Annotated in this window: 54 protein-coding genes, 4 tRNA genes and 1 pseudogene (2 of these 59 running past the window's edge); 46 read left to right on the forward strand and 13 right to left on the reverse strand. The window is 69.8% G+C overall.

The genetic code is table 11. The features are described 5' to 3' along the window. The 5 genes from ACQEVG_RS27690 to ACQEVG_RS27710 all read left to right on the forward strand — a co-directional run. A tRNA-Glu gene (locus ACQEVG_RS27690) sits at nt 1-35 on the forward strand (it extends 38 nt beyond the left edge of the window). Between the two features lie 61 nt (nt 36-96). Next, a tRNA-Glu gene (locus ACQEVG_RS27695) sits at nt 97-169 on the forward strand. A 16-nt stretch (nt 170-185) separates the two neighbouring features. After that, nucleotides 186-257, forward strand: a tRNA-Gln gene (locus ACQEVG_RS27700). 34 nt (nt 258-291) lie between these two features. Beyond that, nucleotides 292-364 (forward strand) — tRNA-Glu (locus ACQEVG_RS27705). Between the two features lie 100 nt (nt 365-464). Then, a complete protein-coding gene (locus tag ACQEVG_RS27710; protein ID WP_432988665.1) occupies nt 465-818 on the forward strand; it encodes an STAS domain-containing protein in 354 nt (117 codons plus the stop codon). A 364-nt stretch (nt 819-1,182) separates the two neighbouring features. On the opposite strand, the gene ndgR is transcribed toward ACQEVG_RS27710, so the two are convergent. Further along, nucleotides 1,183-1,899 (reverse strand): IclR family transcriptional regulator NdgR, encoded by a 717-nt coding sequence (gene ndgR / locus ACQEVG_RS27715; protein WP_026278050.1) that lies wholly within the window; start codon nt 1,897-1,899, stop codon nt 1,183-1,185. Nucleotides 1,900-2,043: 144 nt separating this feature from the next. Between ndgR and leuC the strand changes: the two genes are divergently transcribed. From leuC to ACQEVG_RS27735, 4 genes are all read left to right on the forward strand, one after another. Beyond that, nucleotides 2,044-3,468, forward strand: a complete 1,425-nt coding sequence (leuC, locus tag ACQEVG_RS27720) for a 3-isopropylmalate dehydratase large subunit (RefSeq protein ID WP_432988667.1) — start codon at nt 2,044-2,046, stop codon at nt 3,466-3,468. Nucleotides 3,469-3,473: 5 nt separating this feature from the next. Continuing rightward, nucleotides 3,474-4,067 (forward strand): 3-isopropylmalate dehydratase small subunit, encoded by a 594-nt coding sequence (leuD, locus tag ACQEVG_RS27725; protein ID WP_432988669.1) that lies wholly within the window; start codon nt 3,474-3,476, stop codon nt 4,065-4,067. 104 nt (nt 4,068-4,171) lie between these two features. Continuing rightward, a complete protein-coding gene (locus ACQEVG_RS27730; RefSeq protein ID WP_432988671.1) occupies nt 4,172-4,399 on the forward strand; it encodes a hypothetical protein in 228 nt (75 codons plus the stop codon). 154 nt (nt 4,400-4,553) lie between these two features. Further along, a complete protein-coding gene (locus tag ACQEVG_RS27735) occupies nt 4,554-5,198 on the forward strand; it encodes an HU family DNA-binding protein (protein WP_432988673.1) in 645 nt (214 codons plus the stop codon). A 72-nt stretch (nt 5,199-5,270) separates the two neighbouring features. On the opposite strand, the gene ACQEVG_RS27740 is transcribed toward ACQEVG_RS27735, so the two are convergent. Continuing rightward, entirely contained in the window at nt 5,271-5,474 is a 204-nt protein-coding gene (locus ACQEVG_RS27740) for a hypothetical protein (protein WP_360877548.1), read from the reverse strand. A 10-nt stretch (nt 5,475-5,484) separates the two neighbouring features. Further along, on the reverse strand, nt 5,485-6,198 hold the full coding sequence (cofC, locus tag ACQEVG_RS27745; RefSeq protein WP_432988676.1) for a 2-phospho-L-lactate guanylyltransferase: 714 nt from the start codon (nt 6,196-6,198) through the stop codon (nt 5,485-5,487). 148 nt (nt 6,199-6,346) lie between these two features. On the opposite strand from cofC, the gene ACQEVG_RS27750 reads away from it, so the two are divergent. From ACQEVG_RS27750 to ACQEVG_RS27760, 3 genes are read left to right on the forward strand one after another with little or no spacing between them, the layout of a single operon-like run. Continuing rightward, on the forward strand, nt 6,347-7,099 hold the full coding sequence (locus tag ACQEVG_RS27750; RefSeq protein ID WP_432988678.1) for a lysophospholipid acyltransferase family protein: 753 nt from the start codon (nt 6,347-6,349) through the stop codon (nt 7,097-7,099). Beyond that, nucleotides 7,096-8,109, forward strand: a complete 1,014-nt coding sequence (locus ACQEVG_RS27755) for an NAD(P)H-dependent glycerol-3-phosphate dehydrogenase (protein WP_432988680.1) — start codon at nt 7,096-7,098, stop codon at nt 8,107-8,109. Before ACQEVG_RS27750 ends, ACQEVG_RS27755 begins: the two co-directional genes overlap by 4 nt. A 34-nt stretch (nt 8,110-8,143) precedes the next feature. Then, nucleotides 8,144-9,301 (forward strand): D-alanine--D-alanine ligase family protein, encoded by a 1,158-nt coding sequence (locus ACQEVG_RS27760; protein WP_432988682.1) that lies wholly within the window; start codon nt 8,144-8,146, stop codon nt 9,299-9,301. On the opposite strand, the gene ACQEVG_RS27765 is transcribed toward ACQEVG_RS27760, so the two are convergent. Next, on the reverse strand, nt 9,298-9,777 hold the full coding sequence (locus ACQEVG_RS27765; RefSeq protein WP_432988684.1) for a DUF3515 domain-containing protein: 480 nt from the start codon (nt 9,775-9,777) through the stop codon (nt 9,298-9,300). The genes ACQEVG_RS27760 and ACQEVG_RS27765 overlap by 4 nt on opposite strands. Nucleotides 9,778-9,797: 20 nt before the next feature. After that, complete coding sequence (locus tag ACQEVG_RS27770) at nt 9,798-10,031, reverse strand: Lrp/AsnC family transcriptional regulator (protein WP_108152814.1); 234 nt, start codon at nt 10,029-10,031, stop codon at nt 9,798-9,800. 227 nt (nt 10,032-10,258) lie between these two features. On the opposite strand from ACQEVG_RS27770, the gene ACQEVG_RS27775 reads away from it, so the two are divergent. Together ACQEVG_RS27775 and thiD are read left to right on the forward strand one after the other, a co-directional pair. Beyond that, entirely contained in the window at nt 10,259-11,221 is a 963-nt protein-coding gene (locus tag ACQEVG_RS27775; RefSeq protein WP_432988687.1) for a thiamine-phosphate kinase, read from the forward strand. Next, a complete protein-coding gene (thiD, locus tag ACQEVG_RS27780) occupies nt 11,218-12,006 on the forward strand; it encodes a bifunctional hydroxymethylpyrimidine kinase/phosphomethylpyrimidine kinase (RefSeq protein ID WP_432988689.1) in 789 nt (262 codons plus the stop codon). Before ACQEVG_RS27775 ends, thiD begins: the two co-directional genes overlap by 4 nt. A gap of 115 nt (nt 12,007-12,121) precedes the next feature. Here thiD and rpmB read toward each other — a convergent pair whose 3' ends face one another. Then, nucleotides 12,122-12,307, reverse strand: coding sequence for a 50S ribosomal protein L28 (gene rpmB / locus ACQEVG_RS27785; protein WP_003957616.1), 186 nt, complete (start codon nt 12,305-12,307; stop codon nt 12,122-12,124). Between the two features lie 305 nt (nt 12,308-12,612). Between rpmB and ACQEVG_RS27790 the strand changes: the two genes are divergently transcribed. From ACQEVG_RS27790 to mutM, 9 genes are all read left to right on the forward strand, one after another. After that, entirely contained in the window at nt 12,613-14,220 is a 1,608-nt protein-coding gene (locus tag ACQEVG_RS27790) for a DAK2 domain-containing protein (RefSeq protein WP_432992945.1), read from the forward strand. Nucleotides 14,221-14,338: 118 nt separating this feature from the next. Further along, entirely contained in the window at nt 14,339-16,525 is a 2,187-nt protein-coding gene (gene recG, locus ACQEVG_RS27795; RefSeq protein WP_432988692.1) for an ATP-dependent DNA helicase RecG, read from the forward strand. A gap of 135 nt (nt 16,526-16,660) precedes the next feature. Continuing rightward, the gene (gene rsmD / locus ACQEVG_RS27800) at nt 16,661-17,245 is read left to right on the forward strand and encodes a 16S rRNA (guanine(966)-N(2))-methyltransferase RsmD (protein ID WP_432988694.1); all 585 of its coding nucleotides are present in this window, start codon (nt 16,661-16,663) and stop codon (nt 17,243-17,245) included. A 26-nt stretch (nt 17,246-17,271) separates the two neighbouring features. Then, nucleotides 17,272-17,751 carry a pantetheine-phosphate adenylyltransferase gene (coaD, locus tag ACQEVG_RS27805; RefSeq protein ID WP_360877510.1) on the forward strand — a complete coding sequence of 160 codons (480 nt, stop codon included), beginning with the start codon at nt 17,272-17,274 and terminating at the stop codon, nt 17,749-17,751. Nucleotides 17,752-17,846: 95 nt separating this feature from the next. Further along, on the forward strand, nt 17,847-18,941 hold the full coding sequence (locus ACQEVG_RS27810; protein ID WP_432988696.1) for an ATP synthase F0 subunit B: 1,095 nt from the start codon (nt 17,847-17,849) through the stop codon (nt 18,939-18,941). 159 nt (nt 18,942-19,100) lie between these two features. Beyond that, a complete protein-coding gene (locus ACQEVG_RS27815) occupies nt 19,101-19,739 on the forward strand; it encodes a YceD family protein (RefSeq protein WP_432992948.1) in 639 nt (212 codons plus the stop codon). Between the two features lie 2 nt (nt 19,740-19,741). Beyond that, a complete protein-coding gene (rpmF, locus tag ACQEVG_RS27820) occupies nt 19,742-19,915 on the forward strand; it encodes a 50S ribosomal protein L32 (RefSeq protein WP_026165248.1) in 174 nt (57 codons plus the stop codon). Nucleotides 19,916-19,934: 19 nt separating this feature from the next. Then, a complete protein-coding gene (gene rnc / locus ACQEVG_RS27825; protein WP_432988698.1) occupies nt 19,935-20,870 on the forward strand; it encodes a ribonuclease III in 936 nt (311 codons plus the stop codon). 124 nt (nt 20,871-20,994) lie between these two features. Next, the gene (mutM, locus tag ACQEVG_RS27830; RefSeq protein ID WP_432988700.1) at nt 20,995-21,864 is read left to right on the forward strand and encodes a bifunctional DNA-formamidopyrimidine glycosylase/DNA-(apurinic or apyrimidinic site) lyase; all 870 of its coding nucleotides are present in this window, start codon (nt 20,995-20,997) and stop codon (nt 21,862-21,864) included. Here the strand turns inward: mutM and ACQEVG_RS27835 are convergent. Beyond that, nucleotides 21,828-22,253 carry a winged helix-turn-helix transcriptional regulator gene (locus ACQEVG_RS27835; RefSeq protein WP_432988702.1) on the reverse strand — a complete coding sequence of 142 codons (426 nt, stop codon included), beginning with the start codon at nt 22,251-22,253 and terminating at the stop codon, nt 21,828-21,830. The genes mutM and ACQEVG_RS27835 overlap by 37 nt on opposite strands. A gap of 112 nt (nt 22,254-22,365) precedes the next feature. Here ACQEVG_RS27835 and ACQEVG_RS27840 point away from each other — a divergent pair, with 112 nt between their 5' ends. Beyond that, entirely contained in the window at nt 22,366-22,956 is a 591-nt protein-coding gene (locus tag ACQEVG_RS27840; protein WP_432988704.1) for a flavodoxin family protein, read from the forward strand. A gap of 80 nt (nt 22,957-23,036) precedes the next feature. On the opposite strand, the gene ACQEVG_RS27845 is transcribed toward ACQEVG_RS27840, so the two are convergent. Further along, nucleotides 23,037-23,924: a CAP domain-containing protein gene (locus tag ACQEVG_RS27845; protein ID WP_432992951.1), complete on the reverse strand. Its 888-nt coding sequence runs from the start codon at nt 23,922-23,924 to the stop codon at nt 23,037-23,039. 151 nt (nt 23,925-24,075) lie between these two features. Between ACQEVG_RS27845 and ACQEVG_RS27850 the strand changes: the two genes are divergently transcribed. From ACQEVG_RS27850 to ACQEVG_RS27865, 4 genes are all read left to right on the forward strand, one after another. Then, nucleotides 24,076-24,357, forward strand: a complete 282-nt coding sequence (locus tag ACQEVG_RS27850; RefSeq protein ID WP_432988706.1) for an acylphosphatase — start codon at nt 24,076-24,078, stop codon at nt 24,355-24,357. Nucleotides 24,358-24,748: 391 nt separating this feature from the next. Continuing rightward, nucleotides 24,749-24,967 (forward strand): hypothetical protein, encoded by a 219-nt coding sequence (locus ACQEVG_RS27855; RefSeq protein ID WP_313943858.1) that lies wholly within the window; start codon nt 24,749-24,751, stop codon nt 24,965-24,967. A 169-nt stretch (nt 24,968-25,136) separates the two neighbouring features. Then, nucleotides 25,137-28,691 (forward strand): chromosome segregation protein SMC, encoded by a 3,555-nt coding sequence (gene smc / locus ACQEVG_RS27860; protein WP_432988709.1) that lies wholly within the window; start codon nt 25,137-25,139, stop codon nt 28,689-28,691. Between the two features lie 218 nt (nt 28,692-28,909). Further along, nucleotides 28,910-30,325: a sugar porter family MFS transporter gene (locus ACQEVG_RS27865; protein ID WP_432988711.1), complete on the forward strand. Its 1,416-nt coding sequence runs from the start codon at nt 28,910-28,912 to the stop codon at nt 30,323-30,325. 115 nt (nt 30,326-30,440) lie between these two features. On the opposite strand, the gene ACQEVG_RS27870 is transcribed toward ACQEVG_RS27865, so the two are convergent. Further along, on the reverse strand, nt 30,441-31,412 hold the full coding sequence (locus ACQEVG_RS27870) for an LLM class flavin-dependent oxidoreductase (RefSeq protein ID WP_432988713.1): 972 nt from the start codon (nt 31,410-31,412) through the stop codon (nt 30,441-30,443). A 119-nt stretch (nt 31,413-31,531) separates the two neighbouring features. Beyond that, complete coding sequence (locus ACQEVG_RS27875; protein ID WP_432988715.1) at nt 31,532-32,980, reverse strand: cytosine permease; 1,449 nt, start codon at nt 32,978-32,980, stop codon at nt 31,532-31,534. A 170-nt stretch (nt 32,981-33,150) separates the two neighbouring features. Here ACQEVG_RS27875 and ftsY point away from each other — a divergent pair, with 170 nt between their 5' ends. After that, on the forward strand, nt 33,151-34,374 hold the full coding sequence (gene ftsY, locus ACQEVG_RS27880; protein ID WP_432988717.1) for a signal recognition particle-docking protein FtsY: 1,224 nt from the start codon (nt 33,151-33,153) through the stop codon (nt 34,372-34,374). A gap of 87 nt (nt 34,375-34,461) precedes the next feature. Here the strand turns inward: ftsY and ACQEVG_RS27885 are convergent, their stop codons facing one another. Then, entirely contained in the window at nt 34,462-35,826 is a 1,365-nt protein-coding gene (locus ACQEVG_RS27885) for an ISNCY family transposase (protein ID WP_432992954.1), read from the reverse strand. Nucleotides 35,827-36,114: 288 nt separating this feature from the next. Beyond that, on the reverse strand, nt 36,115-36,777 hold the full coding sequence (locus ACQEVG_RS27890) for a bifunctional DNA primase/polymerase (RefSeq protein WP_432988719.1): 663 nt from the start codon (nt 36,775-36,777) through the stop codon (nt 36,115-36,117). A gap of 426 nt (nt 36,778-37,203) precedes the next feature. On the opposite strand from ACQEVG_RS27890, the gene nsdA reads away from it, so the two are divergent. The 6 genes from nsdA to ftsH all read left to right on the forward strand — a co-directional run bounded on the left by nsdA (nt 37,204) and on the right by ftsH (nt 46,837). Then, complete coding sequence (nsdA, locus tag ACQEVG_RS27895; protein WP_432988721.1) at nt 37,204-38,676, forward strand: transcriptional repressor NsdA; 1,473 nt, start codon at nt 37,204-37,206, stop codon at nt 38,674-38,676. A 333-nt stretch (nt 38,677-39,009) separates the two neighbouring features. After that, nucleotides 39,010-40,371 (forward strand): ammonium transporter, encoded by a 1,362-nt coding sequence (locus tag ACQEVG_RS27900; RefSeq protein ID WP_432988723.1) that lies wholly within the window; start codon nt 39,010-39,012, stop codon nt 40,369-40,371. After that, on the forward strand, nt 40,368-40,706 hold the full coding sequence (locus ACQEVG_RS27905) for a P-II family nitrogen regulator (protein WP_084904268.1): 339 nt from the start codon (nt 40,368-40,370) through the stop codon (nt 40,704-40,706). Before ACQEVG_RS27900 ends, ACQEVG_RS27905 begins: the two co-directional genes overlap by 4 nt. Before the next feature lie 21 nt (nt 40,707-40,727). Then, nucleotides 40,728-43,181 carry a [protein-PII] uridylyltransferase gene (locus ACQEVG_RS27910; protein ID WP_432988725.1) on the forward strand — a complete coding sequence of 818 codons (2,454 nt, stop codon included), beginning with the start codon at nt 40,728-40,730 and terminating at the stop codon, nt 43,179-43,181. A 97-nt stretch (nt 43,182-43,278) separates the two neighbouring features. Next, the gene (gene ffh / locus ACQEVG_RS27915; protein ID WP_432988727.1) at nt 43,279-44,829 is read left to right on the forward strand and encodes a signal recognition particle protein; all 1,551 of its coding nucleotides are present in this window, start codon (nt 43,279-43,281) and stop codon (nt 44,827-44,829) included. Nucleotides 44,830-44,917: 88 nt separating this feature from the next. After that, nucleotides 44,918-46,837, forward strand: a complete 1,920-nt coding sequence (gene ftsH, locus ACQEVG_RS27920) for an ATP-dependent zinc metalloprotease FtsH (RefSeq protein WP_432988729.1) — start codon at nt 44,918-44,920, stop codon at nt 46,835-46,837. 39 nt (nt 46,838-46,876) lie between these two features. Here ftsH and ACQEVG_RS27925 read toward each other — a convergent pair whose 3' ends face one another. Beyond that, a complete protein-coding gene (locus ACQEVG_RS27925; RefSeq protein ID WP_432988731.1) occupies nt 46,877-47,719 on the reverse strand; it encodes a class I SAM-dependent methyltransferase in 843 nt (280 codons plus the stop codon). 211 nt (nt 47,720-47,930) lie between these two features. Here ACQEVG_RS27925 and proS point away from each other — a divergent pair, with 211 nt between their 5' ends. From proS to lepB (ACQEVG_RS27980), 11 genes and pseudogenes are all read left to right on the forward strand, one after another. Further along, a complete protein-coding gene (gene proS / locus ACQEVG_RS27930) occupies nt 47,931-49,343 on the forward strand; it encodes a proline--tRNA ligase (RefSeq protein WP_432988733.1) in 1,413 nt (470 codons plus the stop codon). Between the two features lie 248 nt (nt 49,344-49,591). Then, nucleotides 49,592-50,185: a hypothetical protein gene (locus tag ACQEVG_RS27935; RefSeq protein WP_432988735.1), complete on the forward strand. Its 594-nt coding sequence runs from the start codon at nt 49,592-49,594 to the stop codon at nt 50,183-50,185. A gap of 262 nt (nt 50,186-50,447) precedes the next feature. Beyond that, on the forward strand, nt 50,448-50,900 hold the full coding sequence (gene rpsP, locus ACQEVG_RS27940) for a 30S ribosomal protein S16 (RefSeq protein WP_432988737.1): 453 nt from the start codon (nt 50,448-50,450) through the stop codon (nt 50,898-50,900). A gap of 2 nt (nt 50,901-50,902) precedes the next feature. Further along, nucleotides 50,903-51,142: an RNA-binding protein gene (locus ACQEVG_RS27945; RefSeq protein ID WP_005311361.1), complete on the forward strand. Its 240-nt coding sequence runs from the start codon at nt 50,903-50,905 to the stop codon at nt 51,140-51,142. 111 nt (nt 51,143-51,253) lie between these two features. Further along, nucleotides 51,254-51,799 (forward strand): ribosome maturation factor RimM, encoded by a 546-nt coding sequence (gene rimM / locus ACQEVG_RS27950; RefSeq protein ID WP_432988740.1) that lies wholly within the window; start codon nt 51,254-51,256, stop codon nt 51,797-51,799. Next, nucleotides 51,799-52,620, forward strand: a complete 822-nt coding sequence (gene trmD, locus ACQEVG_RS27955; protein ID WP_432988742.1) for a tRNA (guanosine(37)-N1)-methyltransferase TrmD — start codon at nt 51,799-51,801, stop codon at nt 52,618-52,620. Before rimM ends, trmD begins: the two co-directional genes overlap by 1 nt. Nucleotides 52,621-52,751: 131 nt before the next feature. Further along, the gene (gene rplS / locus ACQEVG_RS27960; protein ID WP_360875280.1) at nt 52,752-53,102 is read left to right on the forward strand and encodes a 50S ribosomal protein L19; all 351 of its coding nucleotides are present in this window, start codon (nt 52,752-52,754) and stop codon (nt 53,100-53,102) included. Between the two features lie 72 nt (nt 53,103-53,174). Continuing rightward, nucleotides 53,175-53,987: a signal peptidase I gene (lepB, locus tag ACQEVG_RS27965; protein ID WP_432988745.1), complete on the forward strand. Its 813-nt coding sequence runs from the start codon at nt 53,175-53,177 to the stop codon at nt 53,985-53,987. Next, nucleotides 53,980-55,036: pseudogene (lepB, locus tag ACQEVG_RS27970) on the forward strand (signal peptidase I); the annotation flags it as partial. The gene lepB (ACQEVG_RS27965) and the pseudogene lepB (ACQEVG_RS27970), both read left to right, overlap by 8 nt. After that, nucleotides 54,954-55,910: a signal peptidase I gene (lepB, locus tag ACQEVG_RS27975; RefSeq protein WP_432992957.1), complete on the forward strand. Its 957-nt coding sequence runs from the start codon at nt 54,954-54,956 to the stop codon at nt 55,908-55,910. The pseudogene lepB (ACQEVG_RS27970) and the gene lepB (ACQEVG_RS27975), both read left to right, overlap by 83 nt. Nucleotides 55,911-55,983: 73 nt before the next feature. After that, a protein-coding gene (lepB, locus tag ACQEVG_RS27980; protein ID WP_432988747.1) for a signal peptidase I crosses the window boundary here: on the forward strand, nt 55,984-56,192 show its 5' end (the start). 571 nt of this gene lie beyond the right edge of the window; the window shows 209 of its 780 coding nt (coding positions 1-209); its start codon is at nt 55,984-55,986; its stop codon lies off the right edge, out of view.

The raw sequence follows: 56,192 nt of genomic DNA on the forward strand, positions 1-56,192 counted from the left end.
AGGCAGTAGCGCCGGTTCGAATCCGGTCGGGGGTACAGATCCTTCCCGCGAGATCATCAGGGTCGCACCCGATGACATCGATGCAGGATCGCTAGGGCCCCCGTTGTGTAGCGGCCTAGCACGCCGCCCTCTCAAGGCGGTAGCGCCGGTTCGAATCCGGTCGGGGGTACTGGTCTAAACCACCATGGGCTATGGTGTAATTGGCAGCACGAGTGATTCTGGTTCATTTAGTCTAGGTTCGAGTCCTGGTAGCCCAGCGCAGTTGAGCAGCTGAACTGCAGCAGCGAGCAGGCCCCCGTTGTGTAGCGGCCTAGCACGCCGCCCTCTCAAGGCGGTAGCGCCGGTTCGAATCCGGTCGGGGGTACGCATTGAAGAGGCCCTCCGCGATATCGCGGAGGGCCTCTTCGCGTGTGCGCGCTTCCTCCCGTCTTCCTCCGGTGCCCGCAGCGGCGGATACTCCGCGCATGGATGCTGTCGGCGCGGAATCTCTCGTACGGACCGCGGAGTTACGCATCACCCGCTTCCGCCGACCGCCGGGGCTGAGGATCGAGGGCGTGGTGGACGTCCACACGCACCGCCATCTGCGCAGCGCGCTCGAAGTGGTCGGGTCGGTCGACGGTGATCTCCAACTGGAGCTCTCCGGGCTGGAGTTCCTCGATCTCGGCGGACTGCGGATGCTGATCGGCTTCGCCGGTACCCGAAACCCGGGCCACCACGTGGAGTTGACCGGTCTCGCGCCGCATCTGCGCAATGTGATCGCGCTCGTCGGCTGGGACGAGACCCCCGGTCTGCTGCTGGGGGAGCACCCTGTCAACTGACCGGGTCGGCCAGGGATTTGCGCACCACGCCTGTCTGTAGGGAGACGAAGAGGAATTCCTGGCGATGGCCGTGCCCTTCGCCGAGGAGGGACTTGCCGCGGGGGAGTCGGTGCGGCGGGTCCGGCGGACGAGGCGCTGACCTGGCTGCCGGCCTGTTGCCTTTGCCCGCCCCTTCCCGTAACCGGTGCTTCGCCCCAGACCCCGGACGGGCACATCAAGCCCGCCGACGTTTGAGGCGTGGGGGTCCCGCCAGCCCGCCAGGGCGCAGGGGGAGGACCACCTGGGGCGAAGCCCCGGGTCGGGAAGAGGCGGGGCGGGGAAACAGGCCCGCCGCAGGTGTCGGCCGGCCCACGCGGACGAGGAATCAGCCGGAGCGGCGCAGCGCCTCGCTCAGGCGGGCCGCGGCGTCGATGACCGCCTGGGCGTGCATACGGCCCGGGTGGCGGGTCAGCCGCTCGATCGGGCCGGAGACCGAGACCGCCGCCACCACGCGGTTGGAGGGGCCGCGCACCGGCGCGGAGACGGACGCGACGCCCGGCTCGCGCTCGCCGATCGACTGGGCCCAGCCCCGGCGCCGTACGCCGGACAGGGCGGTCGCCGTGAAGCGCGCCCCCTGCAGGCCGCGATGCAGCCGCTCCGGCTCCTCCCAGGCCATCAGGATCTGGGCCGATGAGCCGGCCTTCATGGTGAGCGTGGAGCCGACCGGCACGGTGTCCCGCAGTCCGGACAGCCGTTCCGCCGCGGCCACGCAGATGCGCATGTCTCCCTGGCGGCGGTAGAGCTGTGCGCTCTCGCCCGTCACGTCGCGCAGGTGGGTGAGCACCGGCCCGGCCGTGGCCAGCAGCCGGTCCTCGCCCGCCGCCGCGGCGAGCTCGGCCAGCCGCGGGCCCAGGATGAACCGGCCCTGCATGTCCCTCGCCACCATCCGGTGGTGTTCCAGTGCCACGGCAAGGCGATGTGCCGTGGGTCGTGCGAGCCCTGTCGCCGCGACCAGCCCGGCGAGGGTGGCCGGACCGGACTCCAGAGCGCTCAGTACCAGAGCTGCCTTGTCGAGAACGCCGACGCCGCTAGAGTTGTCCATGCAACGATATTCACGTCTCACACTGTGAAACGCAAGTTCAAATTTCCCGGGAACTTGCGACGCTGTAGTGGCGGCCCGCGGACCAACGGGTTCCGCACAAGATCTCTAGTTGTGTCGGCGGCACAGCCGGCCGGAGGGAAAGCGATGGGTAGGACACTCGCGGAGAAGGTCTGGGACGACCATGTCGTCCGGCGCGCAGAGGGCGAGCCCGACCTCCTCTTCATCGATCTGCACCTGCTGCACGAGGTGACCAGCCCCCAGGCCTTCGACGGGCTGCGCCAGAATGGCCGCCAGGTGCGCAGGCTCGACCTCACCATCGCGACCGAGGATCACAACACCCCGACCCTCGACATCGACAAGCCGATTGCGGACCCGGTTTCCCGTGCCCAGTTGGAAACCCTGCGCAAGAACTGTGCCGACTTCGGCGTACGGCTGCACCCGCTGGGCGATGTCGAGCAGGGCGTCGTCCACGTCGTGGGCCCCCAGCTGGGTCTGACCCAGCCCGGCACCACCGTGGTCTGCGGCGACTCGCACACCTCCACCCACGGCGCTTTCGGCGCGCTCGCGTTCGGCATCGGCACCTCCCAGGTGGAGCATGTGCTGGCGACCCAGACGCTGCCGCTGGCCCGGCCCAAGACCATGGCCATCACGATCGAGGGCGAGCTGCCCGACGGCGTCACCGCCAAGGACCTGATCCTGGCCATCATCGCCCGGATCGGCACCGGCGGCGGCCAGGGCTACATCCTGGAGTACCGCGGCTCGGCCATCGAGAAGCTCTCGATGGAGGCCCGGATGACCATCTGCAACATGTCGATCGAGGCCGGCGCCCGGGCGGGCATGATCGCCCCCGACCAGACCACCTTCGACTATCTGCGGGGTCGCGACCACGCCCCCGAGGGCGCGGACTGGGACGCCGCCGTCGCGTACTGGCAGACCCTGCGTACCGACGACGACGCGGTCTTCGACGCCGAGGTGTTCATCGACGCCGCCGAACTGTCGCCGTTCGTCACCTGGGGCACCAACCCCGGCCAGGGTGCGCCCCTGTCGGCCAACGTCCCCGACCCGGCTTCGTACGAGGACGCTTCGGAGCGCCACGCCGCCGAAAAGGCCCTGGAATACATGGGGTTGACCGCCGGACAGCGGCTGCGCGACATCAAGGTCGACACCGTCTTCGTAGGCTCCTGCACCAACGGCCGTATCGAGGACCTGCGCTCGGCCGCGGGCATCCTGGAGGGCCGCAAAGTCGCCGACGGCGTACGGATGCTGGTGGTCCCCGGCTCCGTACGGGTCGCGCTGCAGGCCGTCGAGGAGGGCCTGAACACGGTCTTCACCGACGCCGGCGCCGAATGGCGGCATGCGGGCTGCTCGATGTGCCTGGGCATGAACCCCGACCAACTGGCGCCCGGCGAGCGCTCCGCGTCCACCTCCAACCGCAACTTCGAGGGCAGGCAGGGCAAGGGCGGCCGCACCCATCTGGTCTCGCCGCAGGTGGCCGCCGCGACCGCGGTGCTGGGCCATCTGGCCTCGCCCGCCGACCTGTCCGACGCCCGCACCCCCGTGGAGGCCTGAGAACCATGGAAGCTTTCACCACGCACACCGGCCGGGCCGTCCCGCTGCGCCGCAGCAACGTCGACACCGACCAGATCATCCCGGCCCACTGGCTGAAGAAGGTCACCCGCGACGGCTTCGAGGACGGGCTCTTCGAGGCCTGGCGCAAGGACGCCTCCTTCGTTCTCAACCAGCCGGAGCGGCAGGGGGCCACCGTCCTGGTCGCCGGCCCCGACTTCGGCACCGGCTCCTCCCGCGAGCACGCGGTGTGGGCCCTGCAGAACTACGGCTTCAAGGCCGTCATCTCGTCCCGGTTCGCGGACATCTTCCGGGGCAACTCGCTCAAGAACGGCCTGCTGACAGTGGTTCTGGAGCAGAAGGTCGTCGACGCGCTCTGGGAGCTGGCCGAGGCCGACCCGAGCGCCGAAATCACCGTGGACTTGGAGAAGCGTCAAGTTCTGGCCGAGGGAATCACGGCCGATTTCGAGCTTGACGAGAACGCCCGCTGGCGGCTGCTGAACGGTCTGGACGACATCAGCCTCACCCTTCAGAACGAAGCGGACATCGCGGCTTACGAGGCCACCCGACCGGGCTTCAAGCCCCGCACAATTGAGGTCTGAGCAGCGCTTTTCCCTTACTGCGCCCCCCACCCTGCGGTGGGGGGCGCAGTCGCTTGTTGAGACCCTGCCGGGCGACAACTCGCCCCAGATGGCACAATCGGTGCATGGAACGCGACAACCAACTCGAGCTCTACGAGGCAGTCGCGGCCCGGCTGAAGGAAGCGCACGCAAGGGTGCGCGCACTGCAAGTCCCGGAGGGCGTAAGGATGGCGCTGTCCCGGAAGCTGCTGGTCGTCACGGCAGCGGCGAAGCACGATCTCCCGGATGCGGCAAGGCGTCTGGACCGCTTGATGAAGGACCTCGACGAGGGCCGATTCCCTGAAGGCGACTGACCACCCGGACTTCCGCGAACGTCGGCTTTGGTCGACTTCGTTGCGGCACTAGGGTGATTAGCCCGTTTCGTGTTTGATTTGCGGTATATATCTGCCTAACGTGCGAAAAAGCCTGGACGCATTCGTTCCGGCCAATGTCTCCGAAGGGGAAGACGTGAACAAGGCGCAGCTCGTAGAAGCGATTGCCGACAAGGTCGGCGGCCGTCAGCAGGCCGCGGACGCGGTCGACGCGGTACTTGACGCGATCGTCCGCGCAGTTGTCGGCGGAGACCGGGTTTCGGTCACCGGCTTCGGCTCGTTCGAGAAGGTGGACCGTCCTGCTCGTTACGCACGCAACCCGCAGACGGGTGAGCGCGTGCGGGTCAAGAAGACCTCGGTTCCGCGGTTCCGCGCGGGTCAGGGCTTCAAGGACCTGGTGAGCGGCTCGAAGAAGCTCCCCCGCGGTGGTGAGGTCGCCGTCAAGAAGGCTCCGAAGGGCAGCCTCTCGGGCGGCGTTTCCCGCACCACCGTCAAGAAGGCCGCGGCGAAGAAGACCACCGCCAAGAAGGCGGTGGCCAAGAAGGCCGCGGCGAAGAAGACGGTGGCGAAGAAGGCCGCGGCGAAGAAGACGGTGGCCAAGAAGGCCGCCGCCAAGAAGACGACGGCGAAGAAGGCCACTCCGGCCAAGAAGGCCACCGCCAAGAAGGCGGCAGCCAAGAAGACCGCGCCGGCCAAGAAGGCCACCGCCAAGAAGGCGCCCGCCAAGAAGGCCACGGCGCGCAAGACCGCCGCGAAGAAGGCCGCCGCCAGGAGGAAGTAAGCGGCAAACGGGCACAAAGCCACTCACGCGCCGGGCCGGGCTCCCCCTGGGGAGCCCGGCCCGCGGCGCGTTTCAGAGGGTCTGAAGCGTCACCAGAGTGATACGGCGGGCGTCGCCCTCGCCCTCGGTCTCGATGCGGACCCGCTGGCCCGGCCGGAGCAGCCGCAGGCCGCCGGCGTCGAAGGCCGCGGCGTCGAACGCCACCGGGGTGCCGTCGTCGAGCAGCACGCTCCCGCTGCGGGTCTCTGAGTCGTAGGTGTACGAGGTCGCCTGCATGCCTGCCACCTTAAGGCGTCTCCAGAGTGCGGGCGTCGGCCTGGCTCTCCGGCGTATGGACGCCGGCCGCCCAGCGCTCCGCGGTCCGCGGGCCCACGCCCAGGGCGAGCGCGGCCGCCAGATCGTCCCCGGTGTCCACGTCCTGGCGCACCGAATCCACTCCGCAGAGCAGGATTTCCGCGGCCCCCGAAGCCAAATGCCGGCGTCGGGAGCGGCCGCCGAAAGCGGGGCGCAATTCCACCCCGGGTGCCGCCGAGAGCAATGTCGTGCCGATTCCTGCCGCATCCGTCAGAAATGCCCGGGGAAATACCGAAGCGCGCGCAAGCACCCGCGTCAATTCCGGGGGACGCAATGCGGGCAGATCGGCGTTGAGCGCCGCGACCGCCGCGCCCGGCCGCAGCTCCCGCACCGCCTCAGCCCCGTGCGACAGCGCGGCGTTGAGTCCCGCGGCCGGGGAGTCCGGCACGATCCGCGCCCCCAGCGCCGCGAGCTCGGCCGCGGCCGCGGGGTCGTCCGTGACTACTGCCACATCCCGTACCGCCGTGCAGGTTAGCGCCGCGACCACCGTGTCCTGGGCGAAGGCGAGCGCGAGATGCGGCCGCAGCGTGTCGTCCGCGGCCCTGGCGAGCCTGCTCTTGGCCAGTACGAGGGGCTTCAGCGGCACGACCAGGGACCAGTGGTCCATCGCGTCGGTGTTCGTGGCGAGCTCTCCGTCCATCCGCATCGGTGCCTCATTGTGGCCCGGGCCCGGGCAGATCCGGCGGTCTCGGCCGGGAGCCGGGCGTACGGTGTTCTCGACAGACCAGGGGCCTGGGGCGACACTTGACCCCCAGCAGCCGGGCGGCAGCCCGGCAATAGAGGAAGGTGTCCGCGTGTCCCGCCGTAGAATCGGCTTCTGGTACCGCTTGGCAGCGGTCATCGCCAAACCGCCGTTGTTGGTTCTGTTCAAGCGGGACTGGCGGGGAATGGAACACATTCCGGCGGACGGCGGATTCATCACCGCTATCAACCACAACTCGTACCTCGACATGTTCTCCTACGGCCACTTCCAGTACAACAGCGGACGTGTGCCCCGATTCCTGGCCAAGGCCGCGCTCTTCAAGGCGCCCGTGGTGGGGGTCCTGCTGCGAGGTACGCGCCAGATTCCCGTCTACCGCGAGTCCTCCAATGCCGTCGGCGCCTTCCGCGCCGCCGTCGACGCCGTCAACCGCGGCGAATGCGTCGCCTTCTATCCCGAGGGCACGCTCACCCGCGATCCGGGCATGTGGCCCATGACCGCGAAGACCGGAGTCGCGCGTGCGGCCCTGCTGACCAAGGCGCCCGTCATTCCGGTCGCCCAGTGGGGCGCCAACTTGGCGATGCCGCCGTACGCCAAGGAGAAGAAGGTCCGCCTCTTCCCGCGCAAGACGCTCAAGGTGCAGGCGGGTCCGCCGGTCGACCTCGGCCGCTTCTACGGCAAGGACCCCACGCCCGAGGTGCTGAAGGAGGCGACCGAGGCGATCATGGCCGCGATCACCGGCCAGCTGGAGGAGCTGCGCGGCGAGAGGGCCCCCGAGAAGCCGTTCGATCTGCGCGAAGTTCTCGTGCAGCAGCGCCGCAAGGCCGCCGAGGAGGGCACCAAGTGACCCGCGCCGCCACCAAGGCAGCAGTTTTCGGAACCGGTTCCTGGGGCACGGCATTCGCCATGGTCCTCGCCGACGCGGGCTGCGAGGTGACCCTCTGGGGCCGTCGCGCCGAACCAGTCGATGCCATCAACGCCACCCGCACCAATCCCGACTATCTGCCGGGAATTGAGCTTCCCGAGGCGGTACGGGCCACCACCGACCCCGCCGAGGCCGCGGCCGGCGCCGACTTCACCGTCCTCGCCGTCCCCTCCCAGACCCTGCGCGGCAACCTCGCCTCCTGGGGGCCGCTGCTGGCGTCCCACACCGTCCTCGTTTCCCTGATGAAGGGCATCGAACTCGGCACCGCCAAGCGGATGAGCGAGGTCATCGAGGAGGTCGCCAAGGCCCCCGCCGAGCGCGTCGCCGTGGTCACGGGCCCCAACCTCGCCAAGGAGATCGCCCAGCGCCGGCCGGCCGCCGCCGTGGTCGCCTGCCGTGACGAATCGGTCGCCCAGCGGCTCCAGTCCGCCTGCCACACCCCGTACTTCCGCCCGTACACCAACACCGACGTGGTCGGCTGCGAACTCGGCGGCGCCGTCAAGAACGTCATCGGCCTCGCCGTCGGCATCGCCGACGGCATGGGTCTCGGCGACAACGCCAAGGGCTCACTGATCACCCGCGGCCTGGCCGAGACCACCCGGCTGGGCCTCGCGATGGGCGCGGACCCGCTGACCTTCTCCGGGCTCGCCGGTCTCGGCGATCTGGTGGCCACCTGCTCGTCGCCGCTGTCCCGCAACCACACCTTCGGCACCAACCTGGGCAAGGGCATGACCCTGCAGGAGACGATCGCGGTCACCAAGCAGACCGCCGAGGGCGTCAAGTCCTGTGAATCGGTGCTCGATCTGGCGCGCAGGCACGGTGTCGACATGCCGATCACGGAGATGGTCGTCGGCATCGTCCACGAGGGCAAGCCGCCGGTGGTCGCCCTCAAGGAACTGATGAGCCGCAGCGCCAAGGCCGAGCGCCGCTGACGTGATTCCGGCCAGCGGGTAGTCTCATCGCGATATGAGCACCGAGAACCTGCCCCAGAACCCTGAGCAGCCGCTCCGCAAACCACGCGTAGCCGTCGTCTTCGGGGGCCGCAGCTCCGAACACGGGATCTCCGTGGTCACCGCCGGCGCCGTGCTGCGTGCCATCGACCGTACGAAGTACGACGTACTGCCGATCGGCATCACGCAGGACGGCCGCTGGGCGCTCACGGCCGACGAGCCGGACCGGATGGCCATCACCGACCGCAAGACGCCCAATGTCGAGCAGCTCGCCGAGTCCAGCGAGGGCGGCGTGGTCCTTCCCGTCGACCCGGCCAACCGCGAAGTCGTCTACAGCGAACCCGGCGCCGTCCCCAAGGCGCTCGGCGAGGTCGACGTCGTCTTTCCGATGCTGCACGGCCCGTACGGCGAGGACGGCACCCTCCAGGGGCTCCTGGAGCTCTCCGGGGTGCCCTACGTCGGCTCCGGCGTCCTGGCCTCGGCCGTCGGCCAGGACAAGGAGTACATGAAGCGTGTCTTCACCTCCTTCGGCCTGCCCGTCGGCCCGTACGAGGTGATCCGCCCCCGCGAGTGGCAGCTCGACCCGGCCGCCGCCCGCAGGAAGATCGTCGACTTCGCGGGCGAGCACGGCTGGCCGCTCTTCATCAAGCCCGCGCGCGCGGGCTCCTCGATCGGCATCACCAAGGTCGACGGTCTGTCCGGCCTCGACGAGGCGATCGAGGAGGCACAGCGCCACGACCCCAAGATCCTCGTCGAGGCGCTGCTGCGCGGCCGTGAGATCGAGTGCGGGGTTCTGGAGTTCGAGGACGGCCCGCGGGCCAGCGTCCCGGCCGAGATCCCGCCGGTCTCGGCCCATGAGTTCTACGACTTCGAGGCCAAGTACATCGACTCGGCCGCCGGTCTGGTGCCCGCGCCGCTGACCGAGGAGCAGACCGCCGAGGTGCGCCGGCTCGCGGTCGCCGCCTTCGACGCCGCGTCCTGCGAGGGCCTGGTCCGGGCGGACTTCTTCCTCACCGAGGACGGCGAGTTCGTCATCAACGAGATCAACACGATGCCCGGCTTCACACCGATCTCGATGTACCCGCGGATGTGGCAGGAGACCGGCGTCGGCTACTCCGAGCTGGTCGACCGGCTGATCCAGGCGGCGCTGCGCCGCCCGACGGGCCTTCGTTAGGGAACCTTGAGCTTGGCCGGCACCGTCTTCTTGACGGCGTCGGCCAGCTCGGCGAGCGGCGTGATGTCGTGTGCGTACCGCTTCTCCATCGTGACCTCGACATACGTCTTGCGGTACGTGGTGGTGAAGCGGGGCCCTTCGGCGTGCTGCTCCAGCATCCAGTTCACGCCGTCCGCCTCCACGGCCTCGGACTGCGGATCGCTCATCCGCTCCGGCCGGGGGACGCCACAGCGCAGTACGATCGCGGCGTCGCCCCAGCCGGCGGTCAGTTCGGAAGCCGGTTCAGGGTCGTTGCGGGCCTGTCCGGCGACGGACTCCGGAAGCTCCTTGTGCAGCGCCCGGCACAGCGGGGTCTGCTCCGGCGGCGGACTGGGAACCGTGATCGACTCCGCTGCGTCCGTGGAGGAGCAGCCTGCGACGGTCAGCAGCACCAGGGCGGCGGACAGACAGAAGGGCCGGCGACGGGAAGAGGTCACCGGCCAAGCGTAGACGGGGGCTAGAGGTGCACCACCGGGCAGGTCAGGGTGCGGGTGATGCCGTCCACTTGCTGGACCTTGGCGACCACCATGCGACCGAGATCGTCGACTGTCTCGGCCTGGGCGCGCACAATCACGTCATAGGGACCTGTCACGTCCTCGGCTTGGATCACCCCAGGAATCTTTCCGATGGTCTCGGCGACGGTCGACGCCTTGCCCACCTCGGTCTGAATGAGGATGTACGCCTGTACCACGGAACCTCCAGGGCGGCCACGAGGATCATGTGGGGGGAAGGGACGCCACGGTATCGCGTCGCCGCGGGCCGAGGGGAGACCTGCGCGCCGGGTGACGCCCGCAGCGTGGCGTACGGACAGCAGAAGTTGACGTGTCTCTTGACGGTACCCACGGCGCAGACGGCTCGCGACCGGGGGCAAGCAGCACTGCCGGGGCATCCGGCAGAACGACGGAGAGGTGGGACTCGGTGAAGGGCACTGTGGGCGAGTTGGGGGAGTTCGGGCTCATCAGGGAGCTCACCTCCCGGCTCACCTCCACCCCCGCGGTCCGGCTGGGGCCCGGCGACGACGCCGCGGTCGTGGCCGCACCCGACCGCAGGGTCGTGGCGAGCACGGACGTCCTGCTCGAGGGACGGCACTTCCGCCGCGACTGGTCGACCGCATACGACGTCGGCCGCAAGGCCGCCGCACAGAACTTGGCCGACATCGCGGCGATGGGCGCGGTACCGACCGCGCTGCTGCTCGGCCTGGTCGTACCGGCCGAACTCCCGGTCACCTGGGCCACCGAGCTGATGGACGGAATCCGCGACGAGTGCCAGGTCGCCGGGGCGGCGGTGGTCGGCGGCGATGTCGTACGCGGAGACGTGATCACACTCGCGATCACCGCACTCGGCGATCTGCGCAACCACGAACCGGTCACCAGGGCAGGTGCCCAGTCCGGCGATGTCGTCGCGTACACCGGTTGGTTGGGATGGTCGGCGGCCGGGCACGCGGTCCTCTCGCGCGGCTTCCGCTCGCCACGCGCCTTCGTCGAGGCACACCGGCGGCCCGAGCCGCCGTACCACGCGGGCCCCGCGGCGGCCGGCCTCGGCGCCACCGCCATGTGCGACATCAGCGACGGACTCGTCGCCGACCTCGGCCATATCGCGGAGGCCAGCAAGGTCCGTATCGACCTGCGCTCGGGCTCCATCGACATCCCCTCGCAGATGAACGACATCGGCCAGGCCGTCGGCGTCGATCCGCTGCAGTGGGTGCTGACCGGGGGCGAGGACCATGCGATCGTCGCGACGTTCCCGCCGGACGTGAAGCTGCCCGCCCGCTGGAAGGTGATCGGCGAGGTGCTCAACCCCTCGGCGCTGCCGCAGGTGACCGTAGACGGCGCGCCCTGGCACAGCAAGGGCGGCTGGGACCACTTCGGGGACGACACATGAGCGTGCCGCCCCGCGCGTTGACCGTCGCCGGGTCCGACTCGGGCGGCGGGGCCGGAATCCAGGCCGACTTGAAGACGATGCTGGCGCTCGGGGTGCACGGCATGAGCGTGATCACCGCCGTCACCGCGCAGAACTCACTGGGCGTGCAGGGCGCGTGGGAACTGCCGGTCGACGCGGTACGGGCCCAGTACCGCAGCGTCGTCGACGACATCGGCGTACAGGCCGTGAAGACCGGCATGCTGGCGTCCGCGCCGCTGGTCGAGACGGTCGCCGAGCTGCTGGCCGGGACAGCCGCTCCGGTGGTCGTGGACCCGGTCGGGGTCTCCAAGCACGGGGACTCGCTGCTGGCGGAGTCCGCGCTGGATTCGATGCGTACGAAGCTGCTGCCGCTGGCGACCGTGGCGACGCCCAACCTGGACGAGGTGGCGCAGCTGACGGGCGTACGGGTGGAGGCCGAGGCGGATCTGCGGCGGGCGGCGGACGCGCTGCTGGAGTACGGGCCGCGCTGGGCACTGATCAAGGGCGGGCATCTCGCGGGCGCCGCCGTGGACCTGCTGACGGACGGCTCCGAGGAGCTCTGGCTGCGCGCCCCCCGGCACGACAACCGGCACACGCACGGGACGGGCTGCACGCTCGCCTCGGCGGTCGCGGCGGGTCTTGCGCAGGGTCTTGAGGTCCCGCAGGCCGTACGGGCGGCGAAGGAGTACGTCACGGGCGCGATCGCGGCGGGGTTCGCGCTGGGTGCGGGGATCGGCCCGGTGGATCACGGCTGGCGCTTTCGCTGAGCCCTGTGCGGCACAAGGGCCGACCGCGGCCCCCAGCACAGCGAAAAGCCGGTCCACCGAGGTGGACCGGCTTTCAAGGCAACCGCAGGGGCTGCGCTACGACGAACCGTCGCGGTTAGCGCGAGACCTTGCCGGCCTTGATGCACGAGGTGCAGACGTTGAGCCGCTTCGGCGTCCGACCGACCACTGCACGCACGCGCTGGATGTTCGGGTTCCAGCGACGGGACGTACGGCGGTGCGAGTGCGAAATGTTGTTGCCGAAGCCCGGCCCCTTGCCGCAGACGTCGCAGTTGGCAGCCACGGGTCACTCCAAAGACTTCAGATGCACTTACAGTGAAATCCGGCGTGCCGGAATCAGTGATCTGATCGGTGGCTTTGCCGGGGGAATGGCCCGACTTTCATCGGGCAACCGGAGCAGCATACAACGACTGCGTCCGAGATACGAAACTACCACGGCCTGCTCCGCCCCCGACCGGGCCAGTGCCCCGGGCAGGGGTCTACCCTGCGGTGCAACCCGCTGCCCACGGCCCTCGCCGGCCGACCGAGGAGGATCACCAGGTGCCAGAGACGGAGGGGCGGCCCGCAGGGCCTCCCTTGAGGGCGGCAGTGGGAGACGGGCGGGCCCTGGACGCCGCAGCGGTTCGCACCTGGTGCTCACTGGCGCTGGAGGCACTGGGACGGGAGCGCGAGGAGATCGACGCGATCAACGTCTATCCGGTCGCGGACGGTGACACCGGCACGAATCTGTATCTGACCGTCGAATCCGCGGCCCAGGCCGTCGAGGCGGTCTTCGCCGCGCACGAGATGGGGTCGTCCGCGCCCGCGGCGGCCGATGTGGTGCGGGCGATGGCCCACGGGGCGCTGATCGGCGCACGCGGGAACTCCGGGACGATCCTGGCGCAGCTGCTGCGGGGCATGGCGGAGCGGAGCGGTGAGGACGATCATCTGGCCGGTGCGCTGGGCCGGGCCGCCGCGCTGGCTCGAGAGGCGGTCGCGCATCCCGTCGAGGGCACGATCCTGAGCGTGGCGAGGGCGGCGGCGGAGGCGGCTGCGGAGGCCGCGCCGGGCTCGCTGGGCGATACGGCGCGTGCGGCGTACGAAGGGGCACGGGCCGCGCTGGACGCGACTCCCGGGCAGCTGGCTGTGCTCGGCCGTGCCGGGGTGGTCGACGCGGGCGGCCGCGGGCTGCTCGCGGTGCTGGGGGCGCTGGTACAGGCGCTTTCGGGAGAGGCCCCGGCGATGCCGGCACTCGCCCATGTGCGCCCCGCAGTGGCGTCGGCACTCGCGCGGCCGTGTGCGGAAGGAGGCCCGGCCTTCGAGGTGATCTACCTGCTGGAGGCGGACGACGCGGCGGTGGCCCGGCTGCGCACCCGGCTCGACGGACTCGGCGACTCGCTTGTCGTCGTGGGCGGCGACGGTCTGTGGAACGTCCATGTGCACGTCGACGACGCGGGCGCGGTGGTGGAGGCGGGCGTCGAGGCGGGGCGGCCGTACCGGATCCGCATCACGCACTTCGATACGGCGGCGGCCGTCTCACGGGAACAGGTGCAGCGGGCGGTCGTCGTGGTCGTCCCCGGGGACGGTGTGGCGGGCCTGTGCGCGGAGGCGGGCGCGACGACGGTGCTCGCTCGGCCGGGGGAGCCGCCGGCCAGCGGCGAGCTGATCGACGCGATCCGGCGCGCGCACGCCCGGGAGGTCGTCCTGCTGCCGAACTCGGCGGAGCTGCGGCACACCGCGGCGGCGGCCGCGGAACAGGCTCGCACGGAAGGGGTACGGGTCGCCCTCATCCCCACCCGCGCGGCGGTCCAGGGCATCGCGGCGCTTGCCGTCCACGAGCCGGACCGCCGTTTCGACGAGGACGTGGTCGCGATGACGGCGGCGGCGGGGGCGACCCGCTATGCCGAACTGGCCGTCGCGGAACGGCAGTCGTGGACGTCGGCGGGCGTGTGCCAGGCCGGTGACGTCCTCGGCCTGATCGACGGCGACGTGGCGGTGATCGGCGCGGACCTGCCGGGCACGGCGGAGGCGGTGCTGTCCAGGATGCTGTCGGCGGGCGGCGAGTTGGTGACCCTGATCCTGGGCGACGACGTCCCGGACGGCGACGCCGTGACGGCGAGCCTGGAGAGGTATGTGCGGGAGGGCTACCTGGCGGTGGACACGGTGGTGTACCGGGGCGGGCGGGGAGCGTCGCCGCTGCTGATCGGGGTGGAGTAGGGGAGAGCCGGCCGCGGTGCGCGAACCCGCGGGAGGCGCGTCGTCCCAGGGGCCGCGGCACGGTGGTGACCAGCGGTTATCCACAGGTGCGCGACGTCTGTCAGTGGTGTGGTGTGCAATGGATCGCGTGCCCGCGCTCGACGAACCCCTGAAGAAGACGCTCGGCCCCGCCACCGCGAAGGTGATGGCCGAGCATCTCGACCTGCACACCCTCGGCGATCTGCTGCACCACTATCCGCGCAGGTATGCGGAGCGGGGCGAGCTCACGCACCTGGCCGAGCTGCCCCTGGACGAGCACGTCACGGTGGTCGCACAGGTCGCGAGCGCGCGTGTGCTGACCTTCAGCGGGGCAAAGGGCAGGGGCCAGCGTCTTGAGGTCGTCATCACGGACGGCAGCGGTCAGCTGCAACTGGTCTTCTTCGGCAAGGGCGTCCACAAACCGCACAAGGATCTGCTGCCGGGCACCCGCGCGATGTTCGCCGGGAAGGTGTCCGTTTTCAACCGCAAGCTGCAGCTGGCCCACCCTGCGTACGAACTGCTCCACGGAGACAGCGACGAGGCCGTCGACTCCTGGGCCGGCGCCCTCATCCCGATCTACCCGGCCACCACCAAGCTGGAGTCCTGGAAGATCGCCAAGGCGGTCGACGCCGTACTGCCCAGCACCCGGGAGGCAGTCGACCCGCTGCCTCAGGCGCTGCGCGCGGGCCGCGGCCTCCTCCCGCTTCCCGAGGCCCTGCTGAAGATCCACCGGCCGCACACCAAGGCGGACATCGCCACCGCGCGCGATCGTCTGAAGTGGGACGAGGCCTTCGTCCTCCAAGTGGCGCTGGCCCGCCGGCGGTACGCCGACACGCAACTGCCCGCCGTGGCACGCAAGCGCAGGCCGGGCGGCCTGCTCGACGCCTTCGACGCCAAGCTGCCCTTCACGCTCACCGAGGGCCAGCAGACGGTCACCAAGGAGATCTTCGACGACCTGGCGACCGAGCACCCGATGCACCGCCTGCTCCAGGGAGAGGTCGGCTCCGGTAAGACGATGGTCGCCCTGCGCGCGATGCTCACCGTCGTCGACGCCGGCGGTCAGGCGGCCATGCTCGCGCCCACCGAAGTCCTCGCCCAGCAGCACCACCGCTCGATCACCGAGATGATGGGCGAGCTCGCAGAGGGAGGGATGCTCGGCGGGGCCGAGCACGCCACCAAAGTGGTGCTGCTGACCGGCTCGATGGGCGCCGCCGCGCGCCGGCAGGCGCTGCTCGACCTGGTGACCGGTGAGGCCGGGATCGTGATCGGCACACACGCGCTGATCGAGGACAAGGTGCAGTTCCACGATCTGGGGCTGGTCGTCGTGGACGAGCAGCACCGCTTCGGCGTGGAGCAGCGTGACGCGCTGCGCTCCAAGGGCAAGCAGCCGCCGCATCTGCTCGTCATGACGGCCACCCCCATTCCTCGTACGGTCGCCATGACGGTCTTCGGCGATCTGGAGACCTCGGTGCTCGACCAGCTGCCGGCCGGGCGTTCACCGATCGCCAGCCATGTGGTTCCGGCGCAGGACAAGCCGCACTTCCTGGCGCGCGCCTGGGAGCGGGTGCGTGAAGAGGTGGAGAACGGCCATCAGGCGTATGTCGTGTGTCCCCGCATCGGCGACGGCGAGGACGAGCCGAAGAGGAAGTCCGCCGAGGACGAGGCCGAGAAGCGCCCGCCGCTGGCCGTGCTCGAGATCGCCGAGCAGCTCGCGGCGGGCGCCCTGAAGGGGCTGCGGGTCGAGGTGCTGCACGGCCGGATGCAGCCCGACGACAAGGACGACGTCATGCGCCGCTTCGCCGCGGGTGAATCTGACGTCCTGGTCGCCACCACCGTTATCGAGGTCGGTGTGAACGTCCCCAACGCCACCGCCATGGTGATCATGGACGCGGACCGGTTCGGGGTGTCGCAGCTGCACCAGCTGCGCGGCCGGGTCGGCCGTGGCTCGGCCCCCGGGCTCTGTCTGCTGGTCACCGAGATGCCCGAGGCCGCTCCCGCCCGGGCCCGGCTCGGCGCGGTCGCCGCCACGCTGGACGGCTTCGAGCTCTCCCGTATCGACCTGGAACAGCGCCGTGAGGGCGATGTGCTCGGCCAGGCCCAGTCCGGCGTGCGCTCCTCGCTGCGGATGCTCACTGTCATCGACGACGAGGAGGTCATCGCGGCCGCCCGCGAGGAGGCCGTCGCGATCGTCACCGCGGATCCGGATCTTGAGCACCTGCCCGAACTGCGTACGGCGCTGGACGCGCTGCTCGACACGGAGCGCGAGCAGTACCTGGACAAGGGCTGACGCGCAGGAAAGTGGCCGCGGTGAGAACCGACGAGACAGCGATACGAGCGGACTGAGCCTGAGCGACGGCCTATCGTTTAAGCACATCCGCTTGTTCAAGCCAATCCACTCCCGTCTCGAAGGACTCAGACTCAGATGACCCGCGTGATCGCCGGTGCGGCCGGCGGACGCCGTATCGCCGTCCCGCCCGGCACCGGCACCCGCCCCACTTCCGACCGCGCTCGCGAGGGGCTCTTCTCCAGCTGGGAGTCGCTGCTCGGCACCTTCAACGGTGTCCGCATCGCCGATCTGTACGCCGGCTCCGGCGCCGTCGGCCTGGAGGCGCTCTCCCGCGGCGCGTCCCACGCCCTGCTCGTCGAGGCCGACGGCCGCGCCGCCCGCATCGTCCGGGAGAACGTCCGAGCGCTCGGACTGCCCGGCGCCGAGGTCCGTACCGGCAAAGCGGAACAGATCGTGACGGGTCCGGTCCCCGAGACGCCGTACGACGTGGTCTTCCTGGACCCTCCGTACGCCGTCACCGACGACGATCTTCGCGAGATTCTCCTCACACTCCGCACTCAGGGCTGGCTCGCGGGCGATGCGCTCGCCACCGTGGAGCGCAGCACCAGAGGCGGCGAATTCGTGTGGCCACAGGGTTTCGAGCCACTGCGGGCCCGTCGTTACGGCGAGGGCACGCTTTGGTACGGTCGCGCCGCCTCTACGTGCGAAGACGCACGATGAACGGACCGGAGAGCGAGGGACTTCAGTTGCGCCGCGCAGTCTGTCCGGGGTCATTCGACCCCATCACCAATGGGCACCTCGACATCATTGCCCGCGCCTCCAAGCTGTACGACGTCGTACATGTCGCGGTGATGATCAACCAGTCCAAGCAGGGACTCTTCACGGTGGAAGAGCGGATGGACCTGATCCGCCAGGTCACCGGCGAGTACGGAAACGTCGTGGTGGAGTCCCACCACGGCCTCCTCGTCGACTTCTGCAAGCAGCGCGACATCCCGGCCATCGTCAAGGGTCTGCGGGCCGTCAGCGACTTCGACTACGAGCTGCAGATGGCCCAGATGAACAACGGCCTCTCGGGCGTCGAGACGCTGTTCGTCCCGACCAACCCCACCTACAGCTTCCTCTCCTCCAGCCTGGTGAAGGAGGTCGCGGCCTGGGGCGGTGACGTCTCCCACCTGCTGCCTCCCGTGGTGCACGAGGCCCTGGTCCGGCGCCTCGCCGAGAAGTGATGAGCTGACAGTCCGTCACCCGGTGTCGGACGGGCGCCGACTGCCCGTACAGTCGTCCCGTCCGGCTCATATCAGGCAGAGAGTGGCGAACCACGGTGGACGTCCAGAAGAAGCTCGACGAGATCGTCGAGGCGGTCGGCAGCGCACGGTCCATGCCCATGTCGGCTTCCTGCGTGGTGAACCGCGCCGAGCTGCTCGCCCTGCTCGAAGAGGTCCGCCAGGCCCTCCCGGGCTCGCTGGCCCAGGCCCAGGAGCTGATCGGCGGCCGTGAGCAGCTGGTGGAGCAGGCCCGTCAGGAGGCCGAGCGGATCATCGAGACCGCCCACGCCGAGCGCGGCTCGCTGATCTCGGACACCCAGGTCGCCCGCCAGTCCCAGGAGGAGGCGGACCGTATCCTCGCCGAGGCCCGCCGGGACGCGGACGAGATCCGCGCCGAGGCCGACGACTACGTCGACTCCAAGCTCGCCAACTTCGAGGTCGTCCTCACCAAGACGATCGGCTCCGTCGACCGCGGCCGCGAGAAGCTGCTGGGCCGCGGACCCGGGCTGGACGAGCAGGGGTACGCCGACGAGGACGCCCCCGAGTACAGCGCGGACCCGCAGACGCTCATCCAGCGCGCCGACGAGTACGTCGACGCCAAGCTCGGCGCCTTCGAGGCCGTACTCTCCAAGACCCTCGACGCGGTCGGCCGCGGCCGCCAGAAGCTGCACGGCCGCACCACCAGCGACGCCCTCGGCGAGCACATGGCCGCCCAGGACGCCGCGGGCGCGCAGCACCACGCGAGCGACACCGACTATCTGGCCGGCCTCGCGGAGCTTGCCGAGCCGCAGCCGCAGGCCGCCCAGGTCCTGGCCCAGCAGCACCAGTACCAGCAGCCGCAGGCCGACCCGCAGCCCCAGATCCCGGCCCAGCACGATCCGTACGCGGGGGGCGCCTCCCATGCCGGAGGCTATGGGGGACAGCCGCAGGAGGCGTACGCCGGCTATCAGCAGGATCCGTACGCCGCATACCAGCAGCAGGGCTACGACCAGCAGCTGTACGCCCAGCAGGACCCGTACGCCTACCAGCAGCCGGTGCCCGACCAGTCGCAGCAGCAGGTCCAGCAGGGCGCCGCCCTCGACGAGACCAGCCTGTTCGACACCAGCATGATCGACCTGGAACAGCTGCGCCGTTACGAACAGGGGCGCTGAGCCCCGGCGCCCTCAGGCGCCGGGAAGCGCCGGATTGGGTCTCTGGCGGCCCGTCCAGTATCCTGGCTCTTCGGTCGCGCGTACTCCGGCGATCCTGGCTGCCCGTTTCGACTCCGAACCGGGACGGCCCCTCCCCACGATCCGAAAGCAGGAAGAGCCCTGAACGCCCGCCTCGACCACCGCAACCCCCTCGTGTTCGACACGCACGAGCTGGGCCGGCGTCCCGGCGCGCTCCAGCGGCTGACCCGCCCGGCGGATGCCCCCAAGGACTTCGGTATCGAAGGGGTCATCGGCGTGCCTGAAGGCGCGCCCGTGGAACTCGATCTCCGCCTGGAGTCGGTCATGGAAGGTGTGCTTGTCACAGGCACCGCCCGTGCGACGGCCGAGGGGGAGTGCGTAAGGTGTCTGGAGCCGCTGCGCCAAGAGGTCGTGGCGGACTTCCAGGAGATGTTTTCGTACCCCGACGCCGATGACCGGGGCCGCAGTCGCACTGCGGAGCCGGTCGACGACGTCGAGGACGAGGACAGGCTCTTTCTCGAGGACGGCCTGTTCGACCTCGAACCCGTGCTGCGTGATGCGGTGGTGCTCGCACTGCCGATGCAGCCGGTGTGCCGGGAGACCTGCGCCGGCCTGTGCCCCGACTGCGGGATCAGGCTGGACGAGAACCCGGACCACCACCATGACGCCGTCGACATCCGTTGGGCGGCACTGCAGGGACTCGCCGAGACCATTCAGGACGGCGAGAAGGACAACATGAGCGGCGCCGAAGCGGGCGTCGACGAGAAGCAGGAGAAGTAGCCGTGGCTGTTCCGAAGCGGAAGATGTCGCGCAGCAACACGCGCCACCGCCGGTCGCAGTGGAAGGCTGCGGTCCCCACCCTGGTTTCGTGTGAGCGTTGCCAGGAGCCGAAGCAGCAGCACATCGCGTGCCCCAGCTGCGGCACCTACAACAAGCGCCAGGTCCTCGAGGTCTGAGCGGCTGGTGAGAGGCCCGATGTCTGAGCTGTCCAATGCCAAGAAGCAGGCAGACGCAGTAAACACAGCCAACGCAGCCTCGTCCCACACGCTTCTGGAAGGGCGGCTCGGGTATCACCTCGAGTCCGCCCTTCTGGTGCGTGCGCTGACCCACCGTTCGTACGCGTACGAGAACGGCGGTCTGCCCACCAACGAGCGGCTCGAATTCCTCGGGGATTCGGTGCTCGGCCTGGTGGTCACCGACACGCTGTACCGAACCCACCCCGACCTGCCCGAGGGCCAGCTGGCCAAGCTGCGGGCCGCGGTGGTCAATTCGCGTGCGCTGGCGGAGGTCGGTCGTGGCCTCGAACTCGGCCTCTTCATCCGGCTCGGCCGGGGCGAAGAGGGCACCGGTGGCCGGGACAAGGCGTCCATCCTCGCCGACACCCTGGAAGCGGTGATCGGCGCGGTCTATCTCGACCAGGGCCTCGAAGCGGCGTCCGAGCTGGTGCACCGGCTCTTCGACCCGCTGATCGAGAAGTCCTCGAACCTTGGCGCCGGCCTGGACTGGAAGACCAGCCTCCAGGAGCTCACGGCCGCCGAGGGGCTCGGAGTACCGGAATATCTCGTCACCGAGACCGGCCCGGACCACGAGAAGACCTTCACTGCTGCCGCCCGCGTCGGTGGTGTCTCGTACGGCACCGGCACCGGCCGCAGCAAGAAGGAAGCGGAGCAGCAGGCGGCGGAGTCCGCATGGCGGGAGATCCGTGCCGCCGCGGACGAGCGCGCGGCTGCCGCGAAGGCCGAAGCCGAGGCCGAGGCCAAAGCTGCCGAGGCCGAAGCGGCCGAAGCCGAGGCTGAGGCCCAGGCGGCGGCCGAAGCGGCGGCCGAAGCGACGGCCCAAGCGACGGCCAACGGCGAAGGGGCCGCCGACGCCCCTTCGACCACTGGTTCCGCGGACCGGGCCACCGCCTGAGTCCACGTTTCCGCTTTCGCCCGTGAGGCCCCTCGCTCCCCAGGAGCGCAGGGGCCTCACGGGTTCCGGTGTCAGTGGCGAGAGGTACGCTGCGGGCGTCATCGCGAGAGTGTGAAGGAGCCCCGTGCCCGAGCTGCCCGAGGTCGAGGTCGTACGTCGCGGACTCCAGCGCTGGGTCAGCGGACGGACGATCGCCGAGGTACAGATCCTGCACCCGCGTGCGGTCCGGCGTCATACGGCCGGCGCCGAGGACTTCGCGGCCCGCCTCAAGGGCCACAGCGTCGGCATCGCCCGCCGCCGCGGCAAATACCTCTGGCTGCCGCTCGCGGACACGGACGCCTCGGTCCTGGGCCACCTCGGGATGAGCGGCCAGCTGCTCGTACAGCCGCAGGACGCCGCCGACGAGAAGCATCTGCGCATCCGGATCCGTTTCGACGACGGTCTCGGCACCGAGCTGCGCTTTGTCGACCAGCGCACCTTCGGCGGGCTTTCGCTGCACGACAACACCCCCGAAGGGCTGCCCGACGTCATCGCGCACATCGCCCGCGATCCGCTCGACCCGGCCTTCGACGACACGGCCTTCCATGCCGCGCTGCGGCTGCGCCGTACGACGATCAAGCGCGCGCTCCTCGACCAGTCGCTGATCAGCGGCGTGGGGAACATCTACGCGGACGAGGCGCTCTGGCGCGCGAAGCTGCACTATGAGCGCCCCACGGCCTCTCTCGCCCGCCCCCGCTCGGTCGAACTGCTCGGCCATGTACGGGACGTGATGAACGCGGCCCTGGCTGTCGGCGGCACCAGCTTCGACAGCCTCTATGTGAACGTGAACGGCGAATCAGGCTATTTCGACCGGTCGTTGGACGCGTACGGCCGCGAGGACGAGCCCTGCCGCCGCTGCGGCACCCCCATGCGCCGACGCGCCTGGATGAACCGTTCCAGCTACTACTGCCCGCGCTGTCAGCGGCTGCCGAGGCCCTCGCGCATCTCGTCGTAACGCTCCCGCGCCGCAAGCACCTCGGGCATCCGGCCCTCCACGAAGTGGATGAGACCCAGTAGCCGCTCGGCGACCTCATGTCCCAGCGGGGTGAGCTCGTAGTCGACCCGCGGCGGGTTCGTCGGCTGCGCCTCCCGTCGTACGAGACCGTCGCGCTCCAGGGCGTGCAGGGTCTGGGACAGCATCTTCTCGCTTACGCCGTCGACCCGCCGGCGCAGCTCGTTGAAGCGGAACGTGCCGTCGCGCAGCGCTCCGATCGTGAGGCTGCCCCAACGGCCGGTGACGTGCTCCAGCGTGCCCCGCGACGGGCATTTGCGGGCAAACACGTCAAAGGCGAGGTCACCGTCCGGACAGACTCCGCTGCTCTCTTCCTGGGTGCTGGTCTCCATACCTCAACCATACCCGCGCACAGCGCTATCCATAGGGTTGCGCTTTCTAAAAGTTAGTGCTTCTCTGGTCTCCACCAACGACGAGCACATTGCCTTCGAGGAGCCCATCACCGTGACCACGCCTGTTGTCTCGATCGCCTATCACTCCGGCTACGGCCACACCGCCGTCATCGCCGAGGCCGTCCGCGACGGAGCGGCCGCCGCCGGTGCCACCGTCCACCTGATCAAGGTCGACGAGATCGACGACGCCCAGTGGGAGCTGCTCGACGGCTCCGACGCCATCGTCTTCGGGTCACCCACCTACATGGGGACCGCATCTGGCGCCTTCCACCAGTTCGCCGAGACCTCCTCCAAGCGCTGGTTCACCGACGCCTGGAAGGACAAGCTGGCGGCGGGCTTCTCCAACTCCGCCTCCAAGAGCGGCGACAAGCTGCACACCCTCCAGTACTTCGCGACGCTCGCCGCCCAGCACGGCATGCACTGGGTGAACCTGGGACTGAAGCCCGGATGGAACTCCTCGGAGGGCTCCGAGCACGACCTCAACCGCCTCGGCTTCTCCTTCGGCGCCGCTGCCCAGACGAACTCCGACGAGGGTCCGGAGGGCGTGCACAAGGCCGACATCGCGACCGCGCAGCACCTGGGCGGCCGGGTGGCGGAGACCGCTCGTACGTTCATCGCGGGCCGGGCGGCCGTCGCCGCCTGACGCCGTACGCGGGCGCACATACGGGAAGGGCCCGTCACCGAGGTGACGGGCCCTTCCCGTATGTGCTGCGTGCTACGTGCTCAGAAGCCGAAGTCCTGCGTCCACCAGGGACCGCCGGCGCCCATGACGACACCGACGCCCATCGTCTTGTAGTCGCAGTTGAGGATGTTCGCGCGGTGACCGTCGCTGTTCATCCAGGAGTTCATCACCGCGGCCGCGTCGCCCTGGCCACGGGCGATGTTCTCGCCGCCGAGACCCTGGACGCCCACCTGCGCGGCGCGGTCCCAGGGCGTGTCCCCGTCGGGGTCGGTGTGGTCGAAGAAGCCGCGCGTGGCCATGTCCGAGCTGAAGTTCCCGGCGAGCTCGGCCAGGGAGTCGTCGGGGCGCACCGGGCTGCAGCCCACCTTCGCGCGCTCCTTGTTCACCAGGGCCAGAACCTCGGCCTCGGCGGCCGTCGCGGTGGAGGTGACCGGCTTCCGCTCGGCGGAGCGGTCGGAGGCGCGCGTCTCGGTCCGCGTCGGGGTCGGTGTCGGGCTCTTCGTCTTCTGCTCCGCCACCGGGGCCTTCGTCTTCTTCGACGGCGTGGCCGACGGCTTGGTCGGCGTGGGGGAGGGGGTCTTCGACGGCGCCTTGGGGCGCGGCGCGATCCGGGTCGGGGATGCCGAGACGGTGTTCGTCGGCTCGGCGCTGGCGTCGCCCTGGGTCTGCAGTTCCGCGGAGCCCTGGGTCCGTATCTGCCCGCTCGGCTCGCTGCCGCCGCTGACATTGAATGTGTCGCCGCCCGGCAGCAGGCCGGACGCGACGGCCACAGCGCCTACTGCCACGGCCGCGGACGCACCGAGCAGCCCGGTGCGTACGGGGATGCCCGCCCGCTTCTTCCGGCGCGCACCACCCCGGTGACCGTGTGCCGTACCGTCCGCGTAATCGTGCGCGGCGGGTGCAGCGCTGGAGCGTCGATGGCGTCCCATCTGCTGTGCCTTCCTCATGCTCGACGAAGCTCGACGGTAATGACGTCAAACTGACTCACCCATTCGAGTGAGGCTCATTCCGACGGGACTGTACGCCATGACGCGTGGGGGCGAAGTGCTTCGAGAGCATTTGGGCCGTTACCTTGCAGCCATGAATGATGTTGCACGGCTCACCGCCTGGGTACGCGGCCGAGTACAGGGAGTGGGCTTCCGCTGGTTCACCAGGGCGAATGCACTGGAGATCGGCGGCCTTACGGGATTCGCCGTCAATCTGGACGACGGCCGAGTGCAGGTTGTTGCCGAAGGGCCACGTGAGAATTGCCACCGTCTGCTGGAGTGGTTGCGTTCCGACGACACACCCGGGCGGGTAGACGGTGTCACGGAGATCTGGGACACCCCGCGCGGTGGCTACGACAGCTTCGCGATCCGCTGAAGTCACCACGTAATTTCACGCCGTAAGCGGTGCCGCGGAGAGGCCCTTGGCACCTGCTGCCCGCGGAAACGCCTGGTGGTTGCCAAGAAGGGCGTGTCGTGCCAGGCTGCGGCATTAAGAATGATCTCTACGCCCCCAGGGCCCCGCAGATGAGGCTGTGCCGCATGTTCAGCGGCCATATGCCCCCGGGTTTGCCCGTTGATGCCGGGCGTGATCGTGTTGACCGTCAAACTTTTTGGTGAGACTCTGGAAGCCCCGCGCACCTTAGCTGTTTGGCAGTAAGAACCGCAGTGATATCAGCAGTAACAAGCACTGCCGAGCACCGCGGGTGCGAATCCCTCACGACCCACACCGCATTCGGTCGGTCACTCAGTGTGGAGGACCATCCATCATGGCAAAGGCGCTTCTCGGTTACGTCGGCGGTTCCGACCCGCGACTCCTCGCCGAGATGCGACGGCTTCAGCAGCGCGTCCAGGACCTCGAATCCGAGCTTGTACGGATCCAGTCCGAGAACGACGCGCTCAACGCTGCCGTCGCCAAGCACCCTGGAGAGTCGTTGCTTGACGGCATCGACATCGACGTACCTCAGGCGGAGCCTGCGCTCACCTGAGCCCGGCGATCGCTGGAGAATCATCGCGCAAGATGTGCAAGGGACGCTTCGGCGTCCCTTCTTCTTTGCCCCTCTTTTGCCGCTCCACCCTGACGGCGCCTCTCTTAACGTCTGATGTGCCCTGCACGTTCATGGGTGAAACCGCGAGGGAAAGGTAGAGTCCGGCTGCGTGCACCTCAAGGCCATGACCCTGCGCGGGTTCAAATCCTTCGCCTCCGCGACGACGCTGCGCTTCGAGCCGGGCATCACCTGTGTCGTGGGCCCGAACGGCTCCGGCAAGTCGAACGTGGTGGACGCCCTCTCCTGGGTCATGGGCGAGCAGGGGGCCAAGTCGCTGCGCGGCGGCAAGATGGAGGACGTCATCTTCGCCGGGACGACCGGTCGGCCCCCGCTCGGGCGCGCCGAGGTCTCCCTCACCATCGACAACTCCGACGGCGCGCTGCCCATCGACTACGCCGAGGTCACCATCACGCGGATCATGTTCCGCAACGGCGGCAGCGAGTACCAGATCAACGGTGACACCTGCCGGCTGCTCGACATCCAGGAACTGCTGTCCGACTCCGGTATCGGCCGCGAGATGCATGTCATCGTCGGGCAGGGCCAGCTCGACTCCGTACTGCACGCCGATCCGATGGGACGCAGAGCCTTCATCGAGGAGGCCGCGGGCGTCCTCAAGCACCGCAAGCGCAAGGAGAAGGCGCTGCGGAAGCTGGACGCGATGCAGGCCAACCTCGCCCGCGTACAGGATCTGACCGACGAACTGCGGCGTCAGCTCAAGCCGCTGGGGCGGCAGGCCGCGGTCGCGCGGCGGGCCGCCGTCATCCAGGCCGATCTGCGCGATGCCCGGCTGCGGCTGCTGGCCGACGATCTCGTACGGCTCCGCGAGGCGCTGCGCGGCGAGATCGCCGACGAGGCGGCGCTCAAGGAGCGCAAGGACGCGGCCGAGGCGCAGCTCAAGGCCGCGCTGAGCCGCGAGGCCGAGCTGGAGGACGAGGTACGTCGCCTCGCGCCGCGGCTGCAGCAGGCACAGCAGAGCTGGTACGAGCTCTCCCAGCTGGCCGAGCGGGTGCGCGGCACGATCTCGCTCGCCGACGCGCGGGTCAAGAGCGCCACCGCGGCGCCGTCCGACGAGCGGCGCGGCCGCGACCCCGAGGACATGGAGCGCGAGGCCGCCAGGATCCGTGAGCAGGAGGCGGAGCTGGAGGCCGCGCTGGAGGCGGCCGAGCACGCGCTGGAGGACACCGTCGCGCACCGCGCCGAGCTGGAGCGCGAGCTGCTGGTCGAGGAACGGCGGCTCAAGGATGTGGCTCGGGCGATCGCCGACCGGCGCGAGGGCCTCGCCCGGCTGGGCGGCCAGGTCAATGCCGCCCGTTCACGGGCCGGTTCCGCACAGGCCGAGATCGACCGGCTGTCCGCCGCCCGCGACGAGGCACAGGAGCGGGCGGTCGCCGCTCAGGAGGAGTACGAGCAGCTCAAGGCCGAGGTCGACGGCCTTGACGCCGACGACTCCGCGCTCGGCGAGCAGCACGACGCGGCCAAGCGCGAACTGGCCGAGGCCGAAGCCGCGCTGAGTGCGGCCCGCGAGGCGCTCACCGCTGCCGAACGGGAGCGTGCCGCCGTGGCCGCCCGCCGCGAGGCGCTCGCCCTGGGGCTGCGCCGCAAGGACGGCACGGGCGCGCTGCTCGCCGCCAAGGACCGGCTGAGCGGGCTGCTGGGCCCGGCGTCCGAATTCCTCACGGTGGCTCCCGGACATGAGGTCCCGGTCGCGGCGGCGCTGGGCGCGGCCGCCGACGCCGTGGCCGTGTCGAACCCGGCTACGGCGGCCGAGGCGCTGCGGCTGCTGCGCAAGACCGACTCGGGGCGCGCCGCGATACTGCTGGGCGGCGCCCCCGAATCCGTACCGTCGCCAGAACGTGCGGACGGTGCTGTGTACGCCGCCGATCTGGTGCGGGGGCCCGATGAGCTGATGCCGGCCGTACGCAGGCTGCTGCGGGGCATGGTCGTCGTCGGGACGCTGGAGGACGCCGAGGATCTGGTCTACGCGCGGCCGGAGCTCACCGCGGTGACCGCCGAGGGCGATGTCCTCGGCGCGCACTTCGCGCAGGGCGGCTCCGCCGGGGCGCCGAGCCTGCTCGAGGTACAGGCGTCCGTCGACGAGGCCGCCGCCGAGCTGGAGGAGCTGGCCCTGCGGTGCGAGGAGCTGACCGCCGCGCAGCAGCAGGCCGCCGCCCGGCGCACTGAATGTGCCGCGCTCGTGGACGAGTTGGGCGAGCGCCGGCGGGCCGCCGACCGGGAGAAGTCGGCGGTGTCCGGGCAGCTGGGGCGGCTCGCCGGGCAGGCGCGCGGCGCCGCCGGCGAGGCGGAGCGGACGACCGCGGCCGTCGCCAGGGCTCAGGAGGCTCTGGAACGGGCGCGGGAAGAGGCCGAGGAGCTGGCCGAGCGGCTGCTCGTCGCCGAGGAGACCCCGGTGGAGGAGGAGCCCGACCCGCATGTACGGGACCGGCTCGCCGCCGACGGCGCCAACGCACGCCAGACGGAGATGGAGGCCCGTCTCCAGGTCCGTACACACGAGGAGCGCGTCAAGGGGCTCGCGGGGCGTGCCGACGCGCTCGACCGGGGAGCGCGCGCCGAGCGCGAAGCACGGGCACGAGCCGAACAGCGGCGCGCGCGACTGCGTCACGAGGCCGGGGTCGCATCCGCGGTGGCGAGCGGAGCCCGCCAGCTGCTGGCCCATGTCGAGGTCTCACTGGTACGCGCCGAGGCGGAGCGGGCCGCGGCCGAAGCGGCCAAGGCCGAGCGCGAACAGGAGCTGAGCGCCGCCCGCAACCGCGGCCGCGACCTCAAGAGCGAGCTCGACAAACTCACTGATTCGGTTCACCGCGGCGAGGTACTGGGAGCGGAGAAGAGGCTGCGGATCGAGCAGCTGGAGACGAAGGCCCTGGAGGAGCTCGGCGTGGAACCGGCCGGGCTGATCGCGGAGTACGGGCCCGACCAGCTGGTGCCGCCGTCACCGCCCGCCGAGGGAGAGGAACTGCCCGATGACCCGGATCATCCGCGCAACCAGCCGATTCCCTTCGTACGCGGCGAGCAGGAGAAGCGGCTCAAGTCCGCCGAACGGGCCTATCAGCAGCTCGGGAAGGTGAATCCGCTCGCTCTGGAGGAGTTCTCCGCGTTGGAGGAGCGCCACAAGTTCCTCTCCGAGCAGCTTGAGGACCTGAAGAAGACGCGGGCCGACCTTCTCCAGGTGATCAAGGAGGTCGACGAGCGCGTCGAGCAGGTCTTCACCGAGGCGTACCGGGACACGGCGCGTGAGTTCGAGGGCGTCTTCTCACGGCTCTTCCCCGGCGGCGAGGGGCGGCTGATTCTGACCGATCCCGACAACATGCTCACCACGGGCGTGGACGTCGAGGCCCGGCCGCCGGGCAAGAAGGTCAAGCGTCTGTCGCTGCTGTCGGGCGGCGAGCGGTCGCTGACCGCCGTCGCGATGCTGGTGTCGATCTTCAAGGCCCGGCCGAGTCCGTTCTATGTGATGGACGAGGTCGAGGCGGCGCTCGACGACACCAACCTCCAGCGGCTGATCCGGATCATGCAGGAACTCCAGGAGTCCTCGCAGCTGATCGTGATCACGCACCAGAAGCGGACGATGGAGGTCGCGGACGCGTTGTACGGCGTCTCCATGCAGGGTGACGGTGTCTCCAAGGTCATCAGCCAGCGGCTGCGCTGACAGAACCTTCACCAACTCTTCAACACTTGAATTAAACACGTTACATCTGCGCCTCAAATCAATGCTTGGCGAGGGGTTGACTTCGAAACTTGAACGAATAGTCTCTGCAACGTTGCTTTTACCTTCAAGTGATGGGCGACGAACAGTTGTGCGCCACTTGAAGGGCTCGTCCCGCCCCCCACGCCCGGCGACGCAGCCGGACGGCCCCAGGAGTAGTTGTGACCAGCATTGAGAAGCCCCCGGCCTCGGGAGCCCGAGAGGCTCATCCCGAGCATCTCGGCCATGTCATCTTCATCACGGCCGCCGCCGCGATGGGCGGCTTCCTCTTCGGTTACGACAGTTCGGTCATCAACGGCGCCGTCGAGGCCATCCGGGACCGCTACGACATCGGCTCCGGAACGCTCGCCCAGGTCATCGCCATCGCCCTGATCGGCTGCGCCATCGGCGCCGCCACCGCCGGCCGGATCGCCGACCGCATCGGCCGCATCCGCTGTATGCAGATCGCCGCCGTGCTCTTCACCATCAGCGCGGTCGGCTCCGCCCTCCCCTTCGCCCTCTGGGACCTCGCCTTCTGGCGCATCATCGGCGGCTTCGCGATCGGCATGGCCTCGGTCATCGGCCCGGCCTATATCGCCGAGGTCTCTCCCGCCGCCTACCGCGGCCGGCTCGCCTCCTTCCAGCAGGCCGCCATCGTCATCGGCATCGCCATCTCCCAACTGGTGAACTACGCCATCCTGCAGCTCGCCGACGGCGAGCAGCGCGGTGTCATCGGCGGGCTCGAGGCATGGCAGTGGATGCTCGGCGTCATGGTCGTACCGGCGGTGCTCTACGGACTGCTGTCCTTCGCGATCCCCGAGTCCCCCCGCTTCCTGATCTCCGTCGACCAGCGCGACAAGGCCAAGGAAGTGCTCAGCGAGGTCGAGGGCAAGCACGTCGACCTGGACGCCCGGGTCGCCGAGATCGACCTCGCGATGCGCCGCGAGCACAAGTCGACCTTCAAGGACCTGCTGGGCGGCTTCGGCTTCCTGCCCATCGTCTGGGTCGGCATCGGACTCTCCGTCTTCCAGCAGCTCGTCGGCATCAACGTGGCGTTCTACTACTCGTCGACGCTGTGGCAGTCCGTCGGCATCCACCCGACCGACTCGTTCCTCTACTCGTTCACCACGTCGATCATCAACATCATCGGCACCGTGATCGCGATGGTCCTCGTCGACCGGGTGGGCCGCCGTCCGCTCGCCCTCGTCGGCTCGGCCGGAATGGCGATCGCCCTCGCCTGCGAGGCCTGGGCGTTCTCCGCCGAGCTCGTCGACGGCAAACTGCCGAACCCCCAGGGCGTCGTCGCCCTGGTCGCCGCGCATGTCTTCGTGCTCTTCTTCGCCCTCTCGTGGGGCGTGGTGGTGTGGGTCTTCCTGGGTGAGATGTTCCCCAACCGCATCCGCGCCGCGGCGCTCGGCGTCGCCGCGTCCGCGCAGTGGATCGCCAACTGGGCCATCACCGCGAGCTTCCCGAGCCTGTCGGACTGGAATCTCTCGGGCACGTACATCATCTACTCGGTCTTCGCCGTGCTCTCGATCCCCTTCGTGCTCTTGTTCGTGAAGGAGACAAAGGGCAAGGCGTTGGAGGAGATGGGCTAATCCCCGCTGCCCCTCTCCTCACCACGGAACTGCCCCGGCTCAGCCTTGAGCCGGGGCAGTACCGATTCACCTGCGCGGGCGGGGCCACCGCTCCCGCGCGGCGACTGCCGACCGCTCAGCCGCCCAGCCGGGGGAGCACACTCTCCGCGAAGAGCTGGATGCTGCGCCAGCCCTCGTCCACCGGCATGCCGCCGCACAGCGGATGCAGCACCAGACTCTCCGCGCCGAGCGCCACGCACTCGTCCGGCGTGACGATCCGGTACACACCCTCGGTGCGCAGTTCCTCGACCGTCGTCGCCTTCGAGCGCACGGCGGAGCGGATGTCCTTCGACTGCCAGGAGGCGTACGTGCGCGCCTCGTGCAGGAAGTGCTTCCCGTACTCGGCCCAGGTGCGGTCCGGGTCCTCACTGAGATGCAGGAGAGACGTCTTCTCGGCGGGCATCATGGTCCAGCCCTCGGTGCCGTATTCGGCGAGCTTCTCCTGGTAGTACGTCCGAAGTTCCGGCAGATGCGCGCTGGGGAAGAACGGCAGCCCGAGCCGGGCGGCGCGGCGGGCGGCGGCCTGCGAGGAGCCGCCGACGAGCAGCGGCGGATGCGGCTGGGTGTAGGGGCGCGGGGTCACCCGGACCGTACGACCCCGATAGCTGAAAGGCTCTCCGGTCCACGCCGTGAGCAGCGTCTCCAGCAGCCGGTCCTGGAGCTTGCCGCGGCTGCCCCAGTCGACGCCGTGGGCCTCGTACTCCTCGGGCCGGTAGCCGATGCCCGCGACCGTGACGAGCCGTCCCTTGCCGATCAGATCGAGTACGGCGATGTCCTCGGCGAGCCGCAGCGGATCGTAGAGCGGGCCGATGATCGCGGAGACCGTCACGGCGATACGGCGCGTGGAGCCGAGGACGGAGCCCGCGAAGACGAAGGGAGAGGGCAGCCAGTTGTTGTCGGCGCCGTGGTGCTCCTCGGTCTGGATCGTGTCGATGCCGCGGTCGTCGGCGTACGCGGCCATCTCCAGGGCGGCGCGGTAGCGGGCCGCGAGGGTCTCGGGCGCGGCCTCGGGATCGACGAGATTGAAGCGGGCCACTGTGAAAGCCATGGGAACGTCCCCCTCCGCCGGGTGGCTGTGTCTTCCCGGGGGTCAACCCCCGGCCCCCGGCCGAAAAGTGGGCCGGCGGGGCTGAACGGCAGCGGAGGGGAACGGTAGCTGACGTAGCGTCAGATTGAAATGGACGCGGGCTCGCGTTCTGCGGTGACCGGTTCGGTGGACTCCGCGGGACGGATGCGCGGCAGCGCCGCGTACAGCAGAGCCGCGACCACGACGGTGACCACCCACCCCAGGCCGTTCCGCCCGATCCAGGACGAGGCCAGCGGACCGGCGAACCAGTCGACCTTGGTGAAGAGCAGACCGACCAGCAGCGCGACACCCCACGAGACCATCGCCTGCCGGGCGAAGCCGCCCCGGTACCAGTAGGCGCTGGTGCGCGTGGTGTCCATCAGCGCCTCGCCGTCGTAGGTGCGCCGGCGCAGCATGTCCACGCCGAACACACCGATCCACGCCGAGAACGCCACCGCGAGCAGCGTCAGGAAGGAGATGAACGAGCCGATGAAGCTGGTCGCCACCACCATCAGCAGAAAGCCGAGGACCAGGCTGATCACGGCGTTCACACTGACCGCCCAGGCGCGCGGGATCCTGATCCCCAGCGTCTGCGCGGTGAAGCCCGCCGAGTACATCGACATCGAGTTGATGAGCACCATGCCGACCAGCGCAATGAGCAGATACGGAACCGAGATCCAGGCCGGCAGCAGCTCGCCGATGAAGGAGACCGGGTCACCGGCGCTCGCCAGGTCCGGGGTCGAGACCGCCATCACCGCGCCCATCAGCGCCATCGGCAGCACAACGATCGTCGCGCCGCCGACTGTCGAGCCGACCATGGCCTTCGAGGAGGCGGTGCGTGGCAGATAGCGGGTGAAGTCCGGGCCCGAGGGCACCCAGCTGATGCCGCCCGCCGCAAGGGTGCCGATGCCCGCGACCATCAAGGCGGTTGATCCGGCCGGCTTGTCGAAGACCGCGGACCAGTCGGTGTTCGCGACGAGATGGATCAGCACCAGGACGCTGAACGCGCCGAAGAGATAGGTCGACCATCTGCTGCACACACGCAGGGCGTTGATGCCGAGCCCGGAGACCAGGAAGGTGCAGGCGACGAAGAGCAGCAGGGTGACGACGATCAGCGCGGTACTGGACCCGATGCCGAGGAGCAGGTCCAGAACGGTCAGCAGGGCGTACGAGCCGGTGACCGCGTTGATGGTCTCCCAGCCCCAGCGCGCGACCCAGATCAGCGAGCCGGGGAAGAGATTGCCACGCTGGCCGAAAACCGCGCGGGACAGTGCCATGCCGGGGGAGCCGCCGCGCTTGCCGGCGATGGAGATCAGGCCCACGATGCCGTACGAGACGACGGGCGCCGTTATCCCGACGATCAGCACCTGCCAGAAGTTCAGACCGTTGAAGACGATCAGTCCCGCGCCCATCGTGAGCAACAGCACACTGATGTTGGCGGCGACCCAGGTGGGGAAGAGTTCGCGGATGTGGCCGGTGCGCTCGTTGTCGGGGACGGGTTCTAGGCCACGGGTTTCTATCGCGCCTTCGGACTCGGAGGCGTGCGGCATGAAAAAGGCTCCGTACGAGGTGGGGGGCTCCGGGAGAGGCTCGGCCGGCAGAAGGCCAGAACCACCAGCATCGTATGGATCCCCCAAAAGGTGCAAATAGCGTCGGGAGGTCTTTGTGGGATCCTCCGAGGCCGCTGCGGCCGAGCGTCGTGGCCGATACTGGGTGGGTTATGGACATCGTCATCCTTGCTGTAGTCATCGCCCTGGTCGCGGTCGGCGCGATCAGCGGGCTCGTGGTCAGCAGCCGCAAGAAGAAGCAGCTGCCGCCCTCGGCACCGTCGAGCACGCCGACCATCACTGCCCCGCCCGCCGAACCTCAGGTCGGTGAGGACGCTGCGCCGACGGTCGAGGAGCCGCGTCGCACGATCGAGGAGGTCGACCTTCCGTCGGCCGAAGAGGCCGTCGCGACCCCGCCCGCCGTCGAGGATCCGGTCGTCGCGGCGCCGCCGGTCCCCGAGATCGAGATTCCCGAGCCGACCGCCGGCCGTCTGGTCCGGCTGCGCGCCCGCCTCGCCCGCTCCCAGAACTCCCTCGGCAAGGGGCTGCTCACGCTCCTGTCGCGCGACAACCTCGACGAGGAGACCTGGGAGGAGATCGAGGACACCCTGCTCACCGCCGACGTCGGCGTAGCGCCGACCCAGGAGCTGGTCGAGCGGCTGCGCGAGCGGGTGCGGGTCCTCGGCACCCGTACGCCCGACGAGCTGCGCGGGCTGCTGCGCGAAGAGCTGCTGCAGCTGCTCGGTACGGACTTCGACCGCGCGGTGAAGACCGAGAGCGGTCTGGACACCCCGGGCGTCGTGATGGTCGTCGGCGTCAACGGCACCGGCAAGACCACGACGACGGGCAAGCTGGCGCGGGTGCTCGTCGCGGACGGCCGCTCGGTGGTGCTCGGGGCGGCGGACACCTTCCGCGCGGCCGCCGCGGACCAGCTCCAGACCTGGGGAGAGCGGGTCGGGGCACGCACGGTGCGCGGTCCCGAGGGCGGCGACCCGGCGTCGATCGCGTACGACGCGGTCAAGGAGGGCATCGCCGAGGGCGCGGACGTCGTACTCATCGACACGGCGGGCCGGCTGCACACCAAGACGGGCCTGATGGACGAGCTCGGCAAGGTCAAGCGCGTCGTCGAGAAGCACGGTCCGCTGGACGAGATCCTGCTGGTCCTGGACGCGACGACCGGTCAGAACGGTCTGGTGCAGGCGCGGGTGTTCGCGGAGGTCGTGGACATCACCGGCATCGTGCTGACCAAGCTGGACGGCACGGCGAAGGGCGGCATCGTGATCGCGGTCCAGCGGGAGCTGGGCGTACCGGTGAAGCTGGTGGGCCTGGGGGAGGGCCCGGACGACCTGGCGCCGTTCGAGCCCGAGGCGTTCGTCGACGCGCTGATCGGCGACTAGCTACTTGCCCCTGAAAAAGGGTTTGGCCTGGTGGCGGGGGCCGTTGCTGCGGAGTGGCCCTGATGTCGGGCGGGGTGCCGTTGTTGTTCACCGGGCGATGACGGTCATCCGGTGGAGGTTGTAGGCGAAGATCCCGAGTCCGGCCCAGGTCTGTGCGCCTGCCAGGCGGCGGAGGCGGGTGCGGCGGAATCCGAAGCTGCGCTTGAGGTGGCTGATCCGGGCTTCGATACCGACTCTCCAGTTGCGCATTCGCCGGAACGGGCGGCTGCGTTCGTACTCCCGGCGGGCCTTCCCCGGGGTTCCGGTGCGCTGGAGGCCGATCCTCCGGACCCCGAGTTCGGCCAGCGCCCGGTCGTTGGCCGCGGTGCCGAAGCCGCGGTCGGCGACCACAGTTGCCGGCACCCGGCCGGCGAGCGTGCTCACCCGCTCGACCGCGGGCACCAACTGCGGGGCATCGGCCGGGTTCCCGCGGTGGACCTGGTGGTCGACGACGAAGCCGCCTTCGTCCTCGGCGACCAGCGCGGTGTAGCCGAACTGGGTGGGGTGCTGGGGCTTGCCCTTGCGGATCGGCCGGGCGTCAGGGTCGGCCAGCGACACCAGTCGGTCGGGGATCTTGCGAGTGCCCGCCAGCCGTAACGCGGTCTGTTCCAGCAGGCGCCGGGTGCCCGCCACCGTCCCGGCCAGCTCACCGACCAGGTGTGCCAGCCGCCCCGAGGGCCGCGCGCGCAGTGCGCGCCGCGCGTTGCGCTCCACCGCGGCCACATCCTGCAGCGTCGCTGAGGCGATGGCGGCGACTTCGCCGGTGAGCTGGTCGATTTCGCCCAGCGCCTGGCCGGTGCGCCGACGCAGGGTGCGGGAGATCTGCTTCAGGCGGCGGCCTGCTGATCGGCTGCGGTCCCGGAAACGGGTGCGACGGGCGGCGCCAGTGGCCTTGATCCGACGCACCAGCCGGCCCAGCTTGCGCACCCCGTGCTCCAGCAGGTCGGCGTCCGTGGGGTGGTCGATGTCGGCTTCGACCACGGTGGTGTCGATGCGCAGTTTGCGGCACCGCAGCAGCTTGTCCTCGACCAGCTTGCCCAGCAGCGCTGCGTTGAGCTGTTCAATGGTCTGGGTGCCGCTGCGGCGTACGAGCTTGACCAGCGTGGTCGGGTGAGGCACCGGGGACGTCAGCGGGATCCTGCAGAACCGCCTCCAGCTCAGCGAGTCCGCCACCTCACGGCACAGCGTCTCGTATCCGAGCTGGTAGCGGTGCTTGAGGTAGAGCAGGCGCAGCAGCGTCTCGACCGGGACCGACGGCCGCCCCAGCCGCTCGGCGAACACCATCCGCCACGGGGCGACGAACCGCTCGTCGTCCAAGTACGCATCGATCCGGGCCAGCTCGGCAGGCAGCTGCCGCGCCTGCTCCGGCAGTACCTCCCACCAACTGTCCTGCGGCACGGACAACCGCAACATCGCCACCACCCCCGGCCGCATCGACCCACCACCACTGTGGCGGCCACGGCCCCACGGCACCAGCACTCGGCCCAGGTCACCCCAGGACAAGCCCGGACTTCTTCAGGGGCAAGTAGCTAGGGCTCCGCCCCGGACCCCGGTCCTCAATCGCCGACGGAAATCAAGCCCGTCCGGCGATTGAGGACACTCCCCCTACGCCCTGCGGGCGTGGGGGGACCCCCAGCAGGCGTCCGGGGGTCTGGGGGCTTTCCCCCAGTTCACAGGCCCGCCGCAGGCGATACCCCGCGCTCAGGGAAACGTGCGGTGGCAGACGTACGCCAGCGTCCCCAGCAACAACCGCGCCTGCGGCGGAGCCACCGCCGTGTCCAGCGACGGCGGCCGCAGCCAGTCGACCGGCCCCAGCCCCGCATGGTCCGACGGCGGGGCCGTGATGTGGCTGCCCAGGCCCAGGCACTGCAGATCCAGGTCCGCGTCGTCCCAGCCCATCCGGTAGAGCAGCTGCGGGAGTTCGTCCGCGGCGCCGGGGGCCACGAAGAACTGGCACCGGCCGTCCGGCGTTGCCGTCACCGGGCCCAGCGGCAGGCCCATCCGCTCCAGCCGCACCAGCGCCCGGCGGCCCGCCGGGGCGGCGACATCGAGGATGTCGAAGGTGCGGCCGACCGGCAGCAGAACTGTCGCGCCCGGCACCTCGGCCCACGCCTTGGCGACCTCGTCCAGTGTCGCGCCCGCGGGGACCTCGGGGGCGAAGCCGAGTGGATGTGCCCCCGGGGACGCGCAGTCCGCCGCGCCGCAGGAGCACTCCGCTGACGCCGCTCGCGCCCCCGGCACCACGTCCCAGCCCCACAGCCCTGTGTACTCGGCCACCACGGTGCACTCCGCGGTGCGGCCGCGGCGCCATGAGCCGGGCCTGATCTCCCTGATCCCCCGGCTGCCGCCGATCGTGAAGCCCATGCCCCCTCCAACGGGTCGAAAACGCCGGTGGTTACGACCTGAAGTCTTCTCGTTACCCTGCGTCGCAATCAGTAAGAACTGGCGGCGCACAGTGGCGACAGGGGTGGTGCGTACCGAAGCGCGCGCCTCCGTATGCACCGCTCCGCTGCCTCCTGATCGTCGTGTGTCAAGTGAATCGCGCCCGGCGCCAAGGGAGTTCATTCGAAGGGGTGGCGAATGGTGGCGATTATTGAATCGCCCTCACTGGAGGGGTGATCGTAGGACTACGTTGAGTACACGAGCCCTTGAGATCTGCGCACCCGCGGGTATGCCGGAGGCAACTCGGTTTCCCGTTCGAGGGGTGCAACCGTCATACGGACAGCCGTAATTCACGGCATTCTGGTAAGGGTTTCGTGCGACAAGGCCTCAGCGGATGGGAGCGTTCCAGTGGGCGGCAACGGCGCAGGCGGTACGCATACCGACAAGCGCCCGAACGAGCAGTTGAGCTCGTGGTTCGTGCGCAGTGGTTGGTCGAAGGGCGAACTGGCGCGTCAAGTGAACCGCCGGGCGCGCCAGATGGGCGCACACCACATCAGCACCGACACCTCACGCGTACGCCGCTGGCTCGACGGCGAGCAGCCGCGCGAGCCCATTCCGCGCATCCTCTCCGAGCTGTTCTCCGAGCGTTTCGGCAGCGTCGTCGCCATCGAGGATCTCGGTCTGCGCTCGGCGCACCAGTCACCCTCGGTGTCCGGGGTCGATCTCCCCTGGGCGGGTCCGCAGACCGTCGCCCTGCTCGGCGAGTTCTCGCGCAGCGACCTGATGCTGGCGCGGCGCGGCTTCCTCGGGACCTCGCTCGCCCTCGCCGCGGGGCCCGCCCTCGTCGAGCCCATGCAGCGCTGGCTGGTGCCGTCCCCGGGCCCGGAGCCGGGAGCGAAGGCCCCGGGCGTCCTGCGCAGGTCGGCCCGGCTCTCCAAGCCCGAGCTCGATCTGCTGGAGTCCACCACCGCGATGTTCCGCCAGTGGGACGCGCAGTGCGGCGGCGGACTGCGGCGCAAGGCCGTCGTGGGCCAGCTCCACGAGGTCACCGACCTGTTACAGGAGGCGCAGCCCGAGGCCACGTCCCAGCGGCTGTTCAAGTGCGCGGCCGAGCTCGCCGAGCTGGCCGGCTGGATGAGCTACGACGTGGGGCTGCAGCCCACCGCGCAGAAGTACTTCGTCCTGGCACTGCACGCCGCCAAGGAGGCGGGCGACAAGCCCCTCGGCTCGTACATCCTGTCCTCCATGAGCCGCCAGATGATCCACCTCGGGCGGCCCGACGACGCCCTGGAGCTCGTCCATCTCGCGCAGTACGGCAGCCGCGACTGCGCGACTCCGCGCACCCAGGCGATGCTGTATGCGATGGAGGCCCGCGCGTACGCCAACATGGGCCAGCCGAGCAAGTGCAAACGAGCCGTCCGGATGGCCGAGGACACCTTCGGCGACGCCGTTCTCGAGGGCGAGCCCGAGCCCGACTGGATCCGCTTCTTCTCCGAGGCCGAGCTCAACGGCGAGAACGCCCACTCGTACCGCGACCTGGCCTATGTGGCCGGCCGCAGCCCCACCTACGCCTCGCTGGCCGAGCCCGTCATGCAGCGCGCGGTCGAGCTCTTCGGCAAGGACGACGAGCACCAGCGGTCGTACGCACTCAATCTGATCGGCATGGCCACCGTCCATCTGCTCAAGAAGGAGCCCGAGCAGGCCACGGTCCTGGCCGGACACGCTCTCAAGGTCGCCAAGCGGGTCCGCTCCGAGCGGGTCAACACCCGGCTGCGCAAGACCGTCGACACGGCGGCCCGGGACTTCGGTGACGTGGCCGAGGTCGCCCACTTCACCGACCAGCTCACATCACAGCTGCCCGAGACCGCCGAAGCGGTCTGAGGCAGCGGTGCCCACCAGGCCCCGGCCGCGACGCTCACCCCGAACAGTCCGACTCGGCTCCCCTCACGCCAGGTCAGCGGGTGACGTCGCGGTCGGTTCGTGATGTCGGTCGGTGATGTCGGATTGTGATGTGGGCAGAGGATACTCCTGGCGCCGATCATGAGCGGGCAGTTCATCGCGGCGTAACACGCCGGACCCCTTCGTCACCGCCGCGAAACATCGTGCGGCATCGACCGAAACCGCGCTGCGCCAATCTCAGGGCGCATAACCGGCCCGCCCGAACCGCTTCAGGCTCCGCCCGCACGCGGCCGCACCGACGACGAGGAGACGCCGATGCCTCAAGGCATCTCGACGCTTGCCGCAGACGCACCAACGCTGTCTGCAGCCAACACCGGCTTCATGCTCATCTGCTCCGCCCTGGTGATGCTGATGACGCCCGCCCTGGCCTTCTTCTACGGAGGCATGGTCCGCGTCAAGTCCACCCTGAACATGCTCATGATGAGTTTCATCAGCCTCGGGATCGTCACCATCCTGTGGGTGCTGTACGGATTCAGCCTCGCGTTCGGCACCGACTCGGGCTCCATCATCGGCTGGAGCTCCGACTACGTAGGCCTGAGCGGCATCGGCCTCACCGAGCTGTGGGACGGCTACACCATCCCGGTGTATGTCTTCGCCGTCTTCCAGCTGATGTTCGCGATCATCACGCCCGCGCTGATAAGCGGTGCGCTCGCGGACCGTGTGAAGTTCACCGCCTGGGCGCTGTTCATCGCCCTCTGGGTCACCATTGTTTACTTCCCGGTCGCCCACTGGGTCTGGGGCACCGGCGGCTGGGCCTTCGAACTCGGCGTGATCGACTTCGCCGGTGGTACCGCGGTGCACATTAACGCCGGTGCGGCTGCGCTCGGCGTGATCCTGGTGATCGGCAAGCGCGTCGGCTTCAAGAAGGACCCGATGCGGCCGCACTCCCTGCCGCTGGTGATGCTCGGCGCCGGTCTGCTGTGGTTCGGCTGGTTCGGCTTCAACGCCGGCTCCTGGCTCGGCAACGACGACGGCGTGGGCGCGCTGATGTTCATCAACACGCAGATTGCCACCGCCGCCGCCATGCTCGCCTGGCTGGCGTACGAGAAGATCCGCCACGGCGCGTTCACTACGCTCGGCGCCGCCTCCGGTGCCGTCGCCGGTCTCGTCGCGATCACCCCGTCCGGTGGCTCCTGCTCCCCGCTCGGCGCGATCGCCATCGGCGCCATCGCCGGTCTGCTGTGCGCCATGGCCGTGGGCCTGAAGTACAAGTTCGGCTACGACGACTCGCTCGACGTCGTCGGAGTCCACCTCGTCGGCGGTGTCGTCGGCTCGATCCTCATCGGCTTCTTCGCCACCGGCGGCGGCCAGTCCACGGCGGCCGGCCTCTTCTACGGTGACCACAAGCTGGACCAGCTGTGGAAGCAGCTCGCCGGTGTCGGCGCGGTCCTGGCCTACTCTCTGGTTGCCTCTGCGATCCTCGCCTTCCTCATCGACAAGACGATCGGGATGCGTGTCAGCGAGGACGTCGAGGTCTCCGGCATCGACCAGGACGAGCACGCCGAGACGGCGTACGACTTCAGCGGTGCGGGCGGCGGCGCAGGCTCCCGCAAGGACGTGCCCGCGCCGGGTGAGACCGTGGCAGCCGCAGACCGGAACAAGAAGGTGGACGCATGAAGCTCATCACCGCAGTCGTGAAGCCACACCGGCTGGACGAGATCAAGGAGGCCCTGCAGGCCTTCGGAGTCCAGGGGCTCACGGTCACGGAGGCCAGTGGTTACGGCCGCCAGCGCGGTCACACCGAGGTCTACCGGGGCGCCGAGTACACCGTCGACCTGGTGCCGAAGATCCGTATCGAGGTGCTGGTCGAGGACGACGACGCCGAGCAGCTGATCGACGTGGTCGTCAAGGCGGCCCGCACCGGCAAGATCGGCGACGGCAAGGTGTGGAGCGTCCCGGTCGACACGGCAGTACGAGTGCGGACGGGCGAACGCGGCCCGGACGCGCTGTAACTCAGAAAGGGAGCTGCTGGGGTGACGAGCCTCGAAGAGACGACCGAAGCGGAAGACTCGCGACCCAGCGGCTATGCGGCGGCCCGGCTGCGCCTTCTCAATGAGAACGCGCAGTCCGGGCCGCCGCGCCGTGCGGCCCTGGCCAGACTGACCGACGACTGGCTCGCCGCGCTGTTCACCACCGCATGCCTGGAGGCCGGGGTGCGCGGCGCGGCGCTCGTCTCCGTCGGCGGCTACGGACGCGGGGAGCTCTCCCCGCGCAGCGACCTCGATCTGCTCCTGCTGCACGACGGATCTGCGGACGCGGCCGCGCTCGCCGGCCTCGCCGACCGGATCTGGTACCCGGTCTGGGACCTGGGGCTCGCTCTCGACCACTCCGTACGCACCCCGGGCGAGGCCCGCAAGACCGCGGGCGAGGACCTAAAGGTGCAGCTCGGGCTGCTTGACGCCCGCCCTGTCGCGGGCGACCTGGGCCTTGTCGCGGGGCTGCGCACCGCCGTACTGGCCGACTGGCGCAATCAGGCCCCCAAGCGGCTGCCCGAGCTGGACGAACTCTGCCGGGAACGGGCCGAGCGCCAGGGCGAGTTGCAGTTCCTGCTCGAACCGGACCTGAAGGAGGCCCGCGGCGGGCTGCGGGACGCCACCGCGCTGCGCGCCGTCGCCGCCTCCTGGCTCGCCGACGCGCCGCGCGAAGGGCTCGCCGAGGCGCGCCGGGCGCTGCTGGACGCGCGCGACGCGCTGCATCTGACGACCGGCCGGGCCACCGACCGGCTCGCCCTGCAGGAACAGGACCAGGTTGCCGCCGAACTCGGCCTGCTGGACGCCGACGCACTGCTGCGGCAGGTCTACGAGGCGGCGCGCACCGTGTCGTACGCCACCGACGTCACCTGGCGTGAGGTGAACCGGGTGCTCAAGGCGCGCTCCGTCCGGCCCCGGCTGCGGGCCATGCTGGCCGGAGGCCGTCGCCCGGAGCCTGAGCGCAGCCCGCTCGCCGAGGGCGTCGTGGAGCAGGACGGCGAGGTGGTGCTCGCCCGCGCGGCGCGGCCCGAACGCGACCCCGTGCTGCCGCTGCGGGCCGCTGCCGCCGCCGCCCAGTCGGGCCTGCCGATCTCCCTGCACGCGGTACGGCGGCTCGCCGCCACCACCCGCCCGCTGCCCGTGCCCTGGCCCGCCGACGCCCGCGAGGAGCTTGTCACCCTGCTCGGCGCGGGGGAGTCGACGGTCGGGGTGTGGGAGGCACTGGAGGCCGAGGGCCTGATCACCCAGCTGATCCCGGACTGGGAGCGCGTCCGCTGCCGGCCGCAGCGCAACGCCGTGCACACCTGGACCGTCGACCGGCATCTCGTCGAGGCGGCGGTCAAGGCCTCCGCGCTGACCCGTCGCGTCGGCCGCCCCGATCTGCTGCTGGTCGCGGCCCTGCTGCACGACATCGGCAAGGGCTGGCCCGGTGACCACTCGGTCGCGGGCGAGACCATCGCGCGCGATGTCGCGACCAGGATCGGATTCGACCGCGCCGACGTGGCCGTCATCGCCACACTCGTACGCCACCATCTGCTGCTCGTCGAGACGGCCACCCGGCGCGATCTGGACGACCCGGCGACGGTCGCGTCCGTCGCGGAGGTTGTCGGCTCTGTCAGCACCCTTGAGTTGCTGCACGCCCTCACCGAGGCCGACGCGCTCGCCACCGGGCCCGCGGCCTGGTCGTCCTGGCGCGGCTCGCTGGTGGCCGATCTGGTGAAACGGGTCGCGTCCGTCCTCGCCGGCGACGCCGCGGCGGAGCCGGAGCCGGCGGCCCCCAGCGCCGAGCAGGAGCGGCTCGCCATCGAGGCGCTGCGCACCGGCGAACCGGTGCTGGCGCTGCATGCCCAGACCGAACCGGCCGCGGGCGAGGACCCCGAACCCGTCGGCGTCGAGCTGCTGATCGCGCTGCCCGACCAGCCGGGCGTACTGCCCGCGGCGGCCGGTGTGCTCGCCCTGCACCGGCTCACGGTCCGCGCCGCCGACCTGCGCTCCGTCGACCTGCCCAGCGAACTCGGCGAGCCCACCGGCGTACTGCTGCTGAGCTGGCGCGTTGCGGCGGAGTACGGCTCACTGCCGCAGGCCGCCCGGCTCCGCTCCGATCTCGTACGTGCCCTGGACGGCTCGCTCGACATCCCGGCCAGGCTCGCCGAGCGCGAGGCCGCCTATCCGCGCCGCCGCGGGGTCAAGGCACCGCCGCCGCGGGTGACGGTGGCCGCCGTGGGGTCGAGTCTGGCCACGGTCATCGAGGTGCGTGCCCATGACGCCCCGGGCCTGCTGCACCGGATCGGCCGGGCGCTGGAGGGCGCGGCGCTCCGGGTGCGCAGCGCCCATGTCTCCACACTGGGTGCGAACGCCGTGGACGCCTTCTATGTGACGGGCCCCGAAGGGACACCGCTGCCCGCCGAGGAGGCCGTCGAGACGGCCCGTGCGCTGGAGGCGGTGCTGCGCGCCTGACGTGAGCCCCCCCACGGTGCTGACCCCACCGCGTGCGTCCGGATACCCTGGGGGGCACTGTCCGCCTGCCCACCTAACCCGAGGATCCGCGACCACCGTGTTCGACACCCTCTCCGACCGCCTTGCCGCGACATTCAAGAACCTCCGGGGCAAGGGCCGCCTGTCCGAGGCGGACATCGACGCCACGGCGCGCGAGATCCGTATCGCGCTGCTCGAAGCGGACGTGGCGCTGCCCGTCGTCCGCGCCTTCATCAAGCAGATCAAGGAGCGCGCGGCCGGTGCCGAGGTCTCCCAGGCGCTGAACCCGGCCCAGCAGGTCATCAAGATCGTCAACGAGGAGCTCATCGGCATCCTCGGCGGCGAGACCCGCCGGCTCCGCTTCGCCAAGCAGCCGCCGACCGTGATCATGCTCGCGGGTCTGCAGGGTGCCGGTAAGACGACGCTGGCCGGAAAGCTCGGCCTCTGGCTCAAGGGCCAGGGCCACTCGCCGCTGCTCGTCGCCTGTGACCTGCAGCGTCCGAACGCCGTGAACCAGCTGAGCGTCGTCGCCGAGCGCGCGGGCGTCGCGGTCTACGCGCCCGAGCCCGGCAACGGCGTCGGCGACCCGGTCAAAGTCGCCAAGGACTCCATCGAGCACGCCAGGGCGAAGCAGTACGACGTCGTCATCGTCGACACCGCGGGCCGCCTCGGCATCGACGCCGAGATGATGCAGCAGGCCGCGGACATCCGGGACGTGATCAGCCCGGACGAGGTCCTGTTCGTCGTCGACGCGATGATCGGTCAGGACGCGGTCAACACCGCGGAGGCCTTCCGCGACGGCGTCGGCTTCGACGGCGTGGTGCTCGCCAAGCTCGACGGTGACGCCCGCGGTGGTGCGGCGCTCTCCATCGCGCACGTCACCGGCCGCCAGATCATGTTCGCCTCCAACGGCGAGAAGCTGGACGACTTCGACGCGTTCCACCCGGACCGTATGGCGTCCCGCATCCTCGGCATGGGCGACATGCTCAGCCTGATCGAGAAGGCCGAGCAGACCTTCAGCCAGGAAGAGGCCGCCAAGATGGCCTCCAAGCTGGCGAGCAGCAAGGGCAAGGACTTCACGCTCGACGACTTCCTGGCCCAGATGGAGCAGGTCAGGAAGATGGGCTCCATCTCCAAGCTGCTCGGGATGCTGCCCGGCATGGGACAGATCAAGGACCAGATCAACAACATCGACGAGCGGGACGTGGACCGTACCGCCGCGATCATCAAGTCGATGACACCCGGCGAGCGCGCGGAGCCGACGATCATCAACGGCTCGCGCCGGGCCCGTATCGCCAAGGGCTCCGGTGTCGAGGTCAGCGCGGTGAAGGGCCTGGTGGAGCGGTTCTTCGAGGCCCGCAAGATGATGTCGAGGATGGCGCAGGGCGGCGGGATGCCGGGTATGCCCGGGATGCCAGGGATGGGCGGCGGTCCCGGTCGGCAGAAGAAGCAGGTCAAGCAGGCCAAGGGCAAGCGCAAGAGCGGCAACCCGATGAAGCGGAAGGCCGAGGAGCAGGCGGCCGCGGCGCGCCGTGAACAGGCGGCGCAGGGCGGGGCCTTCGGTATGCCGGCCGGTGAGCAGGGCAAGGACTTCGAGCTGCCGGACGAGTTCAAGAAGTTCATGGGCTGATCTCCTGCGGCTCGTACTGCTCTCGTACGTCGACGTGGGCACCCGCCGAGCGGGTGCCCACGTTGCTTTTCTGGCTTAACGTCCGGATATGAGCAACCCCGTGCCGCCGCGTGGGACCCCGGACAAGCCGTGGCGCTCCGAGGGTGCGCCGCCGTCCCCTGCGCCCGGGAAGAAGATGCCCGGCGGCTGGGTCGGACTGGCCCTTGCCGTGCTCGTCGTCTATCTGATCGCCAATCTGCTGCTGTCCGCCTTCAACGGCGGTGGTCAGCCGACCGTCCCGTACACGGAGTTCAGCAAGCAGGTCACGGCCGGGAACGTCTCGAAGATCTACGCCAAGGGCGGCACGATCCAGGGCGAGCTCAAGAAGGCGGCACCGCTCCCGGGTGGCAACGGCGACTACACCTCGTTCACGACCCAGCGTCCGGCCTTCGCCGACGACAAGCTCTGGGCCGAGCTGAGCAAGCACCAGGTCACCGTGACGGCCGAGCCGGTCGTCGTACAGCGCAGCCTCCTGTCCAATCTTCTGCTCTCGCTCGCGCCGACGGGGCTGCTGATCCTGCTGTGGGTGTTCTTCGCCCGGCGGATGGGCGCGTTGGCGGGCCCCGGAGCCTTCGGGCGCAGGGGACCGCCCAAGCCGGTCGAGGCCGAGCCGGGCAAGCGCACCACCTTCGACGACGTCGCCGGGATCGACGAGGTCAAGGGCGAGCTCAATGATCTCGTCGACTTCCTCAAGAACCCGCAGGCGTACCGGAGGATGGGCGCGAGGATGCCGGGCGGGGTACTGCTGGCAGGGCCGCCCGGGACCGGGAAGACGCTGATCGCGCGGGCAGTGGCGGGCGAGGGCGGAGTGCCGTTCTTCTCGGCGTCGGCCTCCGAGTTCATCGAGATGATCGTCGGCGTCGGGGCGAGCCGGGTCCGCGAACTCTTCGCCGAGGCGCGCAAGGTGGCGCCCGCGATCATCTTCATCGACGAGATCGACACGATCGGGCGCGCACGCGGCGCCGGCGCGGGTCTGGGCGGGCACGACGAGCGTGAGCTGACGTTCAACCAGATCCTCACCGAGATGGACGGCCTCAACGGCTCCGAGGGCGTGGTCATCCTGGCCGCGACCAACCGGGCCGACATCCTCGACCCCGCCCTGACCCGGCCCGGCCGCTTCGACCGCGTCGTCCGGGTCTCGCCGCCGGACAGGGACGGCCGGGAGGCCATCCTCAAGATCCACACCCGAGCCATGCCGCTCGCCAAGGACGTCGACCTGGGCGAGATGGCGGCTGCCACACCGGGGATGACGGGCGCGGATCTGGCCAGCCTGGCGAACGAGGCGGCACTTCGCGCGGTCAAACGCAAGCAGCCGGAGGTGGAGGTCACCCAGGCCGACTTCCGGGCCGCCCTGGAGAAGGTCCAGCTCGGCGCGGAGCGCCCGCTGGTCATGCCGGAGGAGGACCGCCGGCGCACCGCCTACCACGAGAGCGGCCACGCGCTGCTCGGCATGCTCCAGCCGGGGGCGGACCCGGTCCGCAAGGTCACGATCGTGCCGCGCGGCCGGGCGCTGGGCGTCACGCTCTCCACCCCCGACGCCGACAGGTACGCGTACACCGAGGAGTATCTGCGCGGCCGCATCACCGGCGCGCTGGGCGGCATGGCGGCCGAACACGTCGTCTTCAACGTCATCACGACGGGCTCGGAAAGCGACCTGGAGCAGGTCACCCACCTGGCCCGCGGCATGGTCGCCCGCTGGGGCATGAGCCAACGGGTCGGCCGCCTGACGGCGATCCCGAACGAGGCCCATCAGCCGTACGGCCTCTCGGCCGCGCCCGCGACGCTGGACGCGGTGGAGCACGAGATGCGGCGCATCGTGGACGAGTGCTACGAGAGCGCCTGCCGCCAACTCCGCGACAACCGCGACCGCCTGGACGCGCTGGCGCGGGCGCTGCTCGCCAACGAGACCCTGGACGAGCAGGCGGCGTACACCGCGGCGGGCGTCCCCCGTCCGGAGAAGGACGGGTAGGGGCTGCGGAACACGTGGGGCCTGTGGCGGGGGAGCGGCTCAGCGTGTGCGGGCGATCAGATAGCGGAACACGTTCGGCATCCAGACCGTCCCGTCCCGTCTCACATATGCCTGCAGCGCCTCGGTGATCTCCTTCTCCACCTGCCCCTGATCCGTCGCCCGTACCGCCGCCGCGTACAGCCCCGTCGACAGCAGCCCGCGCACCGCGCTGTCCAGGTCCGCGTAGCCGAAGGGGCACGCCACCCGGCCCGAGCCGTCGGGCTTCAGGTCCGCCTGGGCCGCGATGTCCTCCAGCTCGTCGCGCAGGGCCGCACGCCAGCCGCCGTTCGTGCGCAGGCGGTCCGTCAGGCGGCTCGCCACCCGCAGCGCCCCGGACGTGGCGCACCGTTCCGGCGGGCCCCAGCCCGTCAGGACCACCGCGCTGCCGTGCTCCGCAAGCTCGGCGGCCGCCGACAGCGCCGGTACGAGCCCGTCGGAGTCGCCCGCCGCACAGCCGATCGGCTGGAAGGCCGTGATCAAGTTGTACGGCGGCCGCGCCGGATTCGCCGCCGCCCCCGCGTCCCCCTCGACCAGCTCGACATCACCCCCGCCGCTCTCCTGCGGAGCCATCCGTTCCCGGGCCAGCGCCAGCCGCTCGCGGTCCGTGTCGCAGCCGGTCACGCGCGCACCGCGCGCCGCCGCGACCAGCAGCGCGAGACCGGACCCGCAGCCGAGTCCCATCAGCCGCGTCCCGGCGCCGATCTCCAGGCGGTCGTAGACCGCCTCATAGAGCGGTACCAGCATCCGCTCCTGGATCTCGGCCCAGTCACGGGCGCGTGCGCCCGTGACGGCCGGTGACGCGGATGCCGCGTGGGGTCGGTGCTGGACGAGCGTTGGTGTCATCGAAAGCGCCCCAATCCGCCAAGAGGTCAGCCGAGCTCCGAAGGACAGCCCCCCGTGTGCGTACGCCTGCGCGCTCCCCCGTATGCCAGAGAACTGCGCATGCGTCCCCGCGTCCAGGGGTTGAATGGCAATGCTTGCGTGCCTCTGTGTTACGGCCACGAGGCGCAGAGCGATTCACGTTACGTACCTGTATCGCCGTACGATGCGCGCCATGGCTAAGGCACCCGTTCTCACGCCCCAGGCGGAAGACTTCCCGCGCTGGTACCAGGACCTGATCAACAAGGCCGAGCTGGCGGACAACGGCCCGGTGCGCGGCACCATGGTCATCCGACCGTACGGATACGGCCTGTGGGAGCGGATGCAGCAGGAGATGGACGCCCGCATCAAGGACGCGGGTGCCCAGAACGCCTACTTCCCGCTCTTCATCCCACAGTCTTACCTGACACGGGAAGCTGAGCACGTCGAGGGCTTCGCACCCGAGCTCGCGGTGGTCACACACGGCGGCGGCAAGGAGCTCGAGGAGCCCGTCGTCGTACGCCCCACCTCCGAGACGATCATCAACGAATACTTCTCCAAGTGGGTGCAGAGTTACCGGGATCTGCCTCTTCTGATCAACCAGTGGGCCAACGTGGTCCGTTGGGAGATGCGCCCGCGCGTCTTCCTCCGTACGACGGAGTTCCTCTGGCAGGAGGGCCACACCGCCCACGCCACCTATGAGGACGCCCGCGACTACGCCGCCCACATCCACAAGAACGTCTACGCGGACTTCATGACCAATGTCCTCGGGATCGACGTGGTGCTCGGCCGCAAGACCCCCAGGGAGCGCTTCGCCGGCGCCATCAACACCCTCACGCTCGAAGGCATGATGGGCGACGGCAAGGCCCTGCAGATGGGCACGAGCCATGAGCTCGGCACCAACTTCTCCAAGGCCTTCAACACCACCTACCTGTCCAAGGACGGCAAGCAGGAGCTGGCGTGGCAGACCTCCTGGGGCACCTCCACCCGGATGGTCGGCGGCCTGATCATGTCGCACGGCGACGACAACGGACTGCGCGTCCCGCCGCGCCTCGCGGCCGTCCAGGTGGTCGTGATGGCCATCAAGGGCGACGAGGCCGTCGCCAAGGTCCGTGAGATCGGCGACCGGCTGAGGGCCGCGGGACTGCGCGTGCACATCGACGACCGCACCGACACCCCCTTCGGCCGCCGCGCGGTCGACTGGGAGCTCAAGGGCGTGCCGGTACGCATCGAGGTCGGCCCGCGCGACCTGGAGGCGGGCACCGCGATGCTGGCCCGCCGTATCCCCGGTGGCAAGGAGTCGGTCCGGATCGGCTCGCTGGCGGATCTGCTGCCCACGGTCCTCGAAGAGGACCAGGCGCAGCTGCTCGAGGAGTCGCGCGAGCGCCGTGAGTCGCGTACCAGCGAGGTGACGACGATCGAGGACGCCGCCGAGGCGGCTGTGGCCGGTGGCTGGGCGCGTATCCCCTGGTCGACGCTGGGCCAGGAGGGTGAGGCCAAGCTTGCCGAGCAGGCCGTGTCCGTACGGTGCCTGGTCGCCGAGGACGGGTCGGTGCCCGACGCCGACGACGCCCCCGGTACTGTCGCGATCGTGGCCCGCGCCTACTGACGCCCCGCCCGCGCCGGCCACAGGCGTGGCGGCCCCGTAATCGGGCAGCCGTCCCGGCGCGCGGACGTTGCCTACGCGCTGGGGCGTACGCGCCGCTACGTACCACCTTGGTGTGAGCTGCGAGGCTTCTCCACAGATCAGCGCACCCGCCCTCGTCGGGACGCATCAATGCCAACTGACGGGTACGTGCAAATTATTTGGGATGCCCCGGAATGGAACCCGCGAGCGCTTCGGCTCGTTATCACGACGTGAGCACGACACCACCTGTTCTCGCCGCAGAGCTGGCACAGGCGTGGGCCGATATTCAGCGGCACCACCCCGAGCTGCCGGATCTTGCCGCGCCCGAGTCCCTGATCGGAGAGTCCTCGTCCGCCTGCGGCGCCGAGCTCTCCTTCGAGCGACTGCTCCACGAGGCAGTCCACGGCATCGCCGCCGCCCGAGGTGTCCGTGACACCTCCCGCGCCGGCCGCTATCACAACCGCCGATTCCTGGCGATCGCCGAGGAGATGGGCCTGGACCACGCCGACGAGCCGCACCCCAGCAGCGGCTTCTCGCTGGTCACGCTCAATCCCGAGGCCAAGAGGCGGTACCGCCCCACCATCGAGAGACTCCAGCGCGCCCTCAAGGCGCACACGGCGGCGACGGCCTCCGACACCAAGCGCAGCTTCCGCGGGCCGGCCGCCCGGCACGGCTCGTCCGGCGGCGGAGTGCGGGTCAAGGCCGTCTGCGACTGCGGGCGCAATGTCCGGGTCGTACCCTCCGTCCTCGCGCAGGCTCCCATCGTCTGTGGCGGCTGCGGCAAGCCTTTCCGTATCCCGGAACCGGTCGCCGCGGCGAGCTGATGGTCCCCGCCCACGGCGTCGGGCCGTCGGCGGGGCGAAAAGCAGGTCACGGCTGACCCGGCCGCGTTCGCGAGGTGCTTCTTTGTGAACCGGTCGAGTGCAAGCCCGCCGCTGCCGTGTGGCACAATGGCTAGCTGTACTCGACAGCCGCACAGGAACCCTCTCGCCTCCGGCTGACGCGTCCATCGGGCACCCGAGTACCGCAACCCCACGTGGCATCTCGTTGTGCCCAACCACGTCAAGACCAGGAGACACCACTTCCGTGGCAGTCAAGATCAAGCTGAAGCGTCTGGGCAAGATCCGTTCGCCTCACTACCGCATCGTCGTCGCCGACTCCCGTACCCGCCGTGACGGCCGGGCCATCGAGGAGATCGGTCTGTACCACCCGGTGCAGAACCCCTCGCGCATCGAGGTCAACTCTGAGCGTGCGCAGTACTGGCTGTCCGTCGGCGCCCAGCCGACCGAGCCCGTCCTCGCGATCCTGAAGCTCACCGGTGACTGGCAGAAGCACAAGGGCCTGCCGGCCCCGGCGCCGCTGCTCGTCGCGGAGCCGAAGGACAAGCGCGCCGCGTTCGAGGCCTTCACCAAGGCCATCGAGGGTGACGAGCCGAAGGGTGAGGCGATCACCCCGAAGGCGAAGAAGTCCGACAAGAAGGCGGACGAGGCTGCTGAGACTGAGTCCTCGGCGTCCGCCGCTGAGTCGACCGAGGCCTGAGCATGCTCGAGGAGGCTCTCGAGCACCTCGTGAAGGGCATCGTCGACAACCCGGACGATGTGCAGGTCGCTTCGCGCAACCTGCGCCGCGGGCGTGTGCTCGAGGTCCGGGTCCACCCCGACGACCTCGGTAAGGTGATCGGCCGCAACGGCCGCACCGCGCGCGCCCTGCGCACCGTCGTGGGCGCCATCGGCGGCCGTGGCATCCGCGTCGACCTCGTCGATGTGGACCAGGTTCGCTGACACAGTCAGACGGGGGTCCGGGGGTCGCTCCCCGGATTCACGCAGCACCGGCTCGGGCCGGGGAAGGCCTACGGGCCCGCCCCGGCCCGTAGTCGTATCGAAGGAGAAAGCGTGCAGCTGGTAGTCGCGCGGATCGGCCGCGCCCACGGGATCAAGGGCGAGGTCACCGTCGAGGTGCGCACGGACGAGCCGGAGCTGCGGCTCGGGCCCGGCGCCGTACTCGCCACCGAGCCGGCGTCGGCGGGACCGCTGACGATCGAGACCGGCCGGGTGCACAGCGGCCGACTGCTGCTGCGCTTCGAGGGCGTACGCGACCGGAACGCCGCCGAGGCCCTGCGCAATACCCTCCTCATCGCCGAGGTCGACCCTCAGGCGCAGCCGGAGGACCCCGACGAGTACTACGACCACCAGCTGATGGACCTCGAGGTCGTCCTCGCGGACGGCACCGAGATCGGCCGGATCACCGAGATCTCGCATCTGCCCTCGCAGGATCTCTTCATCGTCGAGCGGCCCGACGGCAGCGAGGTGATGATCCCCTTCGTCGAGGAGATCGTGACCGAGATCGATCTTGCGGAGCAGCGCGCGGTCATCGACCCGCCGCCCGGCCTGATCGACGACAGCGAGGCGGAGGTCGCTTCGCCGAGGGACGAGAACTGATGCGGCTCGACGTCGTCACGATCTTCCCCGAGTACCTCGAACCGCTGAATGTCTCGCTCGTCGGCAAGGCACGCGCGCGTGGCCAGCTGGATGTCCATGTGCACGACCTGCGCCAGTGGACGTACGACCGGCACAACACCGTCGACGACACTCCCTACGGCGGCGGCCCCGGCATGGTCATGAAGACCGAGCCCTGGGGCGACGCGCTCGACGGCGTGCTGGCGAGCGGTTACGAGGCGGGAGCACACGGCCCCGTCCTGGTCGTCCCCACCCCCAGTGGGCGCCCCTTCACCCAGGAGCTCGCCGTGGAACTCTCCGAGCGACCGTGGCTGATCTTCACGCCGGCCCGCTACGAGGGCATCGATCGCCGGGTCATGGACGAGTACGCGACCCGGATGCCGGTGCATGAGGTGTCCATCGGCGATTACGTCCTGGCCGGCGGCGAGGCCGCCGTACTGGTGATCACGGAGGCCGTGGCCCGGCTGCTGCCGGGCGTCCTCGGCAATGCCGAGTCCCACCGGGACGACTCCTTCGCGCCCGGCGCGATGGCCAATCTGCTCGAGGGCCCCGTCTACACCAAGCCGCCCGAGTGGCGCGGGCGCGCCATTCCGGAGGTGCTGATCAGCGGGCACCACGGGAAGATCGCGCGCTGGCGGCGGGACGAGGCACTGCGCCGTACCGCCGTCAACCGGCCGGACCTGATTGAGCGTTGTGACCCCGGCGCCTTCGACAAGAAGGACCGGGAGATGCTCTCGATCCTGGGCTGGGCGCCGGAGCCGGGCGGCCGATTTTGGCGCAGGCCCCAGCGCGTGGAAGAATAGGCCGCTGCTGTGCGTCCGGTCGGCGCCCCTGCCACAGGGGGAACGACGCCCGCTCGACGCGGACAGCACCCCGAACCTCATCTCGATCATTCCGCCGATGACCTGTGGCATCGGCGAGGAAGCAGACCACCATGTCTCACCTGCTCGACAACGTCAACGCGGCTTCGCTGCGCGGCGACCTTCCCGCCTTCCGTCCCGGCGACACCGTGAACGTCCACGTGCGCGTCATCGAGGGCAACCGCTCGCGTATCCAGCAGTTCAAGGGCGTTGTCATCCGCCGCCAGGGCTCGGGCATCAGCGAGACCTTCACGGTCCGCAAGGTCTCCTTCTCCGTCGGCGTCGAGCGCACCTTCCCGGTGCACAGCCCGATCTTCGAGAAGATCGAGCTCGTCACCCGCGGTGACGTCCGTCGTGCGAAGCTGTACTACCTGCGTGACCTGCGCGGCAAGGCTGCCAAGATCAAGGAGAAGCGCGACAACTGAGCTCCGGCTCACACTCGCGCGCAGCTTCGTCTTAACCGCAGTCATAGGGCGGCCGGATAGGCTCTGCCCTCGATGGACACCGAAGCGAAGCACACCGAGCGCGACCGCTCTTCCGCCCCTGAAGCCGGGGATGAGGGAGAGGGGTCGCGCTCTGTGCGTTCTTCGCGCCGCTCAGGACGCTTCGGTGACCTGGGTACACGTCTCTCCGGGATGTCGCTGCGCAGGGCCGGGCTGCTCGGCGTGGCCTGCACCCTGCTCGTGCTGCTCTTCAGCCACTTCGTGATACAGCCCTTCCAGATCCCCAGCAGTTCCATGGAGCCCACCCTTGAGGTCGGGGACCGGGTGCTGGTGAACAAGCTGGCGTACCGTTTCGGTTCGGAGCCCGAGCGCGGGGACGTCGTCGTGTTCGACGGCACGGGATCCTTCGTACGAGAGGGACTTGAGGAGAATCCGGTCAGCTCCCTGACGCGCGGTGTGTTCGCGGCGCTGGGGCTGGCCGAGCCCGCCGAGACCGACTTCGTCAAGCGCGTGGTCGGCGTCGGCGGTGACCGGGTGGTCTGCTGTGACAAGGGGGGCAGGGTCGAGGTGAACGGCGTAGCCGTCGACGAGAGATATCTCCATCCCGCCGACGTCCCCTCAGAGGTCCCCTTCGACATCGTCGTCCCCCAGGGCACGCTGTGGGTCATGGGAGACCACCGGAGCAACTCCCGTGACTCCCGCGACCATCTCGGGGAGCCGGGCGGTGGCATGGTGCCCGTGGACAAGGTGATCGGCCGCGCGGACTGGATCGGCTGGCCGATCGGCCGCTGGACCTCCCTGGAGCACCCAGGCGCCTTCTCCCGCGTACCGGAGGCGGAGCGAATGCCGGGCGGCGCCCATGGGTAACCGAGGGCGTCGTGCGAGCCACCGGGCGGACACCCGGCTGCCGACCGGGACCCGGCCGACGGACGGCGCCCGGACGCTGCCCGGACGCGCCGAGCGGCGGAGGCTCGCACAGAAGGTCAAGCGGAAGCGCCGCCGGTCGGCCGTGAAGGAGATACCTCTCCTGATCACCGTGGCGCTGATGATCGCGCTGGTTCTGAAGACCTTCCTGGTGCAGGCCTTTGTGATCCCGTCCGGCTCGATGGAGCAGACGATACGAATCCAGGACCGCGTCCTGGTGGACAAGCTCACCCCGTGGTTCGGCTCGAAGCCGCAGCGCGGGGACGTCGTCGTGTTCAACGACCCCGGCGGCTGGCTGCCGCCGAGTGAGCAGCAGAAGGAAGACCCGATCGTCGTCAAGCAGGTCAAGCAGGGGCTGACCTTCATCGGGCTGCTGCCTTCGGACGACGAGCAGGACCTGATCAAGCGGGTGGTCGCGGTCGGCGGCGACACCGTCAAGTGCTGCGACAAGGACGGCCGGGTCACCGTCAACGGCGTACCTCTCATCGAGCCGTATCTGAACCCCGGAAACGTTCCCTCGACGCTGAAGTTCGAGGTCAAGGTGCCCACCGGGCGGATCTTCGTGATGGGGGACCACCGGTCCAACTCCGCGGACTCGCGTTTCCACCTCGACGAGACGGACCACGGCACCGTCTCGGAGGAGCAGGTCGTCGGGCGCGCGGTCGTCATCGCCTGGCCGATCGGCCACTGGCGCAAACTCGAAGAGCCGGACACGTACGCCTCCGTCCCCAACGGGCGCGCCGGGTCGACCGCGGCACTCCCCCTGTCGAATAGGGTGTCTCTTCAGGATCTGAACGGAATGATCCTGCTCCCGAGCCCTGCGGAACTCCCGCTCGTTATGGGAGTGGTGGGCCTGCGCCGTCTTCGGGGCAGGCGGTTCGCACGGAGTGAGGAGTGGATGTGGGGGATGTGGCCGTCGGCGCACGATCCGGACACGACGATCCGGAGGAGAGGCCGGGGAAACTCGCCGAGTCACCCGCAGCCGTGACGGACGATTCAGCGACGCAGACACCGGGGACGGCGGGAACCATGGACGCCGAGCACACTCAGGACGATTCTTCGGAGGACGGTTCGTCCGAGAGCAGTGGTACGGGACAGAAGAAGCAGCGATCCTTCTGGAAGGAACTGCCGCTCCTGATCGGTATCGCGCTGCTTCTCGCGCTCCTCATCAAGACCTTCCTGGTGCAGGCGTTCTCGATCCCCTCGGACTCGATGCAGAACACTCTGCAGCGGGGCGACCGGGTGCTGGTCGACAAGCTCACCCCGTGGTTCGGTTCGGAGCCCGCGCGCGGCGAGGTCGTCGTCTTCCACGACCCGGGCGGCTGGCTGGAGGGCGAGCCCACCCCGAACACGAACGCTGTGCAGGACTTCCTCAGCTTCATCGGCCTGATGCCGTCGGCCGAGGAGAAGGACCTGATCAAGCGGACGATCGCGGTCGCCGGCGACACGGTGGAGTGCAAGAAGGGCGGTCCGGTCAAGGTCAACGGCAAGGCGCTCGACGAGCCGTACATCTTCCCCGGCAGCACCCCCTGTGACGACCAGCCCTTCGGACCCTTCAAGGTGCCGAAGGACCGGATCTGGGTGATGGGCGACAATCGTCAGAACTCCCGTGACTCCCGCTACCACATGGAGGACGTGAACGGCGGCTTCGTACCGGTCGACAAGGTCGTCGGACGCGCTGTCGTGGTGGCCTGGCCGCTCAACCGCTGGGCGACGCTGCCGATTCCCGACACCTTCGACCAGCCGGGGATCAACGCCGCCGCTGCCGCCGCCTCGGCCGCTCCGATGGCGATGGGTGTCGCGGGCGCGCTGCCGATCGTGCTCTGGCGCAGGAGGAGGCTGACCTCCGGGCGTACCGCCGGGTAGGGTGCCGTCCCAGATCGCCGATCCCCGGGGCTGGATTCCCGGGGACCGAATCTCCGAAGTGGGGAGCGCTGGGATGAGCGGAAATGGACGTACGGAAGACGGCCGCGGCCGGCTCGGCAATGCGTTGTCGGGTCTGGCCGTGGCGGTCGGCTGTGTGCTCTTCCTCGGCGGGTTCATCTGGGGGGCCGTGGTCTACCAGCCGTACACCGTGCCGACCGACTCGATGACCCCGACCGTGAGGGCGGGGGACCGGGTGCTGGCGGAGCGGATAGACGGCGACCA

It is taken from the genome of Streptomyces sp. CA-135486 (assembly GCF_050936555.1).
Classification (GTDB): domain Bacteria; phylum Actinomycetota; class Actinomycetes; order Streptomycetales; family Streptomycetaceae; genus Streptomyces.

Excerpts from the sequence above, each read along its gene's own strand:
- ACQEVG_RS27710 (WP_432988665.1), top strand. The coding sequence starts at position 465 with ATGGATGCTGTCGGCGCGGAATCTCTCGTACGGACCGCGGAGTTACGC.
- ndgR (WP_026278050.1), bottom strand. The coding sequence starts at position 1,899 with ATGGACAACTCTAGCGGCGTCGGCGTTCTCGACAAGGCAGCTCTGGTA.
- leuC (WP_432988667.1), top strand. The coding sequence starts at position 2,044 with ATGGGTAGGACACTCGCGGAGAAGGTCTGGGACGACCATGTCGTCCGG.
- leuD (WP_432988669.1), top strand. The coding sequence starts at position 3,474 with ATGGAAGCTTTCACCACGCACACCGGCCGGGCCGTCCCGCTGCGCCGC.
- ACQEVG_RS27730 (WP_432988671.1), top strand. The coding sequence starts at position 4,172 with ATGGAACGCGACAACCAACTCGAGCTCTACGAGGCAGTCGCGGCCCGG.
- ACQEVG_RS27740 (WP_360877548.1), bottom strand. The coding sequence starts at position 5,474 with ATGCAGGCGACCTCGTACACCTACGACTCAGAGACCCGCAGCGGGAGC.
- cofC (WP_432988676.1), bottom strand. The coding sequence starts at position 6,198 with ATGCGGATGGACGGAGAGCTCGCCACGAACACCGACGCGATGGACCAC.
- ACQEVG_RS27760 (WP_432988682.1), top strand. The coding sequence starts at position 8,144 with ATGAGCACCGAGAACCTGCCCCAGAACCCTGAGCAGCCGCTCCGCAAA.
- thiD (WP_432988689.1), top strand. The coding sequence starts at position 11,218 with ATGAGCGTGCCGCCCCGCGCGTTGACCGTCGCCGGGTCCGACTCGGGC.
- recG (WP_432988692.1), top strand. The coding sequence starts at position 14,339 with ATGGATCGCGTGCCCGCGCTCGACGAACCCCTGAAGAAGACGCTCGGC.
- rsmD (WP_432988694.1), top strand. The coding sequence starts at position 16,661 with ATGACCCGCGTGATCGCCGGTGCGGCCGGCGGACGCCGTATCGCCGTC.
- rnc (WP_432988698.1), top strand. The coding sequence starts at position 19,935 with ATGTCTGAGCTGTCCAATGCCAAGAAGCAGGCAGACGCAGTAAACACA.
- ACQEVG_RS27835 (WP_432988702.1), bottom strand. The coding sequence starts at position 22,253 with ATGGAGACCAGCACCCAGGAAGAGAGCAGCGGAGTCTGTCCGGACGGT.
- ACQEVG_RS27845 (WP_432992951.1), bottom strand. The coding sequence starts at position 23,924 with ATGGGACGCCATCGACGCTCCAGCGCTGCACCCGCCGCGCACGATTAC.
- ACQEVG_RS27850 (WP_432988706.1), top strand. The coding sequence starts at position 24,076 with ATGAATGATGTTGCACGGCTCACCGCCTGGGTACGCGGCCGAGTACAG.
- ACQEVG_RS27855 (WP_313943858.1), top strand. The coding sequence starts at position 24,749 with ATGGCAAAGGCGCTTCTCGGTTACGTCGGCGGTTCCGACCCGCGACTC.
- ACQEVG_RS27870 (WP_432988713.1), bottom strand. The coding sequence starts at position 31,412 with ATGGCTTTCACAGTGGCCCGCTTCAATCTCGTCGATCCCGAGGCCGCG.
- ACQEVG_RS27875 (WP_432988715.1), bottom strand. The coding sequence starts at position 32,980 with ATGCCGCACGCCTCCGAGTCCGAAGGCGCGATAGAAACCCGTGGCCTA.
- ftsY (WP_432988717.1), top strand. The coding sequence starts at position 33,151 with ATGGACATCGTCATCCTTGCTGTAGTCATCGCCCTGGTCGCGGTCGGC.
- ACQEVG_RS27885 (WP_432992954.1), bottom strand. The coding sequence starts at position 35,826 with ATGTTGCGGTTGTCCGTGCCGCAGGACAGTTGGTGGGAGGTACTGCCG.
- ACQEVG_RS27890 (WP_432988719.1), bottom strand. The coding sequence starts at position 36,777 with ATGGGCTTCACGATCGGCGGCAGCCGGGGGATCAGGGAGATCAGGCCC.
- ACQEVG_RS27900 (WP_432988723.1), top strand. The coding sequence starts at position 39,010 with ATGCCTCAAGGCATCTCGACGCTTGCCGCAGACGCACCAACGCTGTCT.
- ACQEVG_RS27905 (WP_084904268.1), top strand. The coding sequence starts at position 40,368 with ATGAAGCTCATCACCGCAGTCGTGAAGCCACACCGGCTGGACGAGATC.
- ftsH (WP_432988729.1), top strand. The coding sequence starts at position 44,918 with ATGAGCAACCCCGTGCCGCCGCGTGGGACCCCGGACAAGCCGTGGCGC.
- ACQEVG_RS27925 (WP_432988731.1), bottom strand. The coding sequence starts at position 47,719 with ATGACACCAACGCTCGTCCAGCACCGACCCCACGCGGCATCCGCGTCA.
- proS (WP_432988733.1), top strand. The coding sequence starts at position 47,931 with ATGGCTAAGGCACCCGTTCTCACGCCCCAGGCGGAAGACTTCCCGCGC.
- ACQEVG_RS27945 (WP_005311361.1), top strand. The coding sequence starts at position 50,903 with ATGCTCGAGGAGGCTCTCGAGCACCTCGTGAAGGGCATCGTCGACAAC.
- trmD (WP_432988742.1), top strand. The coding sequence starts at position 51,799 with ATGCGGCTCGACGTCGTCACGATCTTCCCCGAGTACCTCGAACCGCTG.
- rplS (WP_360875280.1), top strand. The coding sequence starts at position 52,752 with ATGTCTCACCTGCTCGACAACGTCAACGCGGCTTCGCTGCGCGGCGAC.
- lepB (WP_432988745.1), top strand. The coding sequence starts at position 53,175 with ATGGACACCGAAGCGAAGCACACCGAGCGCGACCGCTCTTCCGCCCCT.